Source organism: Actinoplanes sp. NPDC049265, assembly GCF_043197135.1.
Taxonomy (GTDB): Bacteria; Actinomycetota; Actinomycetes; order Mycobacteriales; family Micromonosporaceae; genus Actinoplanes.
In genome coordinates, this window is the sequence record NZ_JBICSP010000011.1 from 252,359 (window position 1) to 309,504 (window position 57,146).

Here is a 57,146-nt window from a genome sequence, read left to right on the forward strand (position 1 = left end):
CCGAGCAGATTGTCGTGCAGGTGGTCCTGGATTCCCTCAGCGCCGGTCTCGGGCACACCATTACGCCCAACGGCCCGCTATGGCGAGGAGCGTGCGACCGGCATATCGCCAGCCCGACCCACATGCACGGGCTCTGTTTGTCAGCGGCGGCCGTAGCGGCGGGTCGGCACGTTACGCAGCCGATCGCGACGGGCGCCGGCGTGCGCCTCGACCAGTTCCCAGGTGTCCAGGCTGCTCGGACCGTAAGGCCCTTCCTGCAGAATCGGCGGCTCGCCGGTGAGCCGATACCCGCAGCGCCGCGCCACAGCCGTGCTGGCCGTGTTGGCCGGGTCGATCCGCAGCAGCAACCGGCTCAGATTGAGCGTGCCGTGCGCATACCCGGAAAGCACTGACAGCGCCGCCGACGCCAGCCCCCGCCGACGGAAGCGCGCACCCACCAGATAGCCCAGCTCGGCCTCCTTGAGGCCGAGGTCGACCCCAAAGAGCAGCACCTCACCGAGCGGCGTCCCCCCGTCGGCCGTGATCGCCAACTGGATGCGCTGCCCGGTGATCCGCCCCTGCTGGGCCCGTTTCAGGTACGCGAGCCCGGCCGGCATGTCGAACGGCGACGGCATCGGCGTCCACCGGGCGATGGCCGGCTCATCAAGCAGCTCAACCAGGTCGTCGAGGTCTTCCGAGGTCCATTCGCGCAGCTGGACGCCCCCGCCGGTCAGCGAGATCGGAAAAGGCAGGCGCCCAACGGTCGTCACCTGTCGATCGTGCCGCCAAGGAACCGCTTCCGGCCAGTATCGATGGCCAGGAAAGCCATGAATGATTACTCATCCCCCACCGCCGGGGGTGATCTTCTTCTCCGGAAGGCTGCCCAGCATCGCCCAGTCGTGGCTGATGTCGGACGCCGCCCGCAGCAGCAACGGAAGATATTCGCCGGTCAACTTCTCGACCGAGGTCTCGGCGGCGTGCACGGTCACGTTCACCGCGGCGACCACCTCACCCTCGGCGTCCCGGATCCCGGTGGCGATCGACCGGATGCCGGGTGCGAGGTCCTGGTCGGCCAGCGCCCACCCTTTCGCCCGGACCTCGCGCAGCTCCCGGAACAGTTCGTTCGGTGTCGGTTGCCACCGCGGCGTGATGCCGGACCGGCTCGGCTCCTCCCACAGGTGGTCGAGCGAGTTGAAGTCCTGCGCGGCCAGCAGCACCTTGCCCATCGAGGTGGCGACGGCGGGGAAGCGAGTGCCGATCGAGACGGCCAGCGTCACGATCTTGGGCACCGCTACCCGGGCGACGTAGACGATGTCGCCCTCGTCCAGTTGCGCCATCGAGCTGGACTCGTTCGTCTGCACGACCAGCTTCTCGAGGTGCGGCCTAGCGACATCCCACAGGTCGAGCGCGTTGATGTACGTCATCCCGAGCTCGAGCACCCGTGGCGCCAGCACGTACCCACGGTCGTGGTTGCGTACGTACCCCAGCGCCACCAGCGTCATCAGAATCCGCCGCACCGTCGGCCGGGCGAGCCCGGTGTCAGCGGCGATCTCACTGAGCGTCGACACCCGGCGTTCCGGCCGGAAGGTCCGCAACACCTCCAGCCCGCGGGCCAAGGCCTCGATGAAGTCAGGGCCGGCGTCATCGCGCGCCATCCTGCCTCCTTCGAGTCCCATGAGACTCAATGCTTCCACTGTGCCGAACCGGCATCCCACTGGGTGTACGTGTAGGGGTTGTCCATCACCTTGGTCTCCGGGATGTCAGGGTTCATGCCCTTTTCCCAGGCCTCCTGACCCATCTCACCAATCAGGTGCTCGACGGTGGCCTCAACCTTGGCTCGGGCCGCGGCCAGATCGACGTCGACCAACCGATGGTCGCGCTTCACGAGGCGGCCGTTGACCATCACGGTGTGCACGTCGCCGCGTTGCGCCTGGAACGCGACGTGACCGTACGGGTTGAGGATCGGGAACATCACCGGCGAGGCGTCGTTCTTGATCAGCACGATGTCGGCCTTCTTGCCCGGCTGCAGGCTGCCCACCTTGTCGTCGAGGCCGAGCGCCTTGCTGCCGCCCCGGGTCGCCCAGTCGACCACCTGCTCGGCGCGCAGGTGCAGGTGGGTGACGGTCTCGGCGTTCGCGTGCGCCGCCATGTGCTCACGTGACCGGTCGGCGCCGAGGGTGGTGCGCATCGCCGAGAACAGGTCGCCGCTCCACCACACGCTGGTGTCCATCGACAGCGAGACCGGAATGTTGTGGTCGCGCAGCGTCCAGGTGGGCGGGTAGCCCTGGCCGGCGCTCTGCTCGCTCTCGGTGGAGACCGAGACCGACCCGCCGGTGGCGGCGATGCGGTGGTACGAGTCCTTGTTGAGCGTGGCGGAGTGCACGTAGATGTTCTGTGGCGTCATGAAGCCGTTCTCGTGCATCAGCCGGATGCCGTCGTCGTTGGTCGCGCCCCACACCCCGGCGTGCGTGGTCACGGGCACACCGAGCTCACGCGCCACCTCGAAGGCCGCCTTCTCGGGGAACGACGGGTCGCCGGTGACGTCGAACGCCATCTGGAAGCCGAGCATGTCGTTGCCGCTGGAGATCCGCCGGTTGACGAAGTCGCGGAACCCGTCGCTGGTCGACCACTCCCAGGGGCCCTGCTGGATGTTGCCGTAGGCCAGGACGAACCGGCCCGGCACCGCTTCGAGCGCGTCGACGGCGGCGTCCGCGTGCTGCGGCGTCTGCAGGCCGTGCGACCAGTCGACGGTCGTCGTGACCCCGGCGTCGATGGCCTCGATGGCGGAGAGCAGGTTGCCGGCGTAGATGTCCTCGGGGCGGAACAGCTTGCCGGACTCGAGGTAATACCAGACGAAGTACTGCGTCAGGGTCCAGTCGGCGCCGTACCCGCGCATCGCGGTCTGCCACATGTGCCGGTGGGTGTCGATCATGCCGGGCATCACGATGCCGCCGGTCGCGTCGATCTCCACGGTGCCCTCCGGCACGGCGAGGCCGACGCCGACCTCGGCGATCTTGTCGTCGACAACCAGGACGTCCGCACCCGTCAGGACCGTGTGCGCGTCATCCATGGTGAGCACTGAGCCGTTGCGGAAGACCACGGGTTCACTCATCGCCGTTCACTCCCCTTCGAGCCTCGGCGGACAGTCGTCCGTCTGGCGGTCGCTGTGAGGCCACCAGGTTGCCCCCCTCGTTTACGGCATGTCAAGGCCGGATTTCCACAACCTCACGAGCCGGTTGACACCGTCGCGAACGAGGGAGAAGACTTCTCGTCAGCGGACGATCGTCCGCACAGCGAACGCATGGACGCACTCATGAAGGGTGGACATGGGACCTCTCAGCGGCCTGGTGGTGGCCGACTTCTCCCGGATCCTCGCGGGTCCGTACGCGACGATGCTGCTGGCCGATCTCGGCGCGCAGGTCATCAAGGTGGAGAGTCCGGGCGGTGACGACACACGGACCTGGATGCCACCGGTCCGCGACGGCATCGCGACCTACTACCTCGGTATCAACCGCAACAAGCGGTCCATCGCCCTCGACCTGAAGAACCCCGACGACCTCGACGTCGCCCAGCGCCTGGCCCGCCGAGCCGACGTGCTGATCGAGAACTTCCGGCCCGGCGGGCTCAAGCGCTTCGGACTCGACCACGAGACGGTCAGCGGCACCAATCCGGGCATCATCTACGCGTCGATCACCGGCTTCGGCAGCGGCAAGGGCGCGAGCTATCCCGGGTACGACCTGATGGTCCAGGCGATCTCCGGGCTGATGAGCCTCACCGGCGACCCGGACGGCCCGCCCTACCGCGCCGGCATCTCGGTGTTCGACGTGATGGCCGGCATGCACGCCAGCATCGGCATCCTGGCCGCGCTGCGACACCGCGACGAGCACGGCACCGGCCAGCACGTCGAGGTCAACCTGCTGTCGTCGGCGTTGTCCGGGCTGGTCAACCACAGCAGCGGGTTCGTTGCCGGTGGCACCGTGCCGTTCCGGATGGGCAACGCGCATCCCAGCCTGTTCCCGTACGAGCCACTGCCCACCGCCGACGGCGAGTTGATCGTGATCACCGGCAACGACGGCCAGTTCCGCAAGCTCTGCCAGGTGCTCGACCTGCCCGACCTGCCCGACGATCCGCGCTTCGCGCACAACCAGGACCGCACCGCCAACCGCGCCGAGCTCCGGCCCATCCTGGTCGAGCGGCTGACCAAGCGGACCAAGGACGAGTGGTTCCGCGACCTGCTCGCCGCCGGCGTCCCGTGCGCCCCGATCAACACGATCGACGGTGGCTTCGCGCTGGCCGAGGAACTGGGCCTGGACCCGGTGGTGACGGTCGGCGACACTCCGGGGGTCCGCAACCCGATCACGTTCTCGCAGACCCCGGCGGAATACGAATTGCCGCCGCCCGCCCTGAACGAGCACGGTGAGGAGATCCGCGCGTGGCTGACCGAGAACTGAGCTTCCCGACCTCGATCGGCACGTCCGACGCGGACCAGATCCGGCTGCTCGGGCAAGACCTGGCCGCCGATCTGATGGGCAAGGTCGGGTTCGGCGAGCTGGCCTATTGGCTGGTGGCCGGGCGCCGGCCCACAGCGGGCGAGACCCGGGTGTTCGAGGCGGTCCTGGTCGCCCTGGCCGACCACGGGTTCACGCCGACCGCGATCGCGGCGCGGCTGACCTATCTGAGTGCGCCCGAGTCACTGCAGGGCGCCCTCGCGGCCGGCCTGCTCGGCGGCGGCTCCCGCTTCCTCGGCGTCACCGAGGACTGTGGACGGTTCCTGCACGAGACCCTGCAGGGGCTTCCGGCCCGGCCGGAGGACGACGCCGGGTGGGACGCGGTCGCGCTGGAGGCGGTCCGGGGCGCCCGGGCGGCCAAGCAGCTCATCCCCGGCCTCGGGCATCCGGTGCACAAGGTGCGTGATCCGCGTACCCCCGTCCTGATCGGCATCGCCGAGGAGGAGGGACTCCGCGGCCCGCACCTGCGCTTGTTCGAGGCGATCGGAAGGGTGCACCCCGAGGTGCTGGGCCGCACCCTTCCGCTGAACGGCGCCGGAGTCTGCGGCGCGGCCCTGGCCGACCTGGGTCTCCCGGTCGAGCTGCTGCGCGGCTTCGCCCTGCTGGCCCGCGCGGCCGGCCTGCTCGGCCACCTCGCCGAGGAACGGCGCCGCCCACTCGGCATGGACATGTACCTGACTGTCGACCGCAACGCGGTCTACACCGATCTCGATCAAACCGACTAAACCACAGAGAGAGGAGCCGCCGTGGCCACCGTCGTAGCGGTGATCGCCTCCACCCACCACCCGTTCTACTACCGGGCCAGCACGGCCACCGGTGAGGACCGTCCGCCCTTCGCCGACGAGTGGGTTCGCAAAATCACCGCGTTCCGCGAGACGCTGACCCGGGCGAACCCGGACGTGCTGGTGATGGTCGGTTCCGACCACTTCCATCAGCTGTGGCTCGACAACATGCCACAGTTCCTGATCGGCAAGGCCCCGTTCTACGACGCGAACTGGTACAACGAGGAACGCGAGTTCGGCCTGCCCAAAATGCTGCTCAAGGGCGACGAGGAGCTGTCCGCGCACCTGCTGCGCGAGGGCCTGGACCGCGACTTCGACCTGGCGTTCAGCAACGAGCTGCGGATCGACCACAGCATCACGTGCCCGATCATCACCCTGCGGCCCGAGGCCGACCTGCCGATCGTGCCGATCTACACGAACATCTTCGCGCCGCCCCTCCCCCGGCCGAAACGCTTCGTGCAGTTGGGCGAGACGATCCGCGAGATCGTCGAGGCCTGGCCGTCTCATCTGCGCGTGGCGATCATCGGCACCGGCCACCTGTCGCTGGAGCTGGGCGGGCCGCGCCAGTTCGGTCCGCACGGCCCCGACCCGGAATTCGACCGCAAGGCCGTCGAGTGGATCGCCACCGGTGACCTGGAGGGCTGCCTTTCCGAGGTCACTCTGGACAGCCTGCACGCGCCGGGCAACGCGACCCACGGGTTCATGGACTTCATGCTGATGATGGGCGTGGCCGGCGCCGGCGTGAAGGCGGACTACGTCGACAGCCTCGACCTCTTCCACACCATGGAGGCGTACTTCACCTGGTACCCGAACGGAGCGCCGAAATGAGCAAGTACCTGGTGAACAAGTTCCTCTACACAGTGGACCGCGACCCCGACCTGGTCGAACGCTACCGGGAGGACCCCACCGGCACGGTCAACTGGTGGGAGGCGGAGCGGGCGAACGCGGTGCTCAACTGCCACGACGGCGAGGCCAGCACCTGGCTGAAGTTCACCGACGAGGAACGCGGGGCGCTGGCCACCCACAACCACGTGAAGCTGTTCGAGCTGGGCGCGCACCCGTTCCTGACGCTGACGCTGTTCATCGCGATGTTCGAGCGCGACCACGGTCCGCTCGAATACCAGATGGCCTTCGGCGCCCGGCTCAAGCACTTCGACCAGCCCTACCCCGACATCGCCACATGATGCGCGCCGCCGTCATCGACACCTGCGGCAAGCCACCGGCCGTGGCCGAGCATCCGCAGCCCGCCGCCGGGCCGGGCGAGGTCCGGGTGCGCGTAACCGCCGCCTCGATCACGCCGCTCGACCTGCTCTGCGCCACCGGCACGTCGTACTTCGGCACGCCGGCCACGCCGTACATCCCGGGCGTGCAGGGCGTCGGCGAGCTCGAGGACGGCACCCCGGTGTGGTTCGCCACGTCGGCCGGGATGCGTCCCGGCAACGGCAGCATGGCCGAGTGGGCGGTGGCCGCGGACGGCGACGTCGTTCCGCTGCCTGAGGGGGTGGACCATCGGTTGGTCGCCGCTCTGGGCCTGTCCGCGGTCGCCGCGCTGATGGCGCTGACCTGGCGCGGCGACCTGCGGGCGGGCGAGCGGGTGCTCGTCCTCGGCGGAGGCGGCGTCGTCGGGCAGGCGGCGATCCAGCTGGCGACGCTGCACAATGCGAGCCGGGTGATCGCCGAGTGCCGTTCGGACGCCGCACAGCGCCGGGCCGAGCGGGCCGGGGCTTCGGCCGTGGTCCGGCTCGACCGGCCCGGCTTCGACGAGCGGCTGGCCGAGCACGGGCCGATCGACCTCGTGATCGACCCGGTGTTCGGGGCCCCCGCGGTGTCGGCGCTGCATGTGCTGCGGCCCGGCGGCCGGCTGGTCAACCTGGGCAGCTCGGCCGACGAGACCGCGCCCATCGACTCGGCCACCCTGCGCGGCAAGCACCTGAGCGTGCTCGGTTACACGAATACCGAGCTGACCAAGGAACAGCGGGCGGACGCCCTGGCCGTCATCGCGGAACACGTGCGCGGCGGGCGGCTGACCCTCGACTATGAGACGGTCGACTTCGCTGACATCGGCGACGCCTGGTCCCGCCAGGCCGCCGGCACCGCCGACCGACGTCTGGTGGTGGTGCTCTGAGAGACGCCACCCCAGCCCGCGCTGACCCGGCCGGCCGAACAGTAGCCACGATCAGCGCGACTGATCCGGCCTGGTGAACTCGGGCTGATCGAGAACGCGCAGCCAGGAGCCGTCGGCCTGACGGCGGACGACCTGGGCCCGGGCGCCGGAGCCGTCCTTCGGCGGCGTCGAGGTCAGGGCCAGGTCGCCGCTGATCAGGGTCGGCAGGGGCTCCTCGGGCTCGAACGCCGGCATGTGCGGCAGGGCGTTCTCCCACAGCTCGCGGATGGCGGCCCGGCCCACGGTCTGCTTCCCGGGCGGGTAGGCCATCACCGCGTCCTGTTCGTAGAGCAGCGACAGGCCCTCAGCGTCCTTGGCGTTCGCGCGCTCGACGAACAGGCGGGTCAGGTCTTCCGGCTTCAGTGCCTTCTCTCGTTGGCTCATGGCTTCACCCTCGCCCAGCTGCTACTACAAGTCCAACTCATGGTTTTTATCGCAGCTAGAATCTGCGGTTATGGAACTGCGACAGCTGGAGTACTTCGTCGCGGTGGCCGAAGAGGCCAACTTCACGCGGGCGGCGGAACGGGTGCACATCAGTCAGTCCGGGGTCAGCGCGCAGATCCGGGCGCTGGAGTCGGAGCTCGGTGCGGAGCTGTTCGACCGGACGGCGCGAAGCGCACGGTTGACCGGCGCCGGAGAGGCGGCGTTGCCGTTCGCACGGGAGGCGCTCGCGGCGGCCGGTCACCTGCGTGGTGCGGTCGACGACGTCAACGGCCTGGTCCGCGGCCGGCTCGTCGCCGGCATGGTGCAGGGCTGCGAGGTCAAACCGTGGTTCGGGGCTATTGCCGGGTTTCACGGGGAACATCCCGGAATCGAGCTGGACCTTCGCGAGGGCAACTCGGATGCGCTGATCGCCGACGTGCGCTCGGGAGCGTCCGATGTGGCGCTGGTCGGCATCGCCGGCGAGCCGCCTGACGACCTCTCGTCCGAGGTGATCATCCGCGAGGGCTTGGCGGCCATGGTCCCGCCCGGTCACCCCCTCGCCACGAGCAGGCCCGACGAGGCAATCCCCCGCGACCACACAGTCGCCACGAGCAGGCCCGGCGGGGCAGGCGTGCAAGACCATCCGGCCAGCGTGGACGAACGAGGAGGGGTAAACGCCCACGACCACGCGGTCAGTGCGAACCGCCGAAGCGAGGCAGGCGCGCGCGACCACACAGCCGCCGCGCGCAAGCACGCCAAGGCAGAGGGGCGACATCACGCGGTCGGTGGACGAGACCAAGCGGCCGGCCGGAACAGGCACGGTGAAGAAGGCGGACGAGACGACGCGGCCGGTCGGAGCAGACAGGGTGAGGCAGGCGGACGAGACCACACGGTCGACGGGAGCAGACCAGACAAGGCAGACGGACCAGACCACACGGTCGACGGGAGCAGACCAGACAAGGCAGACGGACCAGACCACACGGTCGACGGGAGCAGACCAGACAAGGCAGGCGGGCACGGGCGTGCGGTCATCGCGGGAGGGATGAGCGAGGTCGGCCGGCTGGGTGGGGTGGATTTGGCGGAGCTTTGTGCGTACCCCATCGTGTCCTTGCCTTTGGGGACCGGGATTCGCAGCGCCTTTGATCGGGCGTGCGACGCGGCTGAGTTGCGGCCGGTTATCGCGCTCGAGGCTTCCGCGCCCACCGCGGTCGCGGAACTCGGTGCGCGCGGGCTCGGGGTCGCGGTGCTCAGCCGGTCGATGGCCGCCGCTTTCCCGGAACTGGTCGCGCTGCCGATCGACGGGGTCGACGTGCCCGCGCTGCTCGCCGTGGTCTGGCGGCCGCGGCCCAGCCCGGCGGCCGCGACTTTCGTCCGCCACTGCCGGGAGGCGTTCGCGGCCTGACGGACTGGCGGGGAGACGGAGGCGAAGGCGGGAGGCGACAGCGCCAGGCGACAGCGGGAAGTCGAGGGTTAGAAGCCGCCTGGGTCACCGCCGGCGCTGCTCGTCCACTCGGGCGGAGGAGGCGGCGGGCGGAAGCGTCCACGGCTGCCCGGTGCGGTGCCTGCGCCGTCAAGATGTTGCAAGCACGTCGCCCCGGGCACGGGCCAGCACTGGCCTCGGCCGCCGCAGTCGGCTAGGTAGCGTCTCGCGTCGGGCACGCCCGCCTCACCGTCGACCCGGAAGAGCAGCGGGAGGCCGGCCGGCTCGTCGGCTCGGGCCTGGCGGTAGGTGACGGCCAGCGCACCGCTCACCTCGGCGAACGGCAGGGGGCGCCCGGCTGCGGCGGCGGTGAACTCAGCGTACTCGCGCTCGTGCCGGACGAACTCGCGCCACCAATCCGTGACCAGCACCGACGGAACCGAACGGGCGCCGCGGGGATGGCGCGCGAACAGCCGGAACCACTGCCGCGCCGCCGCCTCGACCAATGTCAGTTGCGCCTCGGTGAGGCCGGGGCGCGACGCGGCGATGCGCCGGCGCACGCCCACCGGGAAGGCGAAGCCGTCCACAAAGGCGACCCGCTCCTTCGCCCGCCTGAAAGCCATGCCCCCAGCGTGCGGGAGTCCCGTTCAGACGGTCAATGACCGGCCGAAAGGTCCGCTGATTGCCGCCCACTGCAACAGCATGATCGTCTTGGCGTCGGCGATGCGGCCATCGTGACACATGGCCAGCGCCTCGTCGAACGGCAACTCGACCACCGCGATGTCCTCGCCGTCGTCGTGCAGGCCGCCGCCGTCGCCCGTCCGGGTGCCGGCCGAATAGGGTGCCGCATAGAAGTGCAGCCGCTCGGTCACCGACCCTGGGCTCATGTACACATCGAACACATGCTCGTCTCCGGATCATCGTCGTCGAGCAGGCCGGCCGCGCCTCCAGCAGCATGCCGTCCGGATCTGACTGGCCGGCGCGTTGACGGCGGGACTCTGCTGTGCCCGTACCTGGGAATGGGTGTTGGTTTCTAAATAAACAAAACGACCATCGTCTCCGGAAGCGTGACCGGCGTCACCACCTCGCGGCAGCATCGGCGAAACGAGGTCGTAACGTGAGGAGCCGGTCGTGAGGCGTGCACTGGCGGTGGCGATGTCCGCGATGCTGGTCGCGGGGGCGGTGGCCGGCTGCGAGCGGGATTCGCCGGGGGCGGCCAAGGGCGGTGGGCCGGTTCAGTATCCGACCAAGACTCTGCAGCTCATGGTGCCCGCGGCGCCGGGTGGGGGCTGGGATCTGACCGGGCGCACGATGCAGAAGGCGTTCACCGACGGCAAGATCATTGACCAGTCGGTCGAGGTGTACAACGTTACCGGCGCGGCGGGGACGATCGGGCTGGCGCAGCTGGTGTCCAAGAACCGCGGCGACGCGCACCACCTGATGGTGATGGGTCTGGTCATGGTCGGCGGGGTCGTGTCGAACAAGTCGCCCGTGAAACTCGACCAGGTCACGCCGATCGCGACGCTCACCGCCGAGCAAGAGGTGATCGTGGTGCCGGCGAACTCCAAGTACCAGAATCTCAAGCAGCTGATGGACGACGCCAAGGCGAACCCTGCCTCGATCAACTGGGGTGGCGGCTCGGCCGGTGGCACCGACCAGATTCTGATCGGCCTGCTGGCCAAGGCGGCCGGCGCCGACCCGAAGTCGATGAAGTACGTGGCCTACTCCGGTGGCGGCGAGTCCAAGGCGGCCCTGCTGGCCGGCGACCTGACCGCGGCCGTCTCGGGGCAGAGCGAATTCAAGGACCTGGTCTCGGCGGGCAAGGTGCGTGCGCTCGCGGTGTCCGGCGCAAAGGGCGTCGACGTCGGTGGCGGCACGCCGGCCAAAACCATCAAGGACGAGGGGTACGACGTCGACCTGATGAACTGGCGCGGCATCGTCGCCCCACCGGGGATCGACGCGCCGACCCAGCAGGCGATCACCGGGATGATCGACAAGTTGCACGCGTCGCAGCAGTGGAAGACCACACTCACCGATCAGGGGTGGGAGGACTTCTACAAGAGCGGCGCGGACGCGAAAGCCTATTTCGAGAGTGAGAACCAGCGGATCACCGCAGTACTCACCGAGATCGGGCTCGGCGGATGACGCTCGAGTCCGAACCGGAGCGGCGGCCTGTCGCCGGCCGCCGCTCCGGGTGGGTCCTTCCGCTGATCCTGCTGCTCGCCGGGGTCGGCCTGCTGCTGGCCGCGCTCAACGCCGCCGGCGGGGACTTCAGCCCGCAAGGTCCGCGGCTCGCACCCGTGCTGGTCACCGGCGGGTGGGTGGTCATCGCCGGGATCTACCTGCTGCGCTTCCGGCGGGAGAGCGAGGAGGCCGAAGAGAAGGACGAGACGATCAGCTGGCGTACGCCGCTCGGGGTGGTCGGCTGCCTGGTCGGCTTCGCGCTCGCGCTGGAGTACGCGGGCTTCGTGATCTCCGCCTTCCTCTTCGTCATCGCGGTGTCCCGGGTGCTGGGCAGTCGCGGCCTGGTCCGTGACGTGATCGTCGCGCTGGTGCTGCCACTGGCCGTCTACTTCGCCTTCACCCGCCTGCTCGACATCTTCCTGCCCGCGGGGGTGTTCCCGCTGTGAGCTTCCTCGGCGACCTGCTGTCCGGCTTCGGGACGGTTCTGCAACCCGAATACCTCCTGTACGCCGTCATCGGCGTCACGCTGGGCACGTTCGTCGGGGTGCTGCCGGGCATCGGACCGGCGCTGACCATCGCGCTGCTGCTGCCGGTCACGTTCAGCCTGGACGACCCGATCGGCACGTTCATCATGTTCGCCGGCATCTACTACGGCGCCATGTACGGCGGCTCGACCACGTCCATCCTGCTCAACACGCCGGGTGAGTCGGCCTCAGTGGCCACCGCGATCGAGGGCTACCAGATGGCCCGCCGCGGCCGGGCCAAGGCGGCGCTGGCCACCGCGGCGATCGGCTCGTTCGTCGCCGGCACCATCTCGACGTTGCTGCTCAGCCTGTTCGCCCAGCCGGTGGCCAAGCTGGCCACCACGTTCCGGGCCTCCGACTACTTCGCGCTGGCGCTGCTGGCCATGGTCGCGGTGACCGCGCTGGTCGGCCGATCCTTGCTGCGCGGGCTGATCGCGCTGATGTTCGGCCTGTTCCTCGGCCTGGTCGGCATCGACGGGCTGACCGGGCAGGCCCGCTTCACCTTCGGTACGACCGAACTGCTCGAAGGCATCGACGTGGTGGTCGTGATCGTCGGGCTGTTCGCGATCGGCGAGACGCTTTACGTCGCGTCCCGGCTCCGCTCGCTGCCGGCCGCGGTGGAGCCGATCCAGCCGGGTACGCCGACGTTGAGCCGGGACGATTGGCGCCGGTCGTGGGGGCCGTGGCTGCGCGGGACGGCGTTCGGTTTCCCGTTCGGCGCGCTGCCGTCGGGTGGTGCGGACGTGCCGACGTTCCTGTCGTACACGTACGAGAAGCACCGCTCGAAGAACCGCGACGAGTTCGGCAAGGGCGCCATCGAGGGCGTCGCCGGTCCCGAGGCGGCCAACAACGCGGCGTTCTCCGGTGTGCTCGTCCCGCTGCTCACGCTCGGCATCCCCACGTCGGCGACGGCGGCGGTGATGCTGGCCGCGTTCCAGATCTTCAACCTGCAGCCCGGCCCGCAGCTCTTCGACAAGTCGCCGGATCTGGTGTGGGCGCTGATCGCCTCGCTCTATGTCGGGAACGTGCTGCTCCTGGCCCTGAATCTCCCGCTCATCCGGGTGTGGGTCAAAGTCCTGCAGATCCCCCGGCCCATCCTGTACGCCGGGATCCTGGTGTTCGCCACCCTGGGCGTGTACGCGGCCACCGGCAGCATCAACCAGGTCTTCATCGCGTACGGCGTCGGGGTGATCGGCTTCGGCATGCGGCACTTCGACTTCCCGATCGCGCCGGTCATCCTCGGGCTGATCCTCGGACCGATGATGGAGTTGCAGTTCCGCCGGGCCCTGCTCGTGTCCAACGGCGACATGTCGGTGTTCTTCACCCGCCCGCTGACGGTGGTCCTGCTGGCGCTGGCGGTGGTCGCGGTGCTGGTGCCGTACCTGCCCCGGATCGTCGCCCGGCTCCGCGGCCGTGGCGCCGAGGAGCCGCGCAAGCTGGTCTTCGCCGAGGACGACTGACCCCCGCGTGGTATCCGCGTCCCGGACACCGCTCGGGCCTACCACTGACAAGACTTAGTGGCAGGGCCGAGCGGTGTTCGCGGCCGGATTCCGCTCTGGGCTGCCACTGGGGAGGGCAGGGCGGGGAGAGAGTCAACCGATCCAGCGGTAGCGACGTTGCGGGCGCCCGGCCGAACCGTAGCGCAGCCGGACCTCGGCCTTGCCGGTGTCGACGAAGTGTTCCAGGTAGCGGCGGGTGCTGACCCGGGACAGGCCGATCCGTTCGGCGCACTCGCCGGCCGACAGGTCGCCGTCGTAGGAGCGCATGGCCGCGGCGATCAGCGCCGACGTGTCCTCGGTGAGGCCCTTGGGCAGAGTCTTGGACGTGGTTCGGAGGGCCACGAACAGGTCGTCCACATCGGACTGGAGGACGTCGCCGGCGGTGGCGAGGCGGCCGTACGCGTCCGCGTACCGCTCGAGCCGGTCGCGCAGGACGTCGAAGGTGAACGGCTTGAGGACGTAGTGCACCACGCCGCCGTGCAGGGCCGAGCGGACCGTGCCGACGTCGCGGGCCGCGGTCACCGCCAGCACGTCGGGGCCGCCGCCGTCCTGCTGTTCGCGGAGCCGGCGCAGCACCTCCAGCCCGGAGATGTCGGGCAGGTAGATGTCCAGAAGTACCAGGTCGGGGTGTTCGGCCGCGGCGAGGGCCAGTGCCTCCGCCCCGGTGTGGGCGACCCCGATCGTGGTGAAGCCGGGCACCCGGTCGACGAAGCCTCGATGCACCTTCGCCACCATGAAGTCGTCGTCGACCACCAGCACCCGGATCATGCGACGGCCTCCAGCAGCAGTGGCAGCCGGGCGGTGAACGTCGACCCGGACACCGACACCCGCCCACCCCGGTGCACGCAGATCAGCCGGATCATGGCCAGCCCCAGCCCATGGTGGCCGTCCTCCTCGCCCTTGGTGCTGTAGCCCTGCTGGAAGACACGCTCGGTCAGATCCGGCGCCACGCCCGGCCCCGTGTCGCGCACCGTGACCACGACGTCGTCGCCGTCCGTGCGTACCGTCGCCGTGATCTCACCGCCCGCACCCACCGCGTCGAACGCGTTGTCGACCAGATTGCCCACCACGGTGACCAGGTCGGCGGAGAGCCGCTCGTCGACCGGCGGCAGGTCCGTCTCCGGGCCGATGGTCAGCGTGACGTTCTGCTCGGCGGCCAGACTGGCCTTGGCGATCAGCAGCGCCGCCAGGGCGGGGTCGCGGATCGCCCGGGTGACCTCGCGGTCCAGGCTCTCGTGGAGTTCGCTGGTCCGGGTGATGTAGCGGACCACCTCCTCGTGTTCGCCCAGCTCGACCAGCCCGGCGATGGTGTGCAGCCGGTTGACGAACTCATGCGCCTGGGCCCGCAGGGTGTCCGTGGTGTGCCGGCTGACGTCGAGCTCGCGGCGCAGCGCGGTCAGCTCGGTGCGGTCGCGCAGCGTGGTCACCGACCCGACGTCGCGGCCGCGCATCACCACCGGCCGCCGGTTGAGCACGACCACCCGGTCGTCGCTGAGCACCACCTGGTCCAGGCCGGCCGACCGGCCGGTCAGCACGTCCACCAGCGCCTCGTCCAGACCGAGCTCGGCCAGCTCGCGGCCGACCGGATCGGACCGCAGCCCGAGCAGCCGCAACGCCTCGTCGTTGACCAGCGTCACCCGGTGCGCCGAATCGGTGCCGATCACGCCCTCCTTGATGCCGTGCAGCATCGCCTCGCGGTGCTCGACCAGCCCGGAGATCTCGCGTGGCTCCATCCCCAGCGTCTGCCGTTTCACCCGGCGGGCCAGCAGCAGCGACCCGCCGACCCCGACGGCCGCGCCCAGGATCAGATAGATCAGCAGATTGGGTACGGCGCTGCCGAGCTGGCCGACCAGCGTCGGGTACGCCCGCCCGACGACGATCATGCCGATGAAGTGGCCGTCCTTCTCGTCCAGGACCGGGACGTGCGCCACCAGTTCCTTCGGCTCGTCGAGGACGCCGACCCAGGACCGCCCGGCCAGTCCCGTGCTGGCGCCCATGCGGGCCGGCTGCCCGGCGTCGGGACCGGTCACCACCACGCCGCTGGAGTCGGTGATGGCCACATAGGACGCGCCGGACACCGCCCGCGCCGTCTCCGCGACGGTTTCCAGCACCTCCCGCTGCAGGCCGTCGTCGCGCAGGCCCAGGCGTACCGTGCTGTTGATCGCCGTGTTCTCACCGACCGAGCGCAGGCGTTCGCCCTCGACCCGCCGGAACGCGGCGTCCGCCTCGGCGATCGACACCGCCGCCACGGCCACCACGACCAGCAGCACGATGGTCAGCTGCAGGAACAGCAGCTGCCCGGCGAGCGACAGTCGTTGGCGCATGCGCCAATGGTGCTGGTTGACGGGCCCGAGGGAAAGGGCTTGGCTGTCAGCCATGCGACGGCGGAGTCTCCTCGGTGGGGCGCTGGCGCTGACCCTGGCCGCCTGTTCGGCCGAGAACGACGCCGGGTTGCGGATCATGGTGCCGAATCCGCCCGGCAGTGGTTACGACATCACCGCGCGGGTGCTGGCGGCCGCGCTCGACTCGAGTGGGATCGCGCGCGGCGTCGAGGTGTTCAACCTGCCCGGGTCCAGTGGTGTGGTCGGATTGCGACGGCTGGTCTACGAGCGCGGCAACGAGCGGCTGCTCATGCTCATGGGGCTGGGCCTGGTCGGTGCCCAGATCACCGCGGACGCGCGGGTCACGCTGCGGGAGACGACGCCGGTGGCGCGGCTGGTGCAGGAGCCGGCCGTGCTGGTGGTCCGGCGCGATTCCGGGTACGGGTCGCTGGAGGCGCTGATCTCCGGCTGGCGGGCGGACCCCGGTGGTGTGCGGATCGGTGGCGGGTCGCAGCCGGGCGGGCCGGATCACCTGGCCACGATGCTGCTGGCCGAGGCGGTCGGGTTGCCGCCGGCCCGGGTCGCCTACCACCGGCACGACGGCGGCGGCGATCTGCTGGCGGCGATCCTCGGCCGCGAGGTGGACTTCGCGATGTCGGGGATCAGCGAGTACGCCGACCAGATCGAGTCGGGCCAGCTCCGGGCGCTGGCCGTGACCAGCGAGAAGCCGGTGCCCACGTTGCCGGCTCCGACCGTACGCGACGCCGGTTTTGATGTGGTCTTCAACAACTGGCGCGGGATGGTGGCGCCGCCCGGCCTGAGCGACGCCGGCCGTGCCCGCCTCCTCGGCATGCTCGGTGACCTGGCCGTCTCACCGGCCTGGGCGGCCGCCCGGGAACGGTTCGGCTGGACCGAGGCCTACCTCGACGGTTTCGCCTTCGACCAGTTCATGGCGGCCGAGGACGCCCGGGTGACGAAGGTCCTGGACAGCCTCGACCTGGCTCCGCTCAGGAAGTGAAACGGCGCCAGGTTGGCCGGTCTGCGGGATGCCGGACACCACGGACGGCACCACCTGACGATCGGCTGGCCGGACGTCGTGCGGCGACGGCCTTCGGTTCGCTGCTATCCACGACTCGACCTCTTCAGCCGGCCAGACGCGACCCTGCGCGAGCTGCGCCGCGGGGGCCGGAAAGCCGCGACGCCGGACGAGCTTGTAGAAACGCCGCCGCGCGATCGGGGCGAGCATCGAACGGATCTCACGGGCACCAACCAGTCGTACCGTCACGCCGCAACCCTAGTCGTACGACCACGGTCTGAGATGGACGGCGGTGGGTTCCCGGCGTGCTGTACGCCGAGGTCACCGAGCCGCTGCCGACCCCGGTTGCGCGCCGCGGGTGAACCTACCGGCTTTGTGCCACGGTTTGCCCGGATCGCCCCGTGGGCACCGTGACCGACGAGCATGAGGTCGGACGTCGCCAAGCCTGGAGGGTTCCCGTGAAGAAGCTCGTCTTCGGTGTCCTGACCGCCGGTCTGGTGCTCACCCAGCCGGCCTGCACACCCGCCGCGGCACCCGTGGCCGCGCCGCCCAGCGCCACGGCCACCGACCCGGCTCCGGCCGCCTCACCGTCGCCCTCGTCCTCGTCCTCTCCTTCACCCTCGGCCACCACCAAGTCCGAGAGCGGGTCGTCGGGGTCGCCCCTGTCCGGCCGGCGCCAGGTCGTGATCCGGCCCAACCCGAGCACCGAGTCGATCGTCGCGGTCGACGCCAAAGGCCGGCTGACCCTGACCGACGGCCAGCCCGAACACAGCCTGTTCGTGTTCAGCCCGGTCGGCGGCAAATACCAGATCAAGACGGCCACGGCCGGCACCGGCGGCGAGCCCGACTGCATGGGCGTAAAGAGCAACGGCAGCGCCCCGCTCACCGTCGTGGCCACCGCCTGCGACACGTCCCGGGCGGGCCAGCTGTTCGACGTCGCCCGGCAGAAGAAGAACGACGCGCAGGGCCGGCCCACCTACACGATCGCCAACCAGGGCGCGTTCCTGCAGGAGCGCCCGACCGGCCTGATCGCCGAGGAACTGGGCGACTCGCCCCTGGAGACGACGTTCTCCCTGGTCGACAACGGCCCGTCCACCCTGCCGAGTCTCGACTGACCCGGCCGCCGGTCACCAGGGCAGAACGCCGTCGCGGTCGGTCGCCGTGCCGGTCGGCGTCCGGTCGCCGAGGGTGGCGATCCGTACGGCCGCGTCCGAACCGTCCCGCACGCTGTGACCGAGTCCGCCGGTGAAATCGGTCGCCGACTGGCCCGGATCGACGACGTTGAACCGGATGTCCGGGATGGTCCGGGCGTACTGCATGGTCAGCATGGTGACCGCGACCTTGGACGACCCGTAGGCGGCCAGTGGATACCGCGACTCGACCCGGTCCGGGTCGTGGATCAGCGTGAAGGACCCGACGCCGCTGGTGACGTTGATGACCGACGGCGCCTCGGCCGCCCGCAGCAACGGCAGGAACGCGTGGGTGACCCGTACGGTGCCGAACACGTTGGTCTCGAAGACCGGCCGCAGGTGCGCGACGGTCATCTCCTCGGGCGACGTGACGTCCCCGAGGATCCCGGCGTTGTTGATCAAGATGTCGAGGTGCCCGGCCGCGGCCCGGATCGTCGCGGCGGCGGCACCGACCGACCCGTCGTCGGTCACGTCCAGCGGCACGAACCGGGCGCCGAGCCGGTCGGCGGCGGCCTGGCCACGTTCGGCGTCCCGGGCGCCGATCCAGACGGTCTGTCCGGCGTCGATGAGGCGGCGGGCGATCTCGAAACCGAGACCTCGGTTACCGCCGGTGATGAGCGTTGTCGTCATGTCTCGACCCTGCGGCCCGCCTTCCGCGGCAGCCAGGGAAAGACCGTGCTACCCATGGAGGCGATGAGTTCGGAACCGTTGTCCCTCGGCGAGATGCTCCGCGGCCGGCGCGAGCACCTCACGCCGGCCGATGTCGGGCTGCAGTCCTTCGGCCGGCGCCGCACGGCCGGGCTACGAAGGGAAGAGCTGGCGCAGCTGGCCGGGGTGAGCGTCGACTACATCATGCGGCTCGAGCAGGGACGCGCCCGTACCCCGTCGGCGCAGGTGGTGGCCGCGCTGGCCCGCGCCCTGCAGCTGAGCCGCACCGAGACGGCGCTGTTCCACCGCGCGGCCGGCCTGACCCCACCGGCATCGGGAACCGTCTCGCACCACATACCGGCCGGGGTGCAGCGGATGCTGGCCCGCATGTCCGACCTGCCGCTGGCCGTGTTCGCCGCCGACTGGACCCAGCTGGCCTCGACGCCGCTCTGGCAGGCCCTGTTCCAGACCCCGCCGGTGGCGGCCGACCCGGACCAGAACCTCCTCGTCCAGGTCTTCATCGACGACAGCGTCAGTCAGGTCGCGACCACCCACGGCGGCCCCGAGGCGTTCGAGCGCGCCCTGGTCGCCGACCTCCGGCGCTCCGCGGCCGACCACCACGACGATCCCCGCTTCCGGGCGTTCGTCGCCGACCTGCGCTCGCGCAGCCCCCGGTTCGCCGGACTGTGGGACGAGGGGCGGGCGGCCGCCCATCGGAGCCTGGTCAAGACCGTGCACAACCCGCTGGTGGGTGACGTCGTGCTCGACTGCGACGTGGTCGTCGCACCGGATTCCGACATCAAGGTCGTCATCTACTCGACGTCGCAGCGCGGACCGGACGCGGAGAAGCTCGACTTCCTCCGGGTCAGTGCGGTGCACCGCTATTCGTCGAGGTAGAGGCGGAACGGATGGCCGGCCGGATCGAGCATGACCCGGACATGGCCGCCATGGTTGGAAGGACGCCTCCTCAGCGCCCACGCTGACGGCGAACGCGACCACCTCGGTCAGGTCGTCGACCTCGATCTCCAGGCGCATCGACATCTGCGGATCGCCGGGGGCGGCCGGCCAGACCGGGTGTACGCAATCCGGCTCGGTCTGAGAGCCCAGGTCGTAACCGGCGTCGGCGGACGGCGACCGTTCCGGCGAGCAGTGCGACGAGCGAACAGCCGGTCGCGCGACATCGGCTGGTAGGCTGCTGCCCGAGGCCTAGTAGCTCAGGGGATAGAGCACCGCTCTCCTAAAGCGGGTGTCGCGCGTTCGAATCGCGCCTGGGCCACCTTCAGTGCACGAGAAGCTCCGGGTCACAGCAGCTCAGTGCCACAGCAGATAGACCAGGCCGGTGACCACGCCGACGCCGGTCACCAACAGGCCGGCGATCACACGGACGAGCCATCGCGACCCCGTCCGGAACGCGCTGACGACGGTCAGGACCAGCCCGGTCAGGCCGGTGGCGAGGACGACGGCCACAGCGCCGAGCCCGACGGCCCACTCGCCCACGCCCAGCTCGCCCTGCCGCACCTCGTCGTGGCCGAGGATGACGACCGACAGCGAGTAGAGGCCGGCGACCGCGAGCCAGGCCAGCTCGGCCAGCAGCAGGAGGCAGGAGGTCGTTACTCGGCCGATCCGGCGCGGCTGAGCCGGTACGGCGGCATCGCTGATCATGGATGCACGGTATCGACTCCGGCTTTTCGTTCGACCGTGCGGGGCCTATCGTCTCGGCCATGGCGCGCATTTTGCTGATCTCGGGCAGCACCCGTGACGACTCGCTGCCGACGGCCGCCCTGCGGACCACCGCCCGGGTCGCGCCGCCCGGTGTCACGGCCGTTCTCTACGACGCGCTGCGGGTGTTGCCGGCGTTCGTGCCCTTGGAGGATCGGGTGCCCGGGTCGGTCGCCCTGGTCCGCGACCAGGTCACGGCGGCCGACGGGCTGCTCTTCTGCACCCCGGAGTACGGCGGCTCGCTGCCCGGCAGCCTCAAGAACCTGCTCGACTGGCTGACCGACGGCCCGCACCTGACCGGCAAACCGGTGGCGTGGCTGTCGATCGCCCCGCCTGGCCAGGACGACGGCGCGCGGGCCGGCCTGGAGGCGGTGCTCGACCACGGCGGCGCCCGGGTGCTGCGGGCGGCCTGCATCCGCATCCCGCTCGGTCCGACCGCCGTCGACGGCCACGGGCTGATCGCCGACCAGCGGTTCCACCAGGCCGCCCAGGATGTGCTGCTGTCGCTGTCCCGGTCCCAGGCCCCGCCCGAGCCTCAGCCGCAGCCGTCCTGGCAGGCATACTCCAGCCTCTATCCGATGGTTCCGCAGACCGACACGTCGGCGCTGCGCGCGGGTGGCCGCCCCCGTCCCACCTACTGGCCGGCGCCGGGTGGGTCCTGACCCGGCGACCGTTCACCTCGGGGAGGTCCGGGCGGCGGTGCCGGCGATGTCGCGGCGCCAGCGGTCGGCGCCGGACGGGTGCAGCCGCGGCCGGGGTTCCACGTCAGAAGTAGAGGATCACGATCACGCCGAGCACGAACGCGACGAGCACCGTGCCCAGCAGCCAGCCGCCGAGCTTGGAAGTGGTGGTCTCGGGCAGGCGGCGGCGCTGGCGCAGTTCCTCGATGGTGCGGTCGATCTCGGTGGCGGCGCCGGGGATCTCGGCCAGCTCGCGGCGCAGGCGGTCGGCCTCCTCACCGGCCACGGCGGGCTGGCCGGAGTCGGCGAACTGGCGGATCAGGCGTACGCCCATGGTCAGCTTGTCGGCGGCGGTCCCGATGATGTGGCGATTCTCGGCGATGGTCTGCCGGGTGTGCGAGGTGATCGCGAGCTCGGCGGCGACCGGGAACAGCTCGGTGAACCGGTCGGCCAGCGGTCCGGACTGCTCGTAGAGCCGGCTGGCACAGTTGTTGAACGCGATCGCGAGCAGCTCGGAGACGTGCGCGGTGCGCCGGTGCCCGGTCGGGGGGAGCAGGGCGCGCAGCCGGGTGAGCGTACCCATCGCGGTCTTGGCCTCGTCGATCGCCGAATCCACCATGCCCGCCTCGAGCAGCGACCGCACCCGCCCGGCGATCGCGTCGACCTCGGCGTAGAGCGGGTCGGCGGTGCGTGCCAGCAGGTCCTCGGCCACCTCGCGGCGGCCGGTCCACTCCCGGGCGCAACGGGCCGGGCGGGCCGGGTCCTTGGCCGCCACGGCCACCATGACCAGCGGCTGGAGCAGCGTGGCGGGCAGGCCGTCGCGGATCTCGTCGATGGCGGTCTCGGGCAGCCGGGCGTCGTTCAGCACCTGCACCCGGTGCAGCAGATGCTCGAAGAGGCCCTCGTCGCGCAGCAGGGCGTCCCACCGGCGGGAGGCGTCATCCCAGAGGTGTTCCAGGGTGGCGTCGTCGTCGGGGTTGCTCAGCTCGTGATCCAGGGCTCGGCCATACATGATGACTGCCCGATCGTGCTCATCGTGGAGTGATCTGGCGCACTTGCAGTCATTGCCGGGTACGTCCCACATCCAGAACAGCTCGTCGATGAGCCGGCGCCGCGGGTCCTCCAGGAGGCGCTCACAGGCGGCGCGTACCTCGACGGCGTCGACGTCGGCCGGGTGCCCGGCCACGGCCGCCTGCTCGTGCCGCCGGTGGACCGCGATGCGGTCGGCGGTGGTGGGCAAACCGGTGATCCGGAACGCGTTCCGATGGAACATCTCGGGTCCGGCGGCCGCCCGCAACGCCTCGGCCATCGTGTCCATCCTCATCTTCACCTCACTCAGGGTGCAGATCTGGTTACGCGGTCTCCAGTCAACACCACCCGGGTACGCCGGTCGATGTCCTGAAAGGACTTGTAACCATCTGCTCACACAAACGGTCTTGCCTGGGTGGGGCAATATCTCGGCGTGCGATGGCGACGGCAACTGTCAATCGTGTTGGCGGGTTGCGTACTCTCGGTTATCGGTGCGGCCGGATTCGGCGGCGCCGCCCCGGCCTATGCCATCGCCAACGGCGAGGACGTGGACGACGGCGACTACCCGTTCTCGGTCAAACTGTCGATGTTCGACCTCCCTGAGAAGGGCGGAGGCACCCGCGACTCGTCGTGTTCGGGCAGCCTGGTCAATTCACGCTGGGTGCTCACCGCCGGGCACTGTTTCCGGGACAAGAACCTGAAACGGGTGGCCCGGCCGGTCGCCAAGCGCACCGTGGCCACCGTCGGCCGCGCCGATCTGACCGGTTCGGCCGGCCAGGAGGCCAAGGTCATCGCCGTGAAGCAGTCCTCGGTCGCCGACGTGGCCCTGGCCAAACTCGATCACGACATCAAGGACATCACGCCGGCCAAGCTCAACCGCGGCAAACCGCGGCTCGGGCTGCGCGTCCGCCTGATCGGATTCGGCCTGGTCAACGGCGACGAGTCGGACACCACCGATCGCATGCAGACCGGCCAGTTCACCGTCACCTCGGTCGACCGGTATCTGCTGGGCATGACCGGCAAGTCCCCGAAGTCGACCACCAGTCCGTGCCCGCACGACTCGGGCGGCCCCTACTTCACCAAGGACAAGTCCGGCGTCGCGGTCGTCGTGGGCGTGGTCAGCGGCGGACCGACCTGCCCGCACACCGGCGCCGACCGCAGCGGCCGGATCGACACCGTGGCGCCCTGGATCCTCGGCATCATCGGCCGCGACGGCCCGCTGCCGAAACCCAAGCCCTCGAAACCGCCGGCGGTGGCCAAGGCCCCGTCCGCGAAGCCGTCGGCCCGCCCGCTGAGCAGCCCGGTCAGCGAGGAGCTGCCGTACGGGCTGAGCCTGCCGGTGGTGGTCGGCGGATCGCTCGCCGCGGTGATCGCGGTCTTCCTGATCGTCACCGCCCGCAGCCGCCGCGGCCGCGGCCGCAAACGGTTCCGGCACCGCCGCATTCGATGAACGCCGGCAAAGGTATTCCTAAGAATCTGTTGGCCAGGCATTAACCATTCTTCCCGGTCTTTGCTTGAACTCTTCCCTGAAGCGGTTCGTATCCATGGCCGTACGAGCTGATCGACGCCATTGCTCGATGGTCGTCAAAACGGAGGAGTTCAGTTCCATGTCCCGTCGCACCCGTCTCCGCGCGGTCACCGTGGCCGCTGCCGCCGTCGTCGTCGCCGGCCTCGGCGCCGTCACCTACAACGCCTCCGCCGCCGAGAACACCAGCGCCGCGGCATCGTCCGCGGCCGGCGCCGAGTTCCGTGGCTCCGGTGTCCCCGCCACCATCCGGCCGCCGGCCGGCTCCCGCTTCCTGGGCTTCGCCGCGGTGACCAGCGGCACTCAGACCTACACCTGCACGGGCGGCGTCTTCACCGGCGCGTCGGTGCCCGAGGCCCAGCTCATGGGCTCGATCGGCCCGGTTCACCACTACAAGGGCCCGACCTGGGAGAACAAGCGCGACGGCTCGATCATCACCGCCACCAAGATCGGTGAGTCGACGGTGTCCGGGGCCATCCCGCAGCTGCTGCTCCAGGTCAACGGCCACAGCGGCAAGAACGGCGTCTTCACCAAGGCGACGTACATCCAGCGCCTGCGGACCACCGGCGGCACGGCGCCCGCCGGCTCCTGCACCGACGGCCAGACCAAGGCGGCCAAGTACGGCGCGGTCTACGTTTTCTGGGCCTGATCGCACAGCCGTCGAAAAGGCCCTCCGGACGGATGATCTGGAGGGCCTTTTCGTGGGTACGGAAGCATCATGAACAGGCTGCGCCGCGTGCTCGCCCCGTCGCTGATCGACCGGGTCGAACGCGACCACGCCCAGCCCGACCGGGCCTTCCGGCGGCGCCGCGTGGTGGCCGCCGGGACGCTGGTGGCCGGTGCGGTGCTGCTCGGCCTGTCGCTCGCGACCCGGCCCGGTGACCCCAGCTTCTACCCCTTGACCGTGGCCGTGGCGCTGGTCTGGGCGGCCGGGGCGTTCGTCTCCGGTCCGCTGCACCTCGGGCACCTCCCGTTCCGCGGGCGGTTGCGCCGGCCGATCCTCACACCGATCGCGACCGGGCTGGTCACGGCCGGGATCTTCGTGGCCGGTGCGCTCGTCGTGCGCGAGCTGCCACCACTGCGCGACTCGGTCAACGACGTGCTGGCCCACGCCCGGGAGGGTGTGCTCGTCCCGGTGCTGCTGATCACCGTGCTCAACGGGGTGGCCGAGGAGCTCTTCTTCCGGGGCGCGCTGTTCGCGGCGATCGGGCACCGGCACCCCGTACTCGTCTCCACCGTGATCTACGCGGCCGCGACCGTCGCGACCCTGAACCCGATGCTGGTCTTCGCGGCCGTCCTGGTCGGCGCCGTGCTCGGGCTCCAGCGGCGCGCCTCGGGCGGCGTGCTCGCGCCGATCCTGACCCACATCACCTGGTCGGCGTCGATGCTGCTGATCCTGCCCCCGCTGATCCGCTGATGTTTCCTACTGGCCTTGCTCCTGTTCGACCTGCTGGTTCCACTCGCGCTTGCTCGACTGCCAGCCGTCCTCGTTCAGCCCGTTGCGCCAGTAACCGGAGATGGACAGCTGCTCCATCGGGATCGCGCGCTCGACCTTCAGGTAGCCGCGCAGATCCTTGACGAAGCCGGCCTCGCCGTGGACGAACGCGTGCAGCCGGCCCGCCGGGAACGGCAGCGCGCGCACGACGGGGCCCAGCTCGCTGCCGGGCATCCGGTCGCCGCGGTGCAGCCAGGTGATCTCGGCGTCGGCCGCGGTCTCCAGCTTCTGCTCCTCGGTCTCGTCGGTGACCTCGATGAAGACGTACGCCTTCGCGCCCGCGGGCAGGCCCTCGAGGGCGGCGCCGATCGCCGGGAGAGCACTTTCGTCCCCGGCCAGGAGGTGCCAGTCGGCCTCCGGATCGGGCGCGTACCCCCCACCGGGCCCCATGAACCGGATCACATCGCCGGGCCGGGCCCGGGTGGCCCACGGTCCCGCAACGCCGGCGTCGCCGTGCACCACGAAGTCGATCCACAGCTCGGGCAGCTCGGGCACCCACTTGCGGATGGTGTAAGTACGCACCACCGGCCAGGTCTCCCGCGGCATCGTCTCGCGGATCTCCCCCATGTCGAACGGCTCGGGATAGTCGACGCCGGCCCGCGGGAAGAAGATCTTGATGTAGTGGTCGGTGAACTCGCCGCAGGCCAGGCCGGCCAGCCCGTCGCCACCGACGACGACCCGGACCATGTGCGGGGTGAGCTGCTCGACCCGGGTGACCACACCGGTGGTGGCCGGCCGGGAGGGTCTGTTGGGCATGAGAGTGTCCCGTCGTCGAAGGTCGGTGGTAGCTCGGGGCGGTGTCCGAGGCCCGGACGGCGCCCGGGGCCACCACTTGGTGGGTCTTCGGTAAGGCTACCCTCACATCGCACGGAGAGGCCCGGAGCCGGAGCCCCGGGCCTCTCGAGAACGATCAGGCGGACATGATCACCAGGTGCGGGCGTCCGTCTGGCTCTGCGCGTTGAACCGGTTCGTACGCAGGCTCTTGGCCGGATCGGTCTTCGGGTCGACCAGGTCCAGCACGTCCAGACCCTTCTGGATGTCGCTGGAGTAGATGTACCCGTTGTACCAGTACGCCGACCACGAGCCGCCGACCTGCAGCGCGGTGTCGCTCAGCGGGCCACGCTCCCAGTAGGCGATCTCCCGGGGGTTGCGGGAGTTGGTGAAGTCCCACACCGAGATGCCGCCCTGGTACCAGGCCTGGACCATGATGTCGCGGCCGGGCACCGGGATCAGCGAGCCGTTGTGCGCGACGCAGTTCTCGGTGCTGGTGTTGATCCGCGGGATCTTGAAGTAGCTGCGGAACTTCAGCTTGCGCCGATCGCCGCTGCCGACGATGTCGTAGACCGCGTCGGCGCCGTGGTCGGAGTCGACCGCCTCGGTGCACTCGGCGCCACCGCCGCCGCCCAGCTCGTCGGTGAAGACGACCTTGGTGGCGTCGTTGTTGAAGGTGGCCGAGTGCCAGAACGCGAAGTTCTCGGTGTCCCGGACCGCGGTGATCACCTTCGGGTTGACCCGGTCGGCGATGTCGATCAGGACGCCGTCACCCATGCAGGCGCCGGCCGCGATGTCCTTCTCGGGGTACGCGGTGATGTCGTGGCAGCCGGTCGTCTCCGACGTGCCGTTGCCGGACGGGTTGCCACCCTCCGGGAACAGGATCGGGGTCGACACCACGGCCGCCGCGGCCGGGTTGTTCTTCGGCACGGCGATGACCGAGATCTTGTCGTGCGGCAGCGCGCAGTTGGCCACGCTGGCCCGCGACAGGTTGTAAGACTGCACGTAGATGTAGACGTTGGGGTCACCGGCCTTGCCCGGCACCAGCGTCTGCGTGTGCGAGCCGCAGTCGGTCTTCACCGCCTTGACGTACTGCGGGTGGACCGGGTCGGTGATGTCGAAGATCTTGACACCCTCCCAGCGCGCGTCGGCCGGGGCGTCGGCCGGCACCGACGTGCTGTTGCAGGAGTTGTCCGACCGCTGCGAGTCGGTGCCGAGGAAGAGCAGCTTCCCCTGTACGGAGATGTCGTTCTGCGACCCCGGGCAGACCACGACCGCCGCGACCTGCGGCTGCTTGGGCCTGCTGATGTCGTACACGGTGAACCCGTTGTAGTTGCCGCCGTAGGCGTACTTGCCCTGGAACGCCCAGTCGCTGTTGAGCGCGCTGGTGTTATTGAAGGGCGCCTGCTTCGGGATGTTCGCGGCCTGCGTGAGGTTCGGACTGCTACGGATCTCGTCCACCCCGGGGGTGTCCGACTCAGCCGCGGCAGCACTGAACGGCGCGACCAGCATGCTCAGCAGGACGGTCGCCGTGCTGAGTACTGCCAGCCTCTTGAGCTGCCGCCCTCGTGGGGCAGAGTGGGTCATGGGCATCCTTCCGGCTTCGAAGAGCGCACCGGCGACCGTCTAGCATGGCGGAACGTGACGCCGGTATCACTCACCTTCGTCGTTACGATAGTGGTCGATCCATTTTTTCTATAGACACATTTCGTTACGGGGGTTCCGGGTGGACAGTCGTCGTTGGTTGACGATCGGCGGAGCCGTGGTGGCCCTGGTCGCCGCCGGTGGCGCCATCGCCTGGTCCCGGTCCGGCGGCGAGCGTTCGGCCAGCACAGAACGTCCACAAGCGAGCACGAGCGGTCCGCCGGTCACCGTCATCCAGCCCGGGCGCCCGGGCGAGTCGGCCAAGGTCACCGACTCCGGCCAGGTCGCACCGCTGGACGCTTCCACCTACAACGCGGTGGATACGGCGTTCGTGCAGATGATGATTGCCCACCACCAGCAGGCCATCCAGATGGCCGACCTGGCGCCCCAGCGTGCCGGCAACACCCAGCTGCGCAACCTGGCCGAGCGGATGAGCATCGCCCAGAAGATCGAGATCGACGTGCTCGAGGCCTGGCTCCAGGAACGCCGCCTGCCCGCGAACGATCCGTCGCACAACCACGCCACCATGCCCGGCATGCAGACCCCGGAGGCGATCGCCGCGCTCACCGCGGCCCGCGGCGCCGACTTCGACAAACGCTTCGTGACCATGATGACCGCGCACCACGAGGGCGCCCGGGTGATGGCCGGCGACGTGCTCAAGGGCGGCACCGATCAGCGGGTCAACGAGATCGCCAACGAGATGGCGGTCGAGCAGACCAGCGAGATCCGGAGGATGCGCGATCTGAAGGTGACGTGACGTATATCCTGCCGGGTCGCGCATCGCCAGCAGCGTGGATAGGTTGAGTACTGGCCCCTGACCACCCAGGACAGAGGACGGTGCAGTGCAGTCTGTCGTCACCATCGCGATCTTGTTGTCCCTGGCCGGCGTGCTCGCCTTCGCCGGTCTCGCCCTGCCCAGCAACGTCCGCCGGCCCAAGCAGCTCACGGCCTGGCTGACCGACCGGGCCGAGCAGCGGCGGGCGGCGGAAAATCGCCAGGCCGCCGAGGCGGCGGAGCAGATCCGGTGGGCCGAGGAGGTCGAGGTCGCGGCCCTGGGGGCGGCGGGTACGGCCGAGCGGCGCCGGGCTGAGTGCCAGCTCGCGCAGGAACGGGTGGACGCGACCTGGCAGGCATACCAGGACGCCGACCTGGCCCTGACCCGGGCCCGGCGGGCGGCGGCGTATTCCTCCCTCGACTCGGTCCCCTACCCCGAGCGGGCCAAGGCCCTTCGTCGGGCGGCACAGGCCGCGCATCGCCGCGGTGACCTCTCCGACGAACAACTGCTCGACGCCCTGCTGCATCGGCAGGGCTGGAACCCCGAACTGCACCCGGTCGAGCAGGAGCTGGTGATCGCCAAGGCCACCGTGGCCTACCGCTGGGAACAGCACCGGGCGGCCCTCGACGCCGAGGCCGACGCGTGGCGCACCGCCGACGTCGCCATCGCCTCCGTCCGATCGCTGCGGGCCGAGGTCGCGGTGGCCGCGCCCCAGGCCGACGAGGCCCGCGCGGCCCTGCCCGAGCAGACCCGCGAGCTACCCATCCTGATGCGGAAAAGCCTCGCCGCTTAGTGACTTGTCGCAAGTTCGCATGCGCGGCGCTTCTACCGCGACGGAATTTGCGACAGGTCATCGCGGCTGGGCTGCTAGGTTGCCGGGATGACGCGCAGAGCGGCGGTTCTTCTCTCGATCGTGCTGTCGGCCACGCTGGCGGCGACACCGGCCTACGCCGCTCCGGCCGGCCACCCCGGCGCCCCGGGCCTCGGCGACCCCTACTTCCCGCTCGACGGCAACGGCGGCTACGACGCCAGGCACTACGACCTGGCCGTACGGTACGCACCCGAGACCGACGTGCTGACCGGCGTCGCGACCATCCGGGCCCGGGCCACCGAGAGCCTGACCTCGTTCAACCTGGACTTCGACGGCATGACGATCCGGGCCATCACGGTCGACGGCCGCCCCGCCACCTGGTCGCGGGCCGGTCAGGAGCTGACCGTCACGCCCCGCCGCACGCTGCGCCGCGGCGGCACCTTCGTCACCAGGGTCAGCTACGACGGCGTACCCAAGAAGATCGTCGACCCCGACCTCGGTGACGGCGGCGCCTTCACCACCGACGACGGGGTGGTGATCCTCGGCGAACCGGACGTCGCCGCCGCCTGGTTCCCGTCCAACGACCACCCGCTGGACAAGGCCTCGTTCTCCATCCGGCTGACCGTGCCCGCGGGCACCGAGGCGATCTCCAACGGCACGCTGGCCGGCCGGGCCACGCGCTCCGGGTGGACCACCTGGGCCTGGGAGCAGCCCGAGCCGATGGCGACCTACCTGGCCTCGGCCGTGGTCGGGCAGTTCGACCTGACCACGTACCGGAAGAACGGTCTTTTCTTCCTCGACGCGATCGACCCCAAGCTGTCACCGGAGCTCGCCGCCAACGCCCGGGCCACGTTCGCCCGCGAGCCGGAGTTCATCCAGTTCATGTCCGGCGTCTTCGGGCCGTACCCGTTCAAGGCGGCCGGCGGGCTGGTCGACTCGACCGGCGAGTGGGGGTACGCGCTGGAGAACCAGGGCCGGCCGATCTACACGCCGGGTGACTTCTCGACCCGCGAGGCCGGCGACAGCGTGGTGGTGCACGAGCTGGCCCACCAGTGGTTCGGCGACAGCGTGGCGCTCGGCCGATGGAGCGACATCTGGCTCAACGAGGGCTTCGCCTCGTACGCCGAGTGGCTGTGGAGCGAGCACGAGGGGCTGGGCACGGCGCAGGAGAACTTCGATCAGGCGTACGCGCGACCGGCCACGTCCTCGTTGTGGAAGCTGAAGGTCGCCGACCCGGGCGCGCCCAACATCTTCAGCGGCGCGGTCTACACCCGGGGCGCGATGGCCCTGCACGCGCTCCGGCTGACCGTCGGCGACCAGGTGTTCTTCAAGATCCTGCGCACCTGGGCCCAGCAGAACCGCGGCGGCAACGGGACCACCGCGAAGTTCATCGCCCACGCCGAGCGGGTCTCCGGCCGGCAGCTCGACGCGCTGTTCACCACCTGGCTCTACACCGCGGCCAAGCCTTCTCAGGTTCCGTCCAGGCTGGGCGCATAGGGTTCCGCCCCGAGGGGAGTACCTCGACAGATCGTCCCGGTCAGTACGGGTCCTCCACAGGAGCCCCGGGCGGTTGCTCGGCATCAGCACCGCCGGGTGAGGGAGACCTCAGACGATGACGCGCGTCTGAGGAGGCTTTCCCCGTGCCGGATTCCATCGGCTCCCCGCTGCTCTGGGGCATCACCATCGCGGTGCTCGTCGCACTGCTCGCGTTCGACTTCGTGATCACCCGCCGGCCGCACGACGTGCCGATGCGCGAGGCCGTCGGCTGGACCGTCTTCTACCTCGCCCTGCCGGTGCTGTTCGCACTGCTGCTCCTGCCCCTGTACGGCAGCGACACGGCACTCGAGTTCGGCACCGGCTGGGTGGTGGAGAAGTCGCTGTCGGTCGACAACCTGTTCGTCTTCATGCTGCTGCTGGCCGCGTTCGCCGTACCGAAGGAACTGGCCCAGCGGGTGCTCCTCTACGGCATCGCCGGCGCCCTGGCCCTCCGCGCGATCTTCATCGCGCTCGGCGCCGCCGTGATCAGCTCCGGCTCGTGGGCGTTCCTGCTGTTCGGCGGGGTCCTGCTGGTCACCGCGATCCGGGTGATCCGGGACGCGATGTCGGGCCAGCAGCACGCGGTGGACATCGACGGGATGCGCGCCGTGAAGCTGCTGCGCCGAATGATGCCGGTGACCACGCGGTTCCGCGGCGCGCGGCTCACCGTCGTCGAGCACGGCAAGCGGGCACTGACCCCGATGGCCCTGGTCGTGGTCGCGGTGTTCATGACCGACATCGTGTTCGCGGTCGACTCGGTCCCGGCCGTGTACGGCGTGACCGACGACCCGTACCTGGTCTTCGCCACCAACGCCTTCGCCCTGCTCGGCCTGCGGGCGCTGTACTTCGTGCTGCACAACGTGCTGGAGAAGCTGCGCCACCTCAACTACGGCCTCGGCATCATCCTCGCCTTCATCGGCGTCAAGCTCGTGCTGCACTGGGCGCACACGGTCTGGTCGTGGGTGCCGGACATCCCGACCCCGCTCTCCCTGGGCGTGATCGTGGTGACGCTGGCGACGGTCACCGTCACCAGCCTGCTGATCAACAAACGGGAGCGCGAATCGGCGCAGATCTCCCTATAGTGGCCCGATGCCGCAGCAGAAGAGACCGACGCTGGCCGATGTCGCCGCCGCCGCGGGCGTGTCCAAGGCAGCGGCGTCCCGGGTGGTCAACGACGCGCCCGGGGTGGCGCCGCAGACCCGCGAGCACGTCCGCCGGGTGATCGAGCGCCTCGGCTGGCGACCCGACCCGGCCGCCCGCGCACTCGCCTCCGGCCACGGCGACGTGATCGAGCTGGTGGTCGTCGACGACCCCTCGTGCTTCAGCGACAACCCGTACTACGGCCGGGTCACCGCCGGCATCCTGCTGGAGCTGGCCGGCGGCCACGTCCAGTTGCGGGTGCACGTGATCGAGGAAGCACGGGCGGCCGCCCTGCTGCCGACCCTCGCCGGCACGGTCAGCCTGGGCGCGCTGCTGCTGAACGTGTCTCCGGCCCGGGCCGCCGGCTTCCACGCCCGCTGCGACCGGGTGGTGACGATGGGCCCGTCGGCGCCGGGCGTGCCCTACGTCGACATGGAGAACGCGGCCGGCACGGCCATGGCGGTTCGCCACCTGCACGAGACCGGTCGTCGCCGGATCGCCGCGGTGCACGGTCAGGAGGGCAACCCCGACGCCGACGCCAGACGCGAGGGGTACGCGCGGACGGTCCGCGACCTCGGCCTGCCCGACATCTCGGCGATCGGCAAGTTCCGCCCCGAGCAGGGTTACGAGCTGACCCAGCGCCTGCTGGCCGAGGACCCGGCGGTGGACGCCATCGTCGCCGGGAACGACCAGATGGCCACCGGTGTGATGCGTGCGCTGGCCCACCTGGGCCGCCGGGTGCCGCAGGACGTGGCCGTGGTCGGCTTCGACAACTGCATCATCGCGTCGAGCCTGACCCCGGCACTGACGTCGGTGCATCAGCCGGTCGAGGAGATGGCCGCCGCGGCCACCCGTGCCCTGATCAACCGCCAGATCGCGCCGCACTGGCGGCTGGTCTTCCCGGCCGGCCTGCGCATCCGGGAGAGCTCACACCAGTAGGCCGGTGATCGCCGCGGCCGCCGCCGGGCGGCCCAGCAGGAACCCCTGGCCGTAGTCGCAGCCCAGCGTCCGCAGGGCGGTGTGCTGGGCCGGGGTTTCGATGCCTTCGGCGGTGACGGTGAGGCCGAGGTCGTGACAGAGCTGGATGGTGCGGTGCACGACGGCGGTCGCGGCGGTGTTGTCCCGGTCGTCGAGGCCGGTGACCAGTTCCCGGGCGAGCTTCACCGTCGTGATCGGCCGGTGTGACAGCGCGGCCAGGTTGGCGTGGCCGGTGCCGAAGTCGTCGACGGCCAGGCGGATCCCCCGGGCGGCGAGATGATCGAGGATCTCGTCAGGGCCGTCGACGGCGGTGCTCTCGGTGATCTCCAGCTGCAGGGCGGTGGCGGGCAGGCCGGTGCGGTCGAGGGCCTCGTCGATGGTGGCCAGCAGGGCCGGGTCGGCCAGCTGCAGCGGCGACAGGTTGACGCTGATCAGCAGCCGGTGGCCGGCCGCGTGCCAGGCGCCGCCGTGCTGGCAGGCCTGACGGAGCAGGGCCTGCCCGAGCGGCCGGATCAGACCGGTCCGCTCGGCCAGGGTGATGAACTCCTGCGGACTGATCGCCTCGCCGTCGCGCCGCCAGCGGGCCAGCGCCTCGACCGCGACCACGGCCGGCTCGGCCAGCGAATACATCGGCTGGTAATGGGGTTCGAACTCGCCGCGTTCGAGGGCGGCCGGCATGGCCGCGGCGAGGCGGTGCCGGCGCAGGTCCTGGCCGGCGCGGGCCGGGTTGAACACGGCGTAGGGCCGGTGACCGGGATGCGTCCAGGTCAGCGCGATGTGCGCGTTGCGCAGCCAGTCGTCCGGGGCGGTGCCGGCGCACTGGTCTTCCACAATGCCGGCGGTGGTCCGTAGGCGTACCTGGTAGCCGTCGATCCAGGGCAGCGGCGCGTCGCTGACCGCCTGCCGGGCCAGCCGGGAGATCTTGATGATCTCGTCGGCGCCGGTGGTGCCGTTGACGGCCACCGCGAACTGGTCGCCGCCGAGGTGGGCGAGCAGGTAGCGGCCGTCCTGGGCCGGGTCGGGGACGACGTCGCGCAGGCGCCCGGCGATGGTACGCAGCAGGTCGTCACCGGCCCGGTGGCCCAGGGCGTCGTTCAGGTTGTCGAAGTCGTCGATCCGCAGCAGGCAGACACCCATCCGCATGCCGGGCCGAGCCTCGACCACCGCGGCCCGCAGGTATTCGCGCAGCTGGACCCGGTTGGGCAGGTCGGTGACGGCGTCATGCAGCCGGGCGCGGTGCAGCCGGTCGAGCAGGCGGTGCTGCTCGTCGCGCCAGGCCACCCGCTCGGAACGGGCCAGTTCCTCGGCGGCCAGCATGGCGGTGTCCCGCAGGGCGGCGGTGAACCCGGCGGCGAACTGGCCGAGCAGCAGCCGGACCCGCTCGGGAGCGGAGGCGGGCCCGGACGGCTCGAGCAGGGCGGGTAACACCTCGGCCAGCAGCGTCACGGTCACGCCGAGCACGTGCGGCGACGCCATCCGCGCCTCGACCATGGCGGCACCGATCGGCCGGCCGGCGGCCGGGTCGAACGGTTCGGCCCGGGCCGCCGCCAGCAGCCGGCGCAGCAACCCGCGCAACACGGTCCGGGCGCGATCGCGGTGCGGCACGAAGCCCTGGCCCGCCACCTCGCGTAGCCACTGCCGCGCTGCCGCCGCCGACGCCGGCTCACCGACGCCGCTCGGGCCCGTACCCTTCATGATGCCGTCCTCCACTCCGATGGCCGCCACTCACTGTGCACCGTGGACGGCGCAGAGTGCCACCGGGCGGGGAAAAGGTCAACGTCGACGGCCCAGTGCGGCCAGCAACGCCGGACCGGCCGCCTCGCCGTCCTCCTCGGGTTCGGGGTACCAGTGGGCGATGTTGACCACTCCCGGCGGCTGCAGCTCGAAGGAGTCGCCGAGCAGGGCGGCCACCTCGGCCTCGTCTCGGACGGCGAACGGGGTGGGTGTCCGCTCGTACAGTTTGCGGACCGTCTCCTGCTGCCGGAGGGCCTCCTCGGTGGTCTCCCAGGTGCCGTGCGACAGCGCGAGGAAGCTGCCCGGCGACAGCGCGGCGGAGTATTCCCGGATGATCGCCGCCGGATCGTCCCGGTCGGGGACGAAGTGCAGCACCGCGACCATCAGCACGGCCACCGGCTCGGCGAAGTCGAGGAAATCCAGCAGCCGCGGATCGCCCAGGATCGCCCCGGGATCACGCAGATCACCGAGGATGGCGGCGGCCTGCCGGTTGTTCCTCAGCAGGCTGTTGCTCTGCTCGACCGCGACCGGGTCGATGTCCACATAGACCACCCGGGCGCCGGGGTCGATCTCGTGCGCCACCTCGTGCACGTTGCCCAGCGTCGGAATGCCCGAGCCGAGGTCGAGGAACTGCCGGATCCCGGCCGCGGTCAGCGTCCGCACCGCCCGGCCCAGGAACGCCCGGTTGGCCTGGGCCATCACCCGGACCTGGGGCATGGCCTGCTCGGCCTGGGTGTAGAACTCCCGGTCGACCCGGAAGTTGTGCACGCCGCCCAGCGCGAAGTCGTACACCCGGGAGGCGTTGGGCACGGTGATGTCCACGCCCTCCGGAACCCATGCACTCGGCTCGGTCACGGTTACCCCCGTTCGGACGGGCGACCGCCCCTCGACCTGCGGGACGTCACTGCGGGTATAGATCGACAACACTCTACCCTTGGAGGCGTCGGCCGGGATGCCGCTCCCGAGATCCAGGCACTGACGCACTGCGGCTTTCACCATGCGAGGCACCGCGCCGGCCGTCAGCCGTGGCCGGCCACTGTGGCTGGTCGCTGGAGCAGCGCCGACACCCGGTGCGGGGTGGCCGGCCCGGAATATCGCAGGCCCTGCACGGCGTCGCAGCCGCTGGCCGCCAGCCCGTCGGCCAGCCGCTCATCGTCCACGCCGTGCACGGTCAGGGTCAGGCCGAGGGCGTGCGCGATGGTGGCCAGCCCGGTGACCACCGTCCGATCCGCCGCCTCACCCGTGACGCCGGCCGTGAGCTGCGGCAGCGGGCTGCGCAAGCCGTGGATGGGCAGGTCCCGGAGGTACGCGACGCTGGTGTAGCCGGCGCCGAAGTCGTCCAGCACCACGCGTACGCCCAGCGCCCCCAGCGCCGCCAGCACGGTGTGGCTGTGCGCGCCGGCGGGCACCGCGTCCAGCCCGGACAGCTGCACCTGCAGCCGTTCCGCCGGCAGCCCGGTCGCGGTCAGCGCCTCGCGGACCAGGTCGACCACGTCGGGGTAGCCGATCCGCCGGATCGGCAGGTCGACGCCGATGTACGGACCGCCCGGGGCACCGCTCCACCGCACCGCCTGCCGGCAGACCTGGTGCAGCACCTGCCCGGCCAGCCGGGTGGTGGCCGCCCGGTCGCCGGTCAGCTCGCCGATCCGGCCCAGATTGAGGCGGCCCAGCTGGGGGTGCCGCCAATGCGCCCGGACGTGCAGGCCGAGCACCCGCTGCCCGGCCGGGTCGAGAATCGGCTGGTAGGTCGGTGGCGCGGTGACCAGCCCGGTGATGGTGCCGGGCACCACGGGCTCACTGTCCCGGCGGTCGTGCACCGCCCAGCCGGTCCGCCCGGACCGCGCCTGCCGCACCGCGATCTCGGCATCCACCAGCAGCTGGCTGACGTCCAGGCCGGGCGCGGGCCGGTCGACCACGCCGACCGCAGCCGCCAGCGGCACGACCGGCCCGTCCTCGGGCAGGGTGACCGGGGCGGCGAGCAGCCCGAGGATCCGTTCGGCCACCTCGACCAGGTGGGCCGCGCCCCCGGTGTCCTGCAGGAGCAGGGTGAACGACCGGCCGCCGTGCCGGACCAGCAGGTGGTCGGGGTTGCGGGTGACCGCGCGCAGCCGCCGGGCCACGTCGATCAGGATGTGGTCGCCGGCGTCCGGGCCGTACTGCTCCCGGATGGCCGGGAAGCCGCCCAGGTCGATCAGGCAGACCCCGACGTGACGGCCGCGGTCAGTGAGCCGGGCCGCCTGTTCCAGCCGCTGCACCAGCCGGGCCCGGTTGGCCAGCCCGGTCAGCGGGTCGTAGTAGGCGAGGCGGCGGTAGCGGGCCTCGCTGTCCTCCAGGGCGCGCTCGAACTCGCGGGCCGCCCGCAGCGTGGCCCGGTGCAGCGACTCCTGCTGACCGAGGATCCGCTCCTGCATCGCGGCGGCGTGGCCGGCGACGAAACTGCCCAGCGCGTCGCCGGCTCCGACCAGCGCAGTGAGGATCTTGATGGTGCCGGGCAGCACGGCCGGGTGACCCAGCCCGAGCTCCACGGCCTGAGCGCCCGCCCGGTAGGCCTCCTCCAGATCGACCGGGTCCCCGGCGGCGGCATACCGCAGTCGCTCCGCGAGGTCGTGGAGGCGGCGACGGGCGGCCTCGGCGGGCAACGGCAGGAAGACACCGGCCGCGACCACGGCGGCATACCAGTCCCCGCCGACGTGGTCACTGGTGGTGGTTACCGGGCGGGCGGGCTCTCGGCGCGGCGGTATCGTGACGGCCGTCTGCCGGGCGCTGATCACCGTGCGCGCGGCCTGCACCAGGGCGGCGTCGGTGTACAGCTCCGCGGTCTGCCGAGCCGCCGCCACGATCCCGTCCGCGCGCGTCCGCGCGTCCTCGATCAGCCGTTCCGGCAGGTCGCCGCGAACGGGCTGGTAGCCGCACTCGCCCAGGATCTGGTTGAGCGCGGCGATCATCATGCCGGGGGTGACCGGGTCGCCCTCGACCGGCTCGGAGGTCATCTCTCGCCGCCACCCTCCCGCGGCTGCTGCCACAGCTCCACGGCCTGGCGCCGGCCGAGCTTGAGCGCGGTGCGTACCGCCTCGGGGGTCTTGCCGACCACGTCGGCGATCTCGGCCGGGGTGAGGCCCTGCGCCGACAGCCGCAGCGCCTCCCGCCGGGCCGGGGGTAGTTTGTCCAGCACCTGGGAGAACCACTCCTCGAGCTCGAGCTCGGTCAGGGCGGGGTCGTTGGTGCGGCTCTCGTCGAACGGCTCCACGTCGGCGACCAGCACCTCGCCGTCGGCGTGGGTGACCCGCGAGCGGTGTTTGAGCCAGTGCGAGCGGGCCGCGACGCGGACCCAGGCGGCCGGGTTGGTCAGGGTCGGCCAACGTCGCAGCGCCTCACGGATCGCCTCGGCGACCGCGTCCTGTGCCTCCCAGACTTTGGCCCCCTCGGCCAGCAGGCCCCGCACCAGACCCTCCCAGTGCGCCCGGAAGAACTGTTCGATCTCGGCGGCGGGTGGGGGGTCCGGGATGGATCCGCCCGAATTGTCGTCCGCGCCGACCACCGATACGCCTCCGTTCGCCGATGAACCTCCGTCTACTTAGGTCCATCGACGAACGGCGGCGTGACATCTGTGCCCGATCTTTCTCAGACTCCGGCAAGATGACTTACGGTCGCATCAACTGCACTCAAGCTGCATGAAGTCGGAATTCACACCACGATCAATTTCCGCGCTGACGGGCGTCGATATACCACCCACGTCACACCGACGCAGACGGCATAGAAGGCGATGAACGTCAGGTAGGCGGCGTCGGCCGAGCCGTACTCCAGGAACGACTGCCGGAAAGCCAGGTTGACCAGCACACCGCCGAAGGCGCCGATGGCGCCGGCGATGCCGATCACCGATCCGGAGAGGCGGCGGGCCTCACTCTCCGACTCCGGGTGCCGGGCCCGGAAGATCGCCGGGATCATCTTGTACGTCGACCCGTTGCCGATCCCGCTGAAAACGAAGAGCGCGACGAAACCGATCAGGTACAGCGGCAACGAGCGCGACTGTGAGGCGACTAACACCACGCCCGCGCCGCCGGCCATCGCCACGAACGTCCAGAACGTGACCCGGGCCCCGCCCAGCCGATCGGCCAGCGCCCCGCCGACCGGCCGGATCAGCGAACCCAGCAGCGGACCGAGGAAGGTCAGGTACGCGGCCTGGACCGGCGTACTGAACTCGCCGGCGAACTGCACCTGCAGCACCTGACCGAAGGCGAACCCGAAACCGATGAACGAGCCGAACGTGCCGATGTAGAGCAGCGACATGATCCAGGTGTGCGGATCCCGGGTGGCGTCCCGCATCCCCCGCTTCTCGTTGCGGGCCTGGCTGAGATTGTCCATGAACAGCGCCGAGCCGAGCGCGGCCAGCACGATCAGCGGAATGTAGATGCCCGCGACCAGGCCCGGACGCCCGGCACCGGCCGTGGCCAGCACCAGCAGGCCGACCAGCTGCACCGCGGCCACGCCCAGATTGCCGCCGCCGGCGTTGATGCCCAGCGCCCAGCCCTTCAGCCGGTCCGGGAAGAACGCGTTGATGTTGGCCATCGAGGAGGCGAAGTTGCCGCCGCCGACACCGGCCACCGCGGCCAGGAGCACCAGCGTGGTGTACGAGACCCCGGGCTCGATCAGGAACGCGGCCAGAACCGTGGGCACCAGCAGCAGCGTGGCGCTGATGATCGTCCAGTTCCGGCCGCCGAACCGCGCGACGGCGAAGGTGTACGGGATCCGCAGCACCGATCCGATCAGCGCGGGCAGGGCGGTGAGCAGGAACTTCCCCGCCGGATCGACACCGTAGGCCGGGCCCAGGAAGAGGACCAGCACCGACCACATGGTCCACACCGAGAAACCGATGTGCTCCGAGAAGATCGAGAAGATCAGGTTGCGTCGGGCGATCGGAGCGCCGGTCGACGCCCAGAACGCCGGGTCCTCCGGCCGCCATTCGTCGATCCAGTTGGCGCGGACAAGAGGGCGTTCGGCCACCGCGGTCATGTGAGGTCCTCCAGGATCAGCTGATCGCCGTCCACCCGCACCGGATAGACGGTCAGTGGCGGCTGGTCACCGTTCGAACAGCCGGTGGTCAGGTCGAAAGCGGTCAGATGCAAGGGGCAGATCACGACCTTGGTGTCGATCTGGCCGTCGGCGATCGGTCCGCCCCGATGCGAGCAGATCGCCGAGAGGGCGCGTACGGAACCGTCACGCAGCCGGAACACGGCGATCCGGTCGTCACCGACCGCGTACGCCCGGCCCTCGCCCAGCGGAATCTCCGAGAGTCGGCCCAGGATCACGACAGCACCGTCAGCGGAAGTGAGGTGCGGAACTGGCCCGGCGTGACCGGCGCCTTCCGCTCCTGCCAGGGATCCTGGTAGGACGCCACATCGGCGGCGATGGCCGCGTCGAGATCGGCCGCGATGCCGTCACTGTCCTCGACGACGACGGCGCGGACCCGTTCGATGCCGACGCGCGGCACGAACGCGTAGGTACGCTCCAGCCAGTTGCCGTTCTCGCGGTAGTACTGAATGAACCGGCCGGTCAGCGTGACCACCTCGGCCGGCGAGGACACCGTGGCCAGCAGGTCGCCCTTGCGTACGTGGGCACCGGCCGCGCCGCCGACGTAGATCTCCCACTTCCCGCCGTCGATGGCCACCACGCCGACGTCCTTGACGTACGCCTCGGCGCAGTTGCGTGGGCACCCGGTGACCGCCAGCTTCATCTTCCCCGGGCCCTCGATGCCCTGGTAGCGCTCCTCGATCGCGATGCCCAGGGCGGTCGAGTCACCCACCCCGAACCGGCAGAAGTCCGACCCGACACAGGTCTTCACCGTCCGGAAGCTCTTCCCGTAGGCCCAGCCCGACGGCATGTCCAGATCGGCCCAGATCTCCGGAAGCTTGTCCTTCGGCACGCCGAGCAGGTCGATGCGCTGGCCACCGGTCAGCTTGACCATCGGCACCTGATGGCGCTCGGCCACCTCGGCGATCCGCTTGAGCTGGGCCGGCGTGGTGACGCCGCCCTTCATCTGGGGCACCACCGAGAACGTGCCGTCCCGCTGGATGTTGGCGTGCACCCGGTCGTTGATGAAGCGGGCGTCCCGCTCGTCCTCGTACTCCGCGCCCCACATCATCTTGAGCAGCGAGGCCAGGCCCATCTTGCTCTTGGCGTCCTCGCCGCCCGGCGCGAGCAGGGCGAAGACCGACGACACCGACCGGAGCCCGTGCTCGCGGATCGCCCGCATCAGCTCCGGCTTGGGCATCGGCACCCCCGGCACATACCAGGACGCGGCCGGGTCCTCCTCGACGTCACCGTCGGCGGCCCACTCGACGATCCGCTTGACCAGGCCCTTGCAGGTGCCGCAGCCCTTGCCGGCCTTGGTCCGGTCCATCACCCCGTTGACGGTGTTGCAGCCGCCCTTCACACAGGCCGCGATCGTCCCCTTGGTGACGCCGTTGCAGTTGCAGACCTGCTCGTCGTCGGCCATCTCGGCCGGGCTGACCTCACCCGACGGCCCGCCCAGGTCGAACATCAGCTCGGCGCGATCCTCGGGCAGCGCCAGCCCCCGGTCGAACGCCTGCGTCAGGAACGCGACCTTGCGCACGTCGCCGACCAGCGTGGCGCCGATCAACCGGCCGTCCCGGATCACCACGCTCTTGTAGACACCCTTGCGCGGCTCGGCGAACGTCAGCACCTCGTCGTCGTCCCGCTCCGGCGCGATGACACCCATCGCGGCCACGTCCACCCCGGCCACCTTGAGCTTGGTCGCCACCCGCGACCCGAGATAGGCCGCGTCCCGATCACGCCCGCTGACCACGTCGGCCAGCACCCCGGCCTGCTCCCACAACGGCGCGACCAGCCCGTACGTCTGACCCCGGTGCTGCACGCACTCACCGACCGCGAAGATGTCACCGGACACCCGCATCTGGTCGTCCACCACGATGCCGCGCTCGACCGGCAGGCCGCTGGTCTCGGCCAGCTCACTGTTGGCCCGGATGCCGGCCGCGACCACCACCACGTCGCAACCGATGGTGCGGCCGTCGGCCAGCTTGACCCCGGTGACCGCGTGCTGGCCGAGGATCTCGGTGGTCCGGGCGCCGGTCACCACCTCGATGCCCAGCTGTTCGACGCTGCCCCGCAGGATCGCACCGGCCTGAGGGTCGAGCTGCGAGTTCATCAGATGGCCGGCCGAATGCACGAGCGTGACCTGGGACAGGTGGCTCTGCAGGCCACGGGCCGCCTCCAGGCCGAGCAGCCCGCCGCCGATCACCACGGCGCGCTCGTGGTCGCGGGCGTACCGGATCATGTTCCTGGTGTCGTCGAGCGTCCGGAAGGCGAAGACGCCCTGGTGGTAGCCGCGGCCCGGGCGGTGGATGCCGGGAATCGGCGGGACGTGCGCGCGGCTGCCGGTGGCGATGATCAGCTTGTCGTACGGGGTGGCCACACCCTGGTCGTCCACCACGACGTTGTCGTCCGGGGCCACCCGGACGACGCGCCGATGGTGCAGGGTGATGCCGTTGTCCGCGTACCAGCCGAGGTCGTTGAGGAAGATGCCACTCTCGTCCTCCACCCCCGCCAGCACGTTGGACAACATGATCCGGTTGTAGTTGCCGTACGGTTCGTCGCCGAACATGGTGATCGCGAAGTCACCCCCGCGTGCGAGGATCTCCTCCACCGTCCGGGCGCCGGCCATGCCGTTGCCGATCACCACGAGTCGCTGCTTCACGAGGGCTCCTCATCTACAAGCGCGATGGCCACCGCGCAGGCCTTGAACGCCGGCATCCGCGAGTGCGGATCCAGCGCCGGATCGGTCAGCAGATTGGCGCCCACCCAGTGGAAAGGCGCGAAGATCACGTCGGGGCGGATGCCCCGGTTGAGCCGGGCCCGGAAGACGGCCCGGCCGCGGCGGCTGCGCAGCTCGACCATGTCGCCGTCGGCGATGCCGTGCCGCCGGGCCAGGTCCGGGTGCAGTTCGGCCCGCGGCTCGGGCAGCGCCACCGACAGCGAGGACACCCGGCGGGTCTGGTTGCCGCTCTGGTACTGCTGCATGTTGCGGCCGGTGGTCAGCACGTACGGGTAGTCGCGGTCGGGCATCTCGGCCGGGTCGCGGTGCTCGACGCGGACGAACCGGGCCCGGCCGTCCGGCGTCGGGAAGCCATCGGCGAACAGCCGCGGCGTACCCGGGTGGTCCTCGGCCGGGCACGGCCAGAACACGCCCTGCTCGCGTTCGATCCGCTCATAGCTGATGCCGGCGTAGTCGGCGATCCCGCCCGCGCTGGCCCGGCGCAACTCGTCGAAGACCACGCGCGGCTCGTCACTGAAGAACCGGCCGCGGCCCAGGCAGTCGGCCAGCGCTTTCAAGGCCTGGAGATCGGTACGCACCTCGGGCGGCGCCTCGACCGCGCGCTTGCGGCGCAGCACGCGACCCTCCAGGTTGGTCATCGTGCCCTCTTCCTCGGCCCACTGCGTGGTCGGCAGCACCACGTCGGCCATCTCGGCCGTCTCGGAACGGAAGATGTCGGAGACGACCAGGAAGTCGAGCGCGTTCAGGCGCTCACGCACCCGGTTGGCGTCCGGGGCGGAGACCACGATGTTGGAAGCCAGCACGAGCAGCACGCGCACGCCGCCGTCGGTGCCCAGGCGGTCGATCATCTCGTACGCCGACAGCCCCGGTCGTGGCAGCTCATCGGGGTCGATCCCCCACACCGCGGCCACATGCGCCCGGGCCGCCGGATCGTCCAGCTTGCGGTACCCGGGCAGCTGGTCGGCCTTCTGCCCGTGCTCGCGGCCACCCTGCCCGTTGCCCTGCCCGGTGATCGTGCCGTAGCCCGACGCGTCCCGCCCGACCAGCCCGAGCGCCAGCGCCAGGTTGAGCCAGGCCTGCGCGGTGTCCGTGCCGTTGCTGTGCTGCTCGGCGCCCCGGGCGGTGAGGATCATCGCCGGCCGCTCGGTGGCCAGCATCCGCACCGTCTCGCGCAGATGCTCGGCCGGCACCCCGGTCATCCGCTCGACCCGGTCCGGCCAGTACGACGCCGTGGCCGCGCGGACCGCCTCGAATCCCGTGGTCCGCTCACGAATGAAGTCCTGGTCGAGCAGTCCCTCCCGGACGGCGATGTGCATCAGGCCATTGGCCAGCGCCAGGTCGGTGCCGGGCAGGGGCTGCAGGTGCCGGTACGAGCCGGCCGCCGTCGCCGTGCGCCGCGGATCCACCACGATGTGCCGGGCCCCCTCGGCCCGCCCCGCGTCCAGATACTGCATCGCCGGCGGCATCGCGTCGGCCGGATTGGCCCCGACCAGCAGCACGGTCCGGGCCCGGGCGATGTCGGCCACCGGGAACGGCAGCCCCCGGTCGACGCCCAGCGCCCGGTTGGCCGCCGTCGCCGCCGACGACATGCAGAACCGCCCGTTGTAGTCGATCGCCGACGAGCGCAGCGCCACCCGCACGAACTTCCCCAGCGTGTACGCCTTCTCGTTGGTCAGCCCACCGCCACCGAAGGCGCCGGCGCTGTCCGGCCCGTACCGCTGCTGCGCGCTCTTGATCTGCTCCGCGACCAGCGTGAGAGCCTCGTCCCAGCTCGCCTCGCGCAGCGGGCTGCTCCGATCCCCCGGCGTCTTGCGAACCAGCGGCATGAGCAGCCGGTCCCGGTGGTCGAGCAGCTCCGCCGCGGTCCACCCCTTGGCGCACAGCCCGCCGTTGTTGACCGGGAAGTCGGCCGGCTCGAGTCGCACACCGCGCCGCTCCGGGGTGAGCGTGATGCCGCACTGCAGTGCGCAGTACGGGCAGTGGGTCGCAGTCGCCGGCATGCGCTCATCGTGTTCGCGTCCCGTTACCCTCCGACTCCACTACCGTCACGGCAACGTTCAGAACCCCTTACATCCGCCGCCCCGCCAATGTGACATCCCCGCCCACCCCTAAGGCGAGGTCGGCCGCCGAAACCGTGATCAAACGCGAAACCGCAGGTCGGAGTGGGGGCAACTATTGGTGCGCAGAGCAAAGGACCGCGTGGGTGTAGCGCTGGGTGATTAGGGCGGGCAGGCGGGGGTCGTGGCACAGGGGCGGGGTGACGCGGTCGGCGCCGGCGACGTGCAGGGAGCGGTAGAACAGGCCTTCGGCCAGCAGGTAGGCCGCCACGGTGATCCGTTCGGCGCCCCGGCGGCGCAAGGCGGTGACGACGTCGGCGGTCTGGTTCTGGGCGGCGTAGGCGACGTGGGCGCCCAGGTCGGCGGCGACGGTGTCGACCTGGGCGCGCCAGTGGGGGTCGGAGGAGCCGGCGGCGGCCAGGATCAGGGCGTCGTGGTCGCGGCCGGCCTGGTCGGCGAGGATCTCGGTGAGCAGCGGGTCGGGGCCGAGGGGCGGGGCGACGATGCTGGTGCCGGCGGCCTCGGCGATGTCGACGCGTACGTGGTAGCCGGTGCTGAGCAGCAGCGGGACGATGACGGCGCGGCGTACGTGGCGCATGGTCTCGGTGATGCGGGGCTGCTGGACGTCGACGTGGGTCAGGTGGACGTCGAGCTCGGGATGGCGTCGTGCGACCTCGGCGACCAGGCCGCGGATCTGCCGGCGGCCGGCCGCGGACCGGGTGCCGTGGGCGACGGCGACGAGGGTGCCGGTCACGCCGCGTCGTCCACGCGCAGGCGGTAGCCGCGTTTGATCACCGTCTCGATGTGCTTGCCGGGGCCGAGCGCGGTGCGCAGCCGGGCCACGGCGACGTCGACCGCGTGGCCGTCGTTGGCCCGGGGCAGGGTGGCGGCCAGGCGTTCCTTGGAGACGACGGCGCCGGGGCGGGCCGCCAGCGCGGACAGGATCGTCATCGAGGCCGGGGCCAGCGTGTGCAGGCGGCCGTCGATCAGCACGGCGTGGCCGCGGAGTTCCAGGTCGCAGCCGGCCACCCGGAGCAGCCGGGCCCGGCGCGGCAGCTCGTCGGTCAGGGTCTTGATCAGGGCGCCGAGCCGGAAGCGCTGGGGCGACACCACTGGCACGTCCCGCTCGATCAGGGGTGCGGCGGTCACCGGGCCGACGCAGGCGGCCAGCACGTCGGTACGCAGCCGGGCCAGCAGCGGATCGGCCTGCGGGCCGGCGATCTGCAGGAACGCGCGTACGGCGGGCGCGCTGGTGAATGTGACCGCGTCGACCTGGCCCTGTACGACCTGCTCGACCAGGCGCCGGACGGGGTTGACGTCGGGTGGCAGCGTCCAGCGGTAGACCGGCACCTCGACCACCACCGCGCCGGCGTCGCGTAGCGCGTCCACGAACTGGGTCTGCGGCTCGCCGTGCTCCTGCACCGCGATGCGCGTGCCGGCGACGCCTTCGGTGAGCAGCCGGTCGAGGATCTCTTCGGTGGCCTCGGTGGCGGCCGCCCACTCCTCGGTGAGCCCGGCCGCCCGGATCGCGCCGCACGGCTTGGGCCCGCGGGCCAGGATCCGCGCCCGGCGCAGCGCGGCCCGCAGTTCGTCGCCCATCCCCCAGCCCTCGGCCGCCTCCAGCCAGCCCCGGAAGCCAAAGCCGGTGGTGGCGACGACCAGGTCGGGGGCGAGCCCGATGCAGGTGGCGGTGGCCGTACGCAGCGCCTCGTCGTCGGCCAGCGGAATGATCGTGATGGCCGAGGCGGTGAGCACCCGGGCGCCACGCCGGGTGAGCAGCGCCGCCATCTCGTCGCGGCGCCGCTCGGCGGTAACCGCCACGGTGAAGCCGGCCAGTGCCCCGACCTCGTCTTCCGATCCCTGCGTCACCGGACCCATGCTGTTCGCTATTGGTGACGCGGTCGCTGCGCGAATGTTTCCGCCCTGTCAACCCGCGATCTCAACCCGGCTCGTGTACGGGTGAGCCGGCCGCACCGACCGGGCTGTGCGTTTCCCGGTCGACGGGTGTCGCCCCGGCCGGGAGGGCATCTTGTCGGGGTGTTACCTGCCCGCGGCGGCGGCGAGCGGGAACCAGGTCGACGGCTGGTCGACGTCGGCGAAGGTGAGCTGGGACAGCACCCGCTTCAGGTCGGCCGACGACGTGTCGCCGCTGCCGACGATCTCGACCTTGTACTTGCCGCCGGGGAGTACCCGGTAGCAGAGGTCCGGATTGCCGCTGTTGCAGTACGGCGTGCCGGGGGTGCTGCCGCCCGGCGGCTCCTCCTTCGGGGGGAAGCTCGACAGGTTGACCCAGATGTCCTTGACGCTGTCGGTGTCGGCGACGACCGCGTCGGTCAGCCGCTCCCGCGTCCGGGTCGGCGCTTTGGCCAGGCGCAGGCTGGTGCGGTAGCCCTCGTCGGCGGCGCCGTTCGGGTAGCCCGGCGCGCGGCCGCCCTGAACCAGCCGGTAGCCGGGCGGGACGGACCCGAGCTTCATCGCGGCGGTGGCCGGGTACGGCTTCACCCCGTGCAGCCCGGCCGCGACGGTGACCATGTCGTCGACGCTGATCCGGCCGTCCGGGTCGGGCTCGAAGGTGTTCAGCACCGCCCAGCCGTCGTCCTGGTACTGCCAGGCCAGGCCGCGCTGCCCGGGGATCGGGGAGACGCCGCCCTCGAGCTCGGTGTCCTCCTTGAACAGGCCGGGCCGGTCGCCGACCCGCACCGACCGGCCGCCGTCGAACTGCTGCGGGGAGTACCGGCCGGGCCGGTACACGGTCAGGAGCAGGTTCTGGGCCGGCTGGCTCCGGGCGACCTGCGGCTTCTGGCCGGCTTTGGGGGGCTCGGCATAGATCTCGTCGACGTCGTCGCCCATCCGTACGCTGGCCTGCTGGAAGTCGGCGGTGACGAGGAACGGGTCGTTCACCGTGAACTCGCCGGCCCGGTAGCCCGTGAACGCGTACTCCCAGACCTGGTCCGGATAGCGCAACGGTTCCGGGGTCGAGCGGGCCGCCACCGGCTGGGACGTCGCGGCCGGCGGTCCGGCCGAGTGGCCCATGATCAGCCGCGGCACCCCGACCGCCGCGCCCACCGCGACCACCGCCGTGGCGACCGCGACGCCGGTCCACGCGGCCCGCCGCCGGGTGCGCAACCGGCGGCCGGCCAGCACCACGTCGTCGACGGTGTAGCGCGGCGCCGGCGGGTTCCGCTTCGCGTCTTCCAACATGTCAGAAAGCTCTCGCTGCATGACGTTCCTCCCTGGTCTCACCGGAAAAATCCACGCTCAGGACCGCTCGGAGCCGGTCCAGCCCACGCGACGTGTACGACTTGACCGTGCCTTCGGGCCAGCCCAGCGCCTCGGCCGTCTCCTGCACGCTGCGCCCCTCGAGGAAGCGCAGCACCAGCACGGCGCGCAGTTTGGGCGACAGCGTCCGGAGCGCCTGACGGACCTGGAGCCGGTCGTCGACCGCGGCGGTCCGGTCCGGAAGGGCGCGTTCCGGCATCGCGTGGCTGTGCGACTTCTCCCGCCGCCACCACGGCCGCCGGGTCTCGTCGATGGCCGCCCGGACGACGGCGGCGCGGGCGTACCCGGCCGGTGAGTCGATCCGGTCCCACTTCAGGTAGAGGCGGGCCAGCACGGTCAGCACCGCGTCCTCCGCGACCTGCCAGTCACCGCAGGTCAGGTAGGCCAGACCGCGCAACGGTTCCATCTGCGCGCCGACGAAAGCCCGGAAGTCCGTCTCTCTGTCATCCACGCCTCTAAGACGCATGCCAGGGGTTCCCGCGTTACAAAAAATCGGGACCAGGGCGAGAACGCCCTGGTCCCGATGCGGAAAAGGTGGTTACGGGAGGGAACGCGGGCTGTGGCCGGGCTCCAGGGTCATCTAAATATGTAGGTCAACCCATGCGCGGCGGGAAGCCGACTCGGACAGCGCGTCGAGGATGCGCGCGCCGGCGACGGCGTCGTCCAATGTCGTTCCGTACGCCTTGTCCTCGGCGATCGAGCGCAGGAAGCGATGTGCCTCGATCACCTTCAGGTCGTCCAGGCCCATGCCGTTGGCCGAGCCGGGCTGGAAGGCGGCGTAATCGCCGTGCCCTGGTCCGATGTGGATCGCGCTGACCGCCTGGTCCTGGTACGCCGTGCCGGTGCTGAGGCCGAGCTCCCCCATCCGCCGGAAGTCCCAGTACACGGCGCCTTTCGTCCCGTGCACCTCGAAGCCGTAGGTGTTCTGTTCGCCCACCGCGACCCGGCTCGCCTCCAGGATCGCTCGCGCCCCCGAGGCCAGGCGCAGCTGCGCCGACACGTAGTCCTCGTTCTCCACCGGGCCGAGTTCGCCGCCCGCCGCGCGGACGTGTCCCGCGGTGGCGCCGGCCGGCCGGGCCCGCCGCGGCACGAAGATGGCCGTGTCGGCGACCAGCGAGGTGATCTCGCCGAGCAGGAACCGGATCAGGTCGGCGGCGTGCGCGGCCAGGTCGCCGAGCACCCCGCTGCCGCCTCGGGCCCGCTCGAACCGCCAGCTCAGCGCGCCTTCCGGGTGGGCCGCGTAGTCGCTGAAGAACCGGCAGCGGGCGTGCGTGACAGTACCGATGTCACCGGCGGCGATCAGGTCCCGGGCCGCCTCGACCGCGGGCGCGTTGCGGTAGTTGAAGCCGACCGCGCCGTGCACCCCGGCGTCCCGGGCCGCGCCGGCCACCGCGGCCGCGTCGTCCGAGGTGAGGCCGACCGGCTTCTCGATCCAGATGTGCTTGCCGGCCCGGGCCAGCTCGACGCCCATCTCCCGGTGCAGAAAGTTGGGCGCGGTGATGCTGACCGCTTGGATCCGCGGGTCGGCCGACAGCGCCCGCCAGTCGTCGGCCGCGGCGGCGAAACCGTACTGTGCGGCGGCTGACGCGGCCCGGCCCGGCACCTCGTCGGCCACCGCGACCAGGACGGGGCGCAGGCCGAGGGCCGGGTAGTGGTGGGGTACGCGCAGGTAGGCCTGGGTGTGCACTCGTCCCATCCAGCCGAAGCCGGCCACCGCCACGCCGAGAGTCTCCATGCGTCGACTATGTCAGCGCGGAGATCCCCGGCGCGGTGTCAAATCCATCAAAAACCCCTCCACGGCGAGGGTACGGGCGGAGGCACCACGGCCGGCCGGTCCTGGCAGCTGATCACGTTGGGCAGGTACGGCCGCAGCCACCCGCCGTCGTTGCCACCGAGGTCGGCCAGCCCGAACTCGGACCCGGCCGGCGTGAAGTGGAACGATCCGCAGTTGTTCACGCCTTGCGCCCCGACATTGCGCGCGTCCACGTTTTCGAAGGACGCCGATCCTTGGGTACGCGCGGAAAGCACGCTGGTGCCCGTACCGTCGACGTGGATGTCTTTGAACTTGACCCCGTCGATGCCGTAGAGGTCCTTCACGCCGAACTCGCTGACCAGCATGATCGCGTTGTAGGTGCTGTCGAGGTAGTGGTCGCCGGTGACCGAGATGTCGGCGGCGATGCCGCGGTCGAGGGCGTAGAACCAGATGGCGCCGAGCCCGATGGTCCAGTTCAGGTCGAGCGTGCCGGCCCGCACCGTGGTGTTGCCGGCGATGGTCAGCCGCCCGGTGAACGGCTCGGCTCCGAACCGTGACCCGGCGTGCAGTCCGCTGCCCTCGCGCAGCGGGTCGGCGACCAGGTTGCCGCGTACCGTGGTGTCCCGCCCGCCGTAGATGGCGATGCCGTTGGCCAGGGTCGGCGTCTGCACGGTGTTGCGTTCGAAGACGTTGCCCGCGTTCGCGGTCTTCTCCGACCACATGGCCAGCCCGTCGTCGCCGCTGTTGCGTACGAAACTGTTTCGTACAGCCGAGCCGGTCACGCCGGTGTGGAAGTTGACGCCGTCGGCGATCTGGTCGACGATCATCGTGTCGCTGACCGTGGTGTCGCGCATCGGCCCGTCGAACCACAACCCGACCTTGGTGTGCCGGATGTGCAGGCCCTCGATGGTGGATTCGCTCATCGCCCCGCCGACGCCGTTGACCTGGTCGGTGTCGATCCGCTCGCGCACGTCCCCTTCGATGGCGAACCCCTCGAGGTGTACGCGGTGACTGCCGCCCTGTTCGGCCGGCTTGCCGTAGAACCCGACCCCGTGCCCGGTCACCCTGGTGTGCCAGTTGCCGGCGCCGATGATCGTGACGTCGTCGACGACGATGTGCCGGTTGACCTGGTAGGTGCCGGGCGGCAGGTAGACCGGCCGCCGCAGTGTGCGGGCGAGCGCGATGGCCCGGTCGAACGCGGGCGCGGCGTCGCGCCGGCCGGTCGGGTCGGCGACCAGCCACACCGCCGGGCCGACCACCCGGGGCGGGGCGACCAGTTCCGAGTCGAGCAGGTCGATGACTGTCCAGTTTTTCGCCGACGAGGGAGCGGTGAGGCGGATCCGGTCACCGGCCCGGTAGGTGCGGGCCAGCTTCAGGCGCTGCTCGTCGTAGAACTTCATCGGCCGGAACGGCTTGGTGATGGCGGGCGCCGGGGTGGTCGCGGCGGGTACGCAGGAGCATTCGGTGATCCACCAGTCCGGGTGCAGCGGGCCGGCGGCCGGGTCGTTGGTGAACGGATACTGGTTGTAGAGGTAGGCGTACTCGGAGGTCATGGTCAGGGTCTTGCGGTCGTGGCCGTTGACCGTGACGTCGAGCGGGGCGCGGATCCCGCCGCCGGTGGGGGCGTCCGGGATGCTGTATCGGACGGTGATCGCGTTCGCGGCCCGGGGCAGTGTGAATTCGACCCACTGCCCGGGACGGAGCTTGACCGCCTGCCGGCCGGACGCCTCGGCGGGCAGCGTGTACGCGGTGCGGTCGGGGCCGATCACGGCGCCGGTGGTGCGCGCGTTCTCGGCCTCCTGCTCAACGAAGGAGACAGCGGCGCCGCGGCCGTGGACCAGGGCGGGGTCGAGCCCGGCCCGGGTCACCGGGGTGGCTCCGGTGGAGGGGACGGCGGTGAGGGTGACGGTGAGCGCAGTGATGAGTGCGGAGGGGAGCATGGCCGCACGCTAGCGACGCGCGCACGGAGTGTCGATGATTTCCGCGAAATTGCTGAGTTATTTCAGTCGTTGCGCAAGTCGGACCGCAACCGCTGCAAGGCCTTGGCAATCAGCCGGGACACGTGCATCTGCGACAGACCGACCCGGGCGGCGATCTCCGACTGGGTCATGTTGCCGTAGAAGCGCAGCGACAGGATGCGCTGCTCGCGCTCGTTGAGCTTGGTCATGGCACGGCCGAGGGTGAGGCGGAGCTCGGTCAGCTCGTACTCGTGATCACTCGCGCCGAGGGTGTCGGCCAGCTCGACCGTGCCGTCCCCGCCCGCCACCGGGGCGTTGAGACTGCTGGCCGAGTACGCCCGGGCACCCTCCAGCCCCTCCAGCACCGCCTCCTCGGTGATCCCGAGGTGCGCGGCGACGTCGGCCACTGTCGGCGAGCGGCCCAGGGTGGCCAGCAGCGCGTTGTTGGCCTGATTGATGGCCATCCGCAACTCCTGGGTGCGGCGGGGCACCCGGACCGACCACGTACGGTCCCGGAAGTGGCGCTTGATCTCGCCCAGCACGGTCGGGATGGCGAAACCGGCGAACTCCACGCCGTGGCCCGGGTCGTACCGGTCGACCGCCTTGATCAGCCCGACCGTCGCGGTCTGAACCAGGTCGTCGGCCGGCTCGCCGCGGCCGTGGTAGCGCGCGGCCAGGTGTCGCGCCAGCGGGAGCCACGCCTCGATCGCCCGTGCTCGCACCCGGGCCCGGCGCGGATCGGTCGCCGGCATCGACGCCATGGCCTTGATCAGTTCGTCAGCGCCGGCCCGCGCATGGTCCGTCAGGGTGCTCATACGCCTAACGTTAATTCGACTCAGGAAACGACGCAACTCGAAGTACGTAAAGTCCCACCTCCGAGTGCCGATGGGACGCCCGTGAACCTCACCCACCTCGTGCACGTCGGCCGGCAACCGATCTTCGACGCCGGCGGCACGGTCGTGGCCTACGAGCTGCTGTTCCGCGGCGACGCCGACGCGGTCGAGGCCGGGCGGCAGGACACCTACGCCACCAGCCAGGTGATGATCAACGCGTTCACCGAGTTCGGGCTGCGCGAGGTGGCCGGCGACAAGCTCTGCTTCATCAACCTGACCACCGAGTTCCTCACCGGCGAACTGACCCTTCCGTTCGGGCCCGAGCAGGTCGTCCTCGAGGTGCTGGAGACGGTCACCGTCGACGACGACGTGATCGCCGGGATCACCGCCCTGGCCGGGCAGGGCTACCGAATCGCCCTCGACGACTACGTCCACGGCTCCGGCCACGAGAAGCTGCTGCCGCTGGCCTCGTACGTCAAGCTCGACCTGCTCGACGGCGACCTGACCGACCTGGACCAGCTCGTGGCCCTCCTGCGCGGCTTCCCCGGCCTCCAGATCGTCGCCGAGCGGTTGGAGGGCCCACCCCAGATCGCCCTGGCCGACCACTACAAATGCGAGCTTCGCCAGGGGTACGCGCTGAGCCGTCCCCAGGTCCTGACCGCGGCCAGCATCTCACCGTCCCGCCTGCGCCGGCTCCAACTCCTCGGCGCCCTGAACGCCCCCGACGCCGGCCTCAGCACCATCGTCTCGATCATCGCCACCGACCCGGCCCTGTCCCTGCGCGTCCTGCGCGCCTCCAACTCGGCCGCGGCCGGCCACTCCGGCCGGGTGTCGTCGGTCCGCCAGGCCGTCGTGATGATCGGGCTGGCGCACATCCGCCAGTGGGCCACCCTGATGGTCATCGACGACATCGCCGAGGCCACCGAGGAACAGATGGTCACCGCCCTGACCCGGGCCCGCCTGAGCGAGAACGTGGCCCGCACGGTCGGCGCCTCCGGCGACGCCGCCTTCATGGCCGGCCTGGTCGGCGGCGTCGCCGAACTGCTGGGCACCTCGTCGGCGTCGCTGGCGGCCCAGCTGCCGCTCTCCGCCGAGGTGTCCGGTGCCCTGGTCAACGGCAGCGGCGCCCTGGGCGAGGTGCTGCGCGTGGTCGACGCCTACGACGCCGGCGACGCGGCCGGCGCGGACCTGGCCGGCGCCTACATGGAGGCGATCAGGTGGTCGGCCCGGGCCACCGCCAAGCCCTGACAATAACTTCGAAATACGCCGATCTTCATGAAGATCAATGATCAATCCGCCTGACCACCCCGGCCGAGGCTGCCGGAAAGAGGCATCTAGGCTACTACCGTCAATCGCCTCCGCGGCCGTTGCCTCGGCTTCTGAACGAGGGATAAGTTCGTCTCAACGAATTGACAGCCATCGTATGTCAGAAGCACGGGAGACGAGAGTTGGCCCACGGCGCGAGAAAAGACGCGGCAGGCGACCTCCGCAATGCGCTGATCGATGCTCTGGTCGATGTCCCATTCGTCGATCGCCGGGCCGATCGCCGACTTCTCATCAACCTGATCAGGCGTGAGGTCAACGAGTTCCCCGACGTTCCGGAGCGGGACGAGTCCCGGCTTCATGTGATCGAGATCGTGCTGGCCTGCATGGCCGCCCGGGGCGGACTGCGAGCATTACGTGGCGCCCTCTCCGTCATGGCGCCCCGGGCCCCCGGCGCCAAGCGGGTCGACCAATTGATCAAGGCCGCCACGTTGAGCAACCTCCTGCTGGAGGGAGAGGTTCAACGTACGCACGAGCTTCTCGATCGCGCCGAGACCCACGGCGCGAGCGTGGACTGGTGGCTGGCCGACGTCGCCGGGCTCACGCCGCCGGCGCCTCCCCCCGCGTCCAGCCTCGGCCAGGCGTTCGACCACGCCGCCGGCCGGAACCATCATGAATACGGCACCATCGCCGGGCTCATCATGATCGACCGGGTCGCCGCCCGACTGGACGGCCCGATCCGGGTCGAGCTGGTCGGCTGGACCGAGCAGATCGCGGACCGCCTGGAGGTCACCGACCAGCTGCTGTCGGCCCGGCCGTCCGACATCGTCCCGCGCAAACCCGAAACCGAGTCGCAGACGCCTCCCTCGGACCTCGACGACGTTGATGAGGTCGATCACCTGACCGTAGCCGAGGTGATAGGTTCGCCCGAAAAGGCCCTTTTCGCCACATCGGGTGACGCCTTGCAGACACAGATCGATCCCGTCGAGGTCGACACTCGGCTGGATAGCGACGCGAGCACGGAGTTAGGAGACGAGATGCCTCCCGTCGCCGAGACAAGGCGGTCCCACGACCGGCTCCCCCAGGTGTGGGGTGACATCCCACAGCGCAACCAGGAGTTCACCGGACGCGAGGATCTGCTGGCCCGGCTGCACGACGAACTCGTCGAGGTACGCGAGACCGCGGTCCTGCCCGAGGCCATCCACGGCATGGGCGGGGTCGGCAAGTCCCAGCTGGCCATCGAATACGTACACCGTCACAGCCGCGAATACGACCTGGTCTGGTGGGTGCCGGCCGAGCAACAGGGCCAGATCCTCAACTCGCTGACCGCCCTCGCGCAGCGGCTCGGACTGGACGTCAGCCCCGAGGCGAACAGTGCCGTGCCGGCCGTCAAGGAAGCGCTGAGCACCGGTCAAACCGGTTACGAGAATTGGCTGCTGGTCTTCGACAATGCCGAGGATCCGGCCGAGGTCAGGCAATTCTTCCCGACCGGTGGAGCCGGAAAAATAATCGTCACTTCGCGCAACCCAGAATGGGGGCGGGGCGCTCGCCCACTGGAAGTCGACGTTTTCAACAGGGCCGAGAGCACCCATTTTCTGACGAAGCGAAATCCAGATCTCACCGACGACGAGGCCGATCGGCTGGCGGAAGCGCTCGGCGATCTTCCGCTCGCCATCGAGCAGGCTTCCGCCTGGCACGCCACCACCGGAATGCCGGCGGGTGAATATCTCGAACTGCTCGACGAAAAGCGTCTCGAACTGCTCGATCAGGAGCCTCCGCCGGACTACCGGGTCACCGTACGCGCGGCCTGGAGGTTGTCCCTGGAAAGATTGCGCGAGGTCAATCTGGGCGCCCTGCAGCTCCTCCAGGTGTGCTCGTTCTTCGCGCCCGAACCGATCTCGCGAAAGCTCTTCGCCGGTTCGCCGACCGCCCCGATCACCGACGACCTGGACGCGACCCTCAGCGACAAGTTCCGGCTGAGCCGAGCGATCCGCGACATTCAGCGGTACGCGTTGGCGAAGATCGATCACCGCAACAACACCCTGCAGATCCATCGCCTCATCCGCCTGGTTCTGGACGACAGCATGGACGCGGATCAGCAGGCGCTCATGCGACGCGGGGCCCACACCCTGCTCGCCAACGGCAACCCGAGCAACCCCAGCCGGAGCGACGAGTGGCCGCGTTACGGCGCACTGCGACCGCACCTGAATGCCTCGCGGGCGGTCGAATCCGACGACGCCCGGGTGCAGGAACTCGTCGCCGGCATGGCCCGATACCTCTATTACTGGGGTGACCACGTGGGCAGCGAGCAGCTGGCCGAGGAAGCGCTGCGCTTTCGCCAGGCCGACCGGGGGCCGAACGATCCGCACACACTCAGACTGGCCAAATGGGTCGGTTGGATGTACTTCGTCAACGGAAAGTTCGCCCAGGCCCGGGATCTGAACCAGGACACCCTCCAGCGCTACCAGCAGACCTTCGGTGACGAGGACGAGGGCACCCTGGACGCGATGTGGGTGGTGGCCACCGACCTGCGGGTGGCCGGCGACTTCGAAGCGGCACGCGAGCTGGACGAGACCGCGGTCCGGACCGGGCGCCGGGTCCTCGGTGACGACGATCCAGCCCTGCTGATCGGCACGAACAATCTGGCCCTGAGTCTGCGGCTGCTGGGCCGCTACACCGAGGCGCTGGAACTGGACACCGACACCGAGCACCGACGGGCCGTCGTGCTCGGCAGCGACGACGAGCTGACCCTCAGCTCGATGAGCAACCGCAACGTCGACCTGCGCGAGGCCGGCCACTACCTGGAGGCACGGAACCGGCAGGAGAAACTTTTCAGTACCGACATCGAGCTGTTCGGCCGGGACGCGCCCGCGACCCTGAAAACCGCTCGCATCCTCGCCGTGATGCGGCGTAAGGCCGGCGATCACAACGGCGCTCTGAAGCTCTCCCTCGAGACGCTCGAGCGCTATCTACGCCGCTACGACGAGAACTTTCCGGAAGCCATCGCCACCGCGATCAACCTCGCGATCGACCACCGCCACGCCAACAACCTCACCGACGCCCGGAAGATCGGCGAGCAGACGGTCGCCGCCTATCACCGGCTGTTCGGGCCGCGGCACCTCTACACCCTGTCGGCCCGAACCAACCTGGCCATCGTGCTCCGGCACGCGGGCGATCCGGCGGCGGCACGGGAACACAACGAGGAAAGCCTGCGCATCCTGGAGGAGACGCTCGGCCGGGACCACCCCGTCGCGTTGATCACGGCGACAAACTTCGCCAGCGACCTGGCCGCACAGGGCGAGCTGGCGATGGCGTACGACCTCGACACCGACACGCTGTCCCGATCGGAGCGAGTGCTGGGCGTCGAACATCCCTCGACCCTGGCCTGCAGCGTGAATCTCGCGCTCGATCTGCGGCAACTGAACCGGGTCGCGGAGGCCGATCGGATCCTGGCCGACACCATGATCCGTCTCCGGCGGGTGCTCGGCGAACGCCACCCCGCCACCTTGAACGCCCTGCAGAACCTCCGGGCCGACTGCGACGTCGACCCGATGCCGATGTAGGCGGCGCCTCAGTCGACGCGCCCGGGAGGACTGGTGCCACCGAGGTTACGGCGAGAGCGGGAGACCTGGCGCAACAGGCGCTCCGCCGATGGGCGCAACGCTTGGCCATCACCCC

General features: G+C 70.5%; 50 protein-coding genes, 1 tRNA gene and 2 pseudogenes. 25 read left to right on the forward strand and 28 right to left on the reverse strand.

The window, feature by feature from the left end:
• Positions 1–140 precede the first annotated feature (140 nt).
• The 3 genes from ACGFIO_RS26065 to ACGFIO_RS26075 form a co-directional block, all read right to left on the reverse strand.
• On the reverse strand, positions 141–749 hold the full coding sequence (locus ACGFIO_RS26065) for a GNAT family N-acetyltransferase (protein ID WP_392829423.1): 609 nt from the start codon (positions 747–749) through the stop codon (positions 141–143).
• A gap of 69 nt (positions 750–818) precedes the next feature.
• Positions 819–1,634: an IclR family transcriptional regulator C-terminal domain-containing protein gene (locus tag ACGFIO_RS26070; RefSeq protein ID WP_392829425.1), complete on the reverse strand. Its 816-nt coding sequence runs from the start codon at positions 1,632–1,634 to the stop codon at positions 819–821.
• A 26-nt stretch (positions 1,635–1,660) separates the two neighbouring features.
• Positions 1,661–3,091, reverse strand: coding sequence for an amidohydrolase family protein (locus ACGFIO_RS26075; protein ID WP_392829427.1), 1,431 nt, complete (start codon positions 3,089–3,091; stop codon positions 1,661–1,663).
• Between the two features lie 214 nt (positions 3,092–3,305).
• Here ACGFIO_RS26075 and ACGFIO_RS26080 point away from each other — a divergent pair, with 214 nt between their 5' ends.
• The 5 genes from ACGFIO_RS26080 to ACGFIO_RS26100 are packed head-to-tail and all read left to right on the forward strand — an operon-like array spanning position 3,306 to position 7,394.
• The gene (locus ACGFIO_RS26080; RefSeq protein WP_392829429.1) at positions 3,306–4,430 is read left to right on the forward strand and encodes a CaiB/BaiF CoA transferase family protein; all 1,125 of its coding nucleotides are present in this window, start codon (positions 3,306–3,308) and stop codon (positions 4,428–4,430) included.
• Positions 4,412–5,212 carry a citryl-CoA lyase gene (locus ACGFIO_RS26085; protein WP_392829431.1) on the forward strand — a complete coding sequence of 267 codons (801 nt, stop codon included), beginning with the start codon at positions 4,412–4,414 and terminating at the stop codon, positions 5,210–5,212. The genes ACGFIO_RS26080 and ACGFIO_RS26085 overlap by 19 nt, the downstream gene beginning before the upstream one ends.
• A 21-nt stretch (positions 5,213–5,233) precedes the next feature.
• Entirely contained in the window at positions 5,234–6,097 is an 864-nt protein-coding gene (locus ACGFIO_RS26090; protein ID WP_392829432.1) for an extradiol ring-cleavage dioxygenase, read from the forward strand.
• Positions 6,094–6,453 carry a hypothetical protein gene (locus tag ACGFIO_RS26095; RefSeq protein ID WP_392829433.1) on the forward strand — a complete coding sequence of 120 codons (360 nt, stop codon included), beginning with the start codon at positions 6,094–6,096 and terminating at the stop codon, positions 6,451–6,453. The genes ACGFIO_RS26090 and ACGFIO_RS26095 overlap by 4 nt, the downstream gene beginning before the upstream one ends.
• Positions 6,450–7,394, forward strand: coding sequence for a zinc-binding alcohol dehydrogenase family protein (locus tag ACGFIO_RS26100; protein WP_392829435.1), 945 nt, complete (start codon positions 6,450–6,452; stop codon positions 7,392–7,394). Before ACGFIO_RS26095 ends, ACGFIO_RS26100 begins: the two co-directional genes overlap by 4 nt.
• A gap of 51 nt (positions 7,395–7,445) precedes the next feature.
• Here ACGFIO_RS26100 and ACGFIO_RS26105 read toward each other — a convergent pair whose 3' ends face one another.
• On the reverse strand, positions 7,446–7,796 hold the full coding sequence (locus ACGFIO_RS26105) for a YybH family protein (protein WP_392829553.1): 351 nt from the start codon (positions 7,794–7,796) through the stop codon (positions 7,446–7,448).
• Between the two features lie 91 nt (positions 7,797–7,887).
• Between ACGFIO_RS26105 and ACGFIO_RS26110 the strand changes: the two are divergent.
• Both ACGFIO_RS26110 and ACGFIO_RS26115 read left to right on the forward strand, forming a co-directional pair.
• A pseudogene (locus tag ACGFIO_RS26110) lies at positions 7,888–8,418 on the forward strand (LysR family transcriptional regulator); the annotation flags it as partial.
• A 516-nt stretch (positions 8,419–8,934) separates the two neighbouring features.
• Positions 8,935–9,258: pseudogene (locus ACGFIO_RS26115) on the forward strand (LysR substrate-binding domain-containing protein); the annotation flags it as partial.
• A 68-nt stretch (positions 9,259–9,326) separates the two neighbouring features.
• Here ACGFIO_RS26115 and ACGFIO_RS26120 read toward each other — a convergent pair.
• The gene (locus tag ACGFIO_RS26120; RefSeq protein ID WP_392829436.1) at positions 9,327–9,899 is read right to left on the reverse strand and encodes a hypothetical protein; all 573 of its coding nucleotides are present in this window, start codon (positions 9,897–9,899) and stop codon (positions 9,327–9,329) included.
• A gap of 24 nt (positions 9,900–9,923) precedes the next feature.
• Positions 9,924–10,148, reverse strand: coding sequence for a hypothetical protein (locus tag ACGFIO_RS26125; RefSeq protein WP_392829438.1), 225 nt, complete (start codon positions 10,146–10,148; stop codon positions 9,924–9,926).
• Positions 10,149–10,407: 259 nt separating this feature from the next.
• Here ACGFIO_RS26125 and ACGFIO_RS26130 point away from each other — a divergent pair, with 259 nt between their 5' ends.
• From ACGFIO_RS26130 to ACGFIO_RS26140, 3 genes are read left to right on the forward strand one after another with little or no spacing between them, the layout of a single operon-like run.
• Positions 10,408–11,421: a Bug family tripartite tricarboxylate transporter substrate binding protein gene (locus ACGFIO_RS26130; RefSeq protein ID WP_392829440.1), complete on the forward strand. Its 1,014-nt coding sequence runs from the start codon at positions 10,408–10,410 to the stop codon at positions 11,419–11,421.
• Entirely contained in the window at positions 11,418–11,906 is a 489-nt protein-coding gene (locus ACGFIO_RS26135; RefSeq protein ID WP_392829442.1) for a tripartite tricarboxylate transporter TctB family protein, read from the forward strand. The genes ACGFIO_RS26130 and ACGFIO_RS26135 overlap by 4 nt, the downstream gene beginning before the upstream one ends.
• Positions 11,903–13,444: a tripartite tricarboxylate transporter permease gene (locus ACGFIO_RS26140; protein WP_392829443.1), complete on the forward strand. Its 1,542-nt coding sequence runs from the start codon at positions 11,903–11,905 to the stop codon at positions 13,442–13,444. Before ACGFIO_RS26135 ends, ACGFIO_RS26140 begins: the two co-directional genes overlap by 4 nt.
• 132 nt (positions 13,445–13,576) lie before the next feature.
• Here ACGFIO_RS26140 and ACGFIO_RS26145 read toward each other — a convergent pair whose 3' ends face one another.
• Both ACGFIO_RS26145 and ACGFIO_RS26150 read right to left on the reverse strand, forming a co-directional pair.
• Positions 13,577–14,251 carry a response regulator gene (locus ACGFIO_RS26145; protein ID WP_392829444.1) on the reverse strand — a complete coding sequence of 225 codons (675 nt, stop codon included), beginning with the start codon at positions 14,249–14,251 and terminating at the stop codon, positions 13,577–13,579.
• Complete coding sequence (locus ACGFIO_RS26150; protein WP_392829446.1) at positions 14,248–15,807, reverse strand: ATP-binding protein; 1,560 nt, start codon at positions 15,805–15,807, stop codon at positions 14,248–14,250. Before ACGFIO_RS26150 ends, ACGFIO_RS26145 begins: the two co-directional genes overlap by 4 nt.
• 52 nt (positions 15,808–15,859) lie before the next feature.
• Between ACGFIO_RS26150 and ACGFIO_RS26155 the strand changes: the two genes are divergently transcribed.
• Both ACGFIO_RS26155 and ACGFIO_RS26160 read left to right on the forward strand, forming a co-directional pair.
• Positions 15,860–16,822, forward strand: a complete 963-nt coding sequence (locus ACGFIO_RS26155) for a tripartite tricarboxylate transporter substrate binding protein (protein WP_392829447.1) — start codon at positions 15,860–15,862, stop codon at positions 16,820–16,822.
• A 476-nt stretch (positions 16,823–17,298) separates the two neighbouring features.
• A complete protein-coding gene (locus ACGFIO_RS26160; RefSeq protein WP_392829448.1) occupies positions 17,299–17,955 on the forward strand; it encodes a hypothetical protein in 657 nt (218 codons plus the stop codon).
• A gap of 12 nt (positions 17,956–17,967) precedes the next feature.
• Here ACGFIO_RS26160 and ACGFIO_RS26165 read toward each other — a convergent pair whose 3' ends face one another.
• Positions 17,968–18,660 (reverse strand): SDR family NAD(P)-dependent oxidoreductase, encoded by a 693-nt coding sequence (locus ACGFIO_RS26165; RefSeq protein ID WP_392829450.1) that lies wholly within the window; start codon positions 18,658–18,660, stop codon positions 17,968–17,970.
• A gap of 63 nt (positions 18,661–18,723) precedes the next feature.
• Between ACGFIO_RS26165 and ACGFIO_RS26170 the strand changes: the two genes are divergently transcribed.
• Positions 18,724–19,575 carry a helix-turn-helix domain-containing protein gene (locus ACGFIO_RS26170; protein WP_392829451.1) on the forward strand — a complete coding sequence of 284 codons (852 nt, stop codon included), beginning with the start codon at positions 18,724–18,726 and terminating at the stop codon, positions 19,573–19,575.
• A gap of 306 nt (positions 19,576–19,881) precedes the next feature.
• Positions 19,882–19,954: transfer RNA gene (locus ACGFIO_RS26175), tRNA-Arg, on the forward strand.
• A gap of 35 nt (positions 19,955–19,989) precedes the next feature.
• Here the strand turns inward: ACGFIO_RS26175 and ACGFIO_RS26180 are convergent.
• Positions 19,990–20,340, reverse strand: coding sequence for a hypothetical protein (locus ACGFIO_RS26180; protein WP_392829453.1), 351 nt, complete (start codon positions 20,338–20,340; stop codon positions 19,990–19,992).
• 59 nt (positions 20,341–20,399) lie between these two features.
• On the opposite strand from ACGFIO_RS26180, the gene ACGFIO_RS26185 reads away from it, so the two are divergent.
• A complete protein-coding gene (locus ACGFIO_RS26185) occupies positions 20,400–21,059 on the forward strand; it encodes an NADPH-dependent FMN reductase (RefSeq protein ID WP_392829454.1) in 660 nt (219 codons plus the stop codon).
• A gap of 103 nt (positions 21,060–21,162) precedes the next feature.
• Here ACGFIO_RS26185 and ACGFIO_RS26190 read toward each other — a convergent pair whose 3' ends face one another.
• Positions 21,163–22,407, reverse strand: coding sequence for a hypothetical protein (locus ACGFIO_RS26190; RefSeq protein WP_392829456.1), 1,245 nt, complete (start codon positions 22,405–22,407; stop codon positions 21,163–21,165).
• Between the two features lie 132 nt (positions 22,408–22,539).
• Between ACGFIO_RS26190 and ACGFIO_RS26195 the strand changes: the two genes are divergently transcribed.
• From ACGFIO_RS26195 to ACGFIO_RS26205, 3 genes are all read left to right on the forward strand, one after another.
• The gene (locus ACGFIO_RS26195; protein ID WP_392829457.1) at positions 22,540–23,556 is read left to right on the forward strand and encodes a S1 family peptidase; all 1,017 of its coding nucleotides are present in this window, start codon (positions 22,540–22,542) and stop codon (positions 23,554–23,556) included.
• Between the two features lie 157 nt (positions 23,557–23,713).
• Positions 23,714–24,280 carry a DUF3455 domain-containing protein gene (locus ACGFIO_RS26200; protein ID WP_392829459.1) on the forward strand — a complete coding sequence of 189 codons (567 nt, stop codon included), beginning with the start codon at positions 23,714–23,716 and terminating at the stop codon, positions 24,278–24,280.
• A 69-nt stretch (positions 24,281–24,349) separates the two neighbouring features.
• Positions 24,350–25,048 (forward strand): CPBP family intramembrane glutamic endopeptidase, encoded by a 699-nt coding sequence (locus tag ACGFIO_RS26205; protein ID WP_392829460.1) that lies wholly within the window; start codon positions 24,350–24,352, stop codon positions 25,046–25,048.
• A 6-nt stretch (positions 25,049–25,054) separates the two neighbouring features.
• Here ACGFIO_RS26205 and ACGFIO_RS26210 read toward each other — a convergent pair whose 3' ends face one another.
• Together ACGFIO_RS26210 and ACGFIO_RS26215 are read right to left on the reverse strand one after the other, a co-directional pair.
• Positions 25,055–25,882 carry a siderophore-interacting protein gene (locus tag ACGFIO_RS26210; protein WP_392829462.1) on the reverse strand — a complete coding sequence of 276 codons (828 nt, stop codon included), beginning with the start codon at positions 25,880–25,882 and terminating at the stop codon, positions 25,055–25,057.
• A gap of 168 nt (positions 25,883–26,050) precedes the next feature.
• Positions 26,051–27,484: an LVIVD repeat-containing protein gene (locus ACGFIO_RS26215; RefSeq protein ID WP_392829464.1), complete on the reverse strand. Its 1,434-nt coding sequence runs from the start codon at positions 27,482–27,484 to the stop codon at positions 26,051–26,053.
• 139 nt (positions 27,485–27,623) lie between these two features.
• On the opposite strand from ACGFIO_RS26215, the gene ACGFIO_RS26220 reads away from it, so the two are divergent.
• The 5 genes from ACGFIO_RS26220 to ACGFIO_RS26240 all read left to right on the forward strand — a co-directional run bounded on the left by ACGFIO_RS26220 (position 27,624) and on the right by ACGFIO_RS26240 (position 32,742).
• Positions 27,624–28,298 (forward strand): DUF305 domain-containing protein, encoded by a 675-nt coding sequence (locus ACGFIO_RS26220; protein WP_392829466.1) that lies wholly within the window; start codon positions 27,624–27,626, stop codon positions 28,296–28,298.
• An 85-nt stretch (positions 28,299–28,383) separates the two neighbouring features.
• Positions 28,384–29,109 carry a hypothetical protein gene (locus ACGFIO_RS26225; RefSeq protein ID WP_392829468.1) on the forward strand — a complete coding sequence of 242 codons (726 nt, stop codon included), beginning with the start codon at positions 28,384–28,386 and terminating at the stop codon, positions 29,107–29,109.
• 87 nt (positions 29,110–29,196) lie between these two features.
• Complete coding sequence (locus ACGFIO_RS26230; RefSeq protein ID WP_392829470.1) at positions 29,197–30,624, forward strand: M1 family metallopeptidase; 1,428 nt, start codon at positions 29,197–29,199, stop codon at positions 30,622–30,624.
• Between the two features lie 143 nt (positions 30,625–30,767).
• Complete coding sequence (locus tag ACGFIO_RS26235; RefSeq protein WP_392829472.1) at positions 30,768–31,745, forward strand: TerC/Alx family metal homeostasis membrane protein; 978 nt, start codon at positions 30,768–30,770, stop codon at positions 31,743–31,745.
• A 7-nt stretch (positions 31,746–31,752) separates the two neighbouring features.
• Entirely contained in the window at positions 31,753–32,742 is a 990-nt protein-coding gene (locus tag ACGFIO_RS26240; RefSeq protein ID WP_392829473.1) for a LacI family DNA-binding transcriptional regulator, read from the forward strand.
• On the opposite strand, the gene ACGFIO_RS26245 is transcribed toward ACGFIO_RS26240, so the two are convergent.
• From ACGFIO_RS26245 to ACGFIO_RS26315, 15 genes are all read right to left on the reverse strand, one after another.
• Positions 32,731–34,506, reverse strand: coding sequence for a putative bifunctional diguanylate cyclase/phosphodiesterase (locus ACGFIO_RS26245; protein WP_392829475.1), 1,776 nt, complete (start codon positions 34,504–34,506; stop codon positions 32,731–32,733). The two genes, ACGFIO_RS26240 and ACGFIO_RS26245, sit on opposite strands and share 12 nt — an antisense overlap.
• Positions 34,507–34,554: 48 nt before the next feature.
• Complete coding sequence (locus ACGFIO_RS26250) at positions 34,555–35,370, reverse strand: SAM-dependent methyltransferase (protein ID WP_392829476.1); 816 nt, start codon at positions 35,368–35,370, stop codon at positions 34,555–34,557.
• A 164-nt stretch (positions 35,371–35,534) separates the two neighbouring features.
• On the reverse strand, positions 35,535–37,505 hold the full coding sequence (locus tag ACGFIO_RS26255) for an EAL domain-containing protein (RefSeq protein WP_392829477.1): 1,971 nt from the start codon (positions 37,503–37,505) through the stop codon (positions 35,535–35,537).
• On the reverse strand, positions 37,502–38,053 hold the full coding sequence (locus ACGFIO_RS26260) for an RNA polymerase sigma factor (RefSeq protein WP_392829479.1): 552 nt from the start codon (positions 38,051–38,053) through the stop codon (positions 37,502–37,504). The genes ACGFIO_RS26255 and ACGFIO_RS26260 overlap by 4 nt, the downstream gene beginning before the upstream one ends.
• 146 nt (positions 38,054–38,199) lie before the next feature.
• Positions 38,200–39,525 carry a nitrate/nitrite transporter gene (locus tag ACGFIO_RS26265; RefSeq protein WP_392829481.1) on the reverse strand — a complete coding sequence of 442 codons (1,326 nt, stop codon included), beginning with the start codon at positions 39,523–39,525 and terminating at the stop codon, positions 38,200–38,202.
• Positions 39,522–39,821: a Rieske (2Fe-2S) protein gene (locus ACGFIO_RS26270; protein WP_392829483.1), complete on the reverse strand. Its 300-nt coding sequence runs from the start codon at positions 39,819–39,821 to the stop codon at positions 39,522–39,524. The genes ACGFIO_RS26265 and ACGFIO_RS26270 overlap by 4 nt, the downstream gene beginning before the upstream one ends.
• The gene (gene nirB, locus ACGFIO_RS26275) at positions 39,818–42,247 is read right to left on the reverse strand and encodes a nitrite reductase large subunit NirB (protein ID WP_392829484.1); all 2,430 of its coding nucleotides are present in this window, start codon (positions 42,245–42,247) and stop codon (positions 39,818–39,820) included. The genes ACGFIO_RS26270 and nirB overlap by 4 nt, the downstream gene beginning before the upstream one ends.
• On the reverse strand, positions 42,244–44,325 hold the full coding sequence (locus ACGFIO_RS26280) for a molybdopterin oxidoreductase family protein (RefSeq protein ID WP_392829485.1): 2,082 nt from the start codon (positions 44,323–44,325) through the stop codon (positions 42,244–42,246). Before ACGFIO_RS26280 ends, nirB begins: the two co-directional genes overlap by 4 nt.
• Before the next feature lie 172 nt (positions 44,326–44,497).
• Positions 44,498–45,136 (reverse strand): sirohydrochlorin chelatase, encoded by a 639-nt coding sequence (locus ACGFIO_RS26285; RefSeq protein WP_392829487.1) that lies wholly within the window; start codon positions 45,134–45,136, stop codon positions 44,498–44,500.
• Positions 45,133–46,251, reverse strand: a complete 1,119-nt coding sequence (locus tag ACGFIO_RS26290; protein ID WP_392829489.1) for a uroporphyrinogen-III synthase — start codon at positions 46,249–46,251, stop codon at positions 45,133–45,135. Before ACGFIO_RS26290 ends, ACGFIO_RS26285 begins: the two co-directional genes overlap by 4 nt.
• A gap of 171 nt (positions 46,252–46,422) precedes the next feature.
• The gene (locus tag ACGFIO_RS26295; protein WP_392829491.1) at positions 46,423–47,583 is read right to left on the reverse strand and encodes a hypothetical protein; all 1,161 of its coding nucleotides are present in this window, start codon (positions 47,581–47,583) and stop codon (positions 46,423–46,425) included.
• 1 nt (position 47,584) lies between these two features.
• Positions 47,585–48,112 carry a sigma-70 family RNA polymerase sigma factor gene (locus ACGFIO_RS26300; protein WP_392829493.1) on the reverse strand — a complete coding sequence of 176 codons (528 nt, stop codon included), beginning with the start codon at positions 48,110–48,112 and terminating at the stop codon, positions 47,585–47,587.
• Between the two features lie 129 nt (positions 48,113–48,241).
• The gene (locus ACGFIO_RS26305; RefSeq protein WP_392829494.1) at positions 48,242–49,396 is read right to left on the reverse strand and encodes a Gfo/Idh/MocA family protein; all 1,155 of its coding nucleotides are present in this window, start codon (positions 49,394–49,396) and stop codon (positions 48,242–48,244) included.
• Between the two features lie 47 nt (positions 49,397–49,443).
• Positions 49,444–51,354, reverse strand: coding sequence for a glycosyl hydrolase family 28-related protein (locus ACGFIO_RS26310; RefSeq protein ID WP_392829496.1), 1,911 nt, complete (start codon positions 51,352–51,354; stop codon positions 49,444–49,446).
• A gap of 62 nt (positions 51,355–51,416) precedes the next feature.
• Complete coding sequence (locus tag ACGFIO_RS26315; protein WP_392829498.1) at positions 51,417–52,187, reverse strand: RNA polymerase sigma factor SigF; 771 nt, start codon at positions 52,185–52,187, stop codon at positions 51,417–51,419.
• Positions 52,188–52,268: 81 nt separating this feature from the next.
• On the opposite strand from ACGFIO_RS26315, the gene ACGFIO_RS26320 reads away from it, so the two are divergent.
• On the forward strand, positions 52,269–53,453 hold the full coding sequence (locus tag ACGFIO_RS26320; RefSeq protein ID WP_392829500.1) for an EAL and HDOD domain-containing protein: 1,185 nt from the start codon (positions 52,269–52,271) through the stop codon (positions 53,451–53,453).
• A 200-nt stretch (positions 53,454–53,653) separates the two neighbouring features.
• The gene (fxsT, locus tag ACGFIO_RS26325) at positions 53,654–57,031 is read left to right on the forward strand and encodes an FxSxx-COOH system tetratricopeptide repeat protein (protein WP_392829502.1); all 3,378 of its coding nucleotides are present in this window, start codon (positions 53,654–53,656) and stop codon (positions 57,029–57,031) included.
• Positions 57,032–57,146 lie beyond the last annotated feature (115 nt).

Excerpts from the sequence above, each read along its gene's own strand:
- ACGFIO_RS26070 (WP_392829425.1), bottom strand. The coding sequence starts at position 1,634 with ATGGCGCGCGATGACGCCGGCCCTGACTTCATCGAGGCCTTGGCCCGC.
- ACGFIO_RS26210 (WP_392829462.1), bottom strand. The coding sequence starts at position 25,882 with ATGCCCAACAGACCCTCCCGGCCGGCCACCACCGGTGTGGTCACCCGG.
- ACGFIO_RS26305 (WP_392829494.1), bottom strand. The coding sequence starts at position 49,396 with ATGGAGACTCTCGGCGTGGCGGTGGCCGGCTTCGGCTGGATGGGACGA.
- ACGFIO_RS26180 (WP_392829453.1), bottom strand. The coding sequence starts at position 20,340 with ATGATCAGCGATGCCGCCGTACCGGCTCAGCCGCGCCGGATCGGCCGA.
- ACGFIO_RS26170 (WP_392829451.1), top strand. The coding sequence starts at position 18,724 with ATGAGTTCGGAACCGTTGTCCCTCGGCGAGATGCTCCGCGGCCGGCGC.
- ACGFIO_RS26230 (WP_392829470.1), top strand. The coding sequence starts at position 29,197 with ATGACGCGCAGAGCGGCGGTTCTTCTCTCGATCGTGCTGTCGGCCACG.
- ACGFIO_RS26100 (WP_392829435.1), top strand. The coding sequence starts at position 6,450 with ATGATGCGCGCCGCCGTCATCGACACCTGCGGCAAGCCACCGGCCGTG.
- ACGFIO_RS26280 (WP_392829485.1), bottom strand. The coding sequence starts at position 44,325 with ATGCCGGCGACTGCGACCCACTGCCCGTACTGCGCACTGCAGTGCGGC.
- ACGFIO_RS26150 (WP_392829446.1), bottom strand. The coding sequence starts at position 15,807 with ATGCGCCAACGACTGTCGCTCGCCGGGCAGCTGCTGTTCCTGCAGCTG.
- ACGFIO_RS26310 (WP_392829496.1), bottom strand. The coding sequence starts at position 51,354 with ATGCTCCCCTCCGCACTCATCACTGCGCTCACCGTCACCCTCACCGCC.
- ACGFIO_RS26080 (WP_392829429.1), top strand. The coding sequence starts at position 3,306 with ATGGGACCTCTCAGCGGCCTGGTGGTGGCCGACTTCTCCCGGATCCTC.
- ACGFIO_RS26205 (WP_392829460.1), top strand. The coding sequence starts at position 24,350 with ATGAACAGGCTGCGCCGCGTGCTCGCCCCGTCGCTGATCGACCGGGTC.
- ACGFIO_RS26075 (WP_392829427.1), bottom strand. The coding sequence starts at position 3,091 with ATGAGTGAACCCGTGGTCTTCCGCAACGGCTCAGTGCTCACCATGGAT.
- ACGFIO_RS26145 (WP_392829444.1), bottom strand. The coding sequence starts at position 14,251 with ATGATCCGGGTGCTGGTGGTCGACGACGACTTCATGGTGGCGAAGGTG.
- ACGFIO_RS26120 (WP_392829436.1), bottom strand. The coding sequence starts at position 9,899 with ATGGCTTTCAGGCGGGCGAAGGAGCGGGTCGCCTTTGTGGACGGCTTC.
- ACGFIO_RS26255 (WP_392829477.1), bottom strand. The coding sequence starts at position 37,505 with ATGACCTCCGAGCCGGTCGAGGGCGACCCGGTCACCCCCGGCATGATG.
- ACGFIO_RS26155 (WP_392829447.1), top strand. The coding sequence starts at position 15,860 with ATGCGACGGCGGAGTCTCCTCGGTGGGGCGCTGGCGCTGACCCTGGCC.
- ACGFIO_RS26165 (WP_392829450.1), bottom strand. The coding sequence starts at position 18,660 with ATGACGACAACGCTCATCACCGGCGGTAACCGAGGTCTCGGTTTCGAG.
- ACGFIO_RS26295 (WP_392829491.1), bottom strand. The coding sequence starts at position 47,583 with ATGTTGGAAGACGCGAAGCGGAACCCGCCGGCGCCGCGCTACACCGTC.
- ACGFIO_RS26265 (WP_392829481.1), bottom strand. The coding sequence starts at position 39,525 with ATGACCGCGGTGGCCGAACGCCCTCTTGTCCGCGCCAACTGGATCGAC.
- ACGFIO_RS26315 (WP_392829498.1), bottom strand. The coding sequence starts at position 52,187 with ATGAGCACCCTGACGGACCATGCGCGGGCCGGCGCTGACGAACTGATC.
- ACGFIO_RS26200 (WP_392829459.1), top strand. The coding sequence starts at position 23,714 with ATGTCCCGTCGCACCCGTCTCCGCGCGGTCACCGTGGCCGCTGCCGCC.
- ACGFIO_RS26240 (WP_392829473.1), top strand. The coding sequence starts at position 31,753 with ATGCCGCAGCAGAAGAGACCGACGCTGGCCGATGTCGCCGCCGCCGCG.
- ACGFIO_RS26135 (WP_392829442.1), top strand. The coding sequence starts at position 11,418 with ATGACGCTCGAGTCCGAACCGGAGCGGCGGCCTGTCGCCGGCCGCCGC.
- ACGFIO_RS26215 (WP_392829464.1), bottom strand. The coding sequence starts at position 27,484 with ATGACCCACTCTGCCCCACGAGGGCGGCAGCTCAAGAGGCTGGCAGTA.
- ACGFIO_RS26095 (WP_392829433.1), top strand. The coding sequence starts at position 6,094 with ATGAGCAAGTACCTGGTGAACAAGTTCCTCTACACAGTGGACCGCGAC.
- ACGFIO_RS26185 (WP_392829454.1), top strand. The coding sequence starts at position 20,400 with ATGGCGCGCATTTTGCTGATCTCGGGCAGCACCCGTGACGACTCGCTG.